Here is a 57,671-nt window from a genome sequence, read left to right on the forward strand (position 1 = left end):
AATTAATACAGTTGGACTAATCCCTGCTGGAAAATTTCTTTTGGCTAATTGTCTGAAATAATTACTTTTGCGGTCGCAAAACAGAAAAGTACCATCAGGCGTAGGTTGAAATTTCCCTTCAACAATCCTGATGGTCTTTTGTTCAATAATAGTGCCGTTCCATTTAATTGTTATTACCTGCCAATTTTTCCCAATAAATGGCAGTAAGATAAACAGAAAAGTGACTAATTGGCATTATTGTTAATTAGTCCGATTAGGCATTCATAAATGACAAAGTTAGATCTATATCTGTTAGATATTTAATTGAAATAGGTCTTTTATAAAAACGTTCCTTTTGTTTTAGTGACTGAGAAATATAATTATCAAATACTAATTCCCAGTTTCTAATTATTGGAAATCCAAATACATGTCCTAAATAATATGTGTCAAAGAATCCATGCTCATCATCTAAATACACGAACTTTTTTTGAAAATAAAAATTGGGTTTTTGGGGTTCATCTTTAGAGCTTAACAGGAAAGGAACTTTACTTTGATAATAAAGGACCGGATAGTCTCCGATGTTAAACCGTGCAAATTCACGGATAAAGTCATATTTGTCATCCCTGGAATTTCCATTCACTCTCTCGTTTTCTTCTAAAAATATTTTGTAGATACTTCTTTTAAACTGATGACAAAGAATTGATTGAAACCCTGTTTGTAATTTGAAAGATGGTTTAACATCAATTCTGTTCTTCACAAAATCAACATTGAAATAAACTGATTTGAATCTTGATAATGCTTTGTTTTTACCTATATTACTTTTACCAAGAAGTCTTGCTCTAGTTATATTGAAAGTTTCTTTGAAAACAAGTTCAATTGGGGGAACGCCATCGTGATTTGCTCCAAAGAAATGGTTACAGCTATCACAAACATTTTCGCATATTTCAGTACCTCCCATAGACTGTGGGACAATGTGGGCCTTTTTATTGAAAGAAATATGAGGGGTACTTTTATTACACCAAATACAAGTTTTCATATGTTAGATTTGTAAACGAAAACTAATAAAAGAAATCAGAAGTTGAAAATATTTTACATAATTAACAAGATAATAACTGCGCCAAATAATATCCAAAACCACCTCGGAATAACAACACTCTTTTCCAACTTCCGCTTATGATCTTCCAAAAGTTGTTCCAGTTTGTTAGTGTCCACACCTATTTTAACTTTTGTTGTTTTAAGAATCTGTAATTGCCTGGCAATTTCAGGAGCAATCTCATTTATATTCTCAGTGGTTTGTTTGAGTGTTTCAATTTCGGAGGTTAAAATCTCCAGTAATTTTTGTTGCGATAAATTTTTTCTCATGGTATTAAAAGCTTATTCCAAAATCCCTTGAAGGACGGTTTTGTTGTTGTTGTTTTCTTTGTTTTTCTCGTTCAGCACGGTACATCATTTCATAATTTTGCAGAATCTGTTTTTGCAGATTGGCAGCACTAAACTCCCGGCCAACACTACTGCCTTTTATGGTTTCCTCTCCAATCTGGAATTTCAACCCAACAACTTTTCCATCAGAGGCAATTCTCCTGTGCGTTTGGATTCCATACTCTTCCATCAATTGGGCATAATCATTAATATCTCGGGGCATTACTGTCAAAACCCGTAGGTGGGCTTCTTTAATGTAGTTGCCCAGTCGTTGTTCTTTTTGCTGCTGAATTTCTTTGGCAGTAGTAAATCCCCATTCTTTAGCCACACTTTCAGCAATTCGCTGCACCTTTTTGCTGATAAAGTGGTCCTTGTACGCTTTCCCGTCAAAATCAATACGGTTGACGAAAATGTGCAGGTGCTTGTGTTTCTCATCGGTATGCAGAAAAGAAATAAACTGATGATCGTCCAATTTCATGCGTTTCAGAAAGTCTCCGGCCAGTTTTGCAAAATCAGTATTGTTAAGTTTATCACCGTCAGGAATGGATGGACTTAAAACCATGGAAAAAGTATTCTTCCCGCACTTGGAATTCAGGTTCTGAAAAATCCTGAACTCCGTTGCAATTTCTCTGGGAGTTTCGCCTGCAACTTTATTCCGGCTGATCTCCTTGGCTCCGGGCTTTTTCATGGCGTAATTGACAGCATTAACCGTATGTGAGATGCTTTTTGCTTTTCCGATCATTGCTCAAACTTTCCAAGGTGGATTTTAATCAGTTTAATTACTTCTTCCAGTTCCCGGAGAATGGTTTCATTCTTATTAAAATGTTTGCTTCTTACCAGGTTCCCAATGGCCGTAAAGTTGCGATGGTAGGAGTGCAGGTTATTGTACACCTCCAATTCTTCGGGAGAAAAACGCAGAGTTACTTTCATGTTCAGGGATGCCCGTCGGGCAAACTCACTGGTACCTAAACCACATTCCTGTGCAGCCAATGTGATGGCTCTTTTTTCGATATTGCTAACTCTAAACGAGATATATTTTGTTCGAACTCTCATGATTTTTGAACTTTAAAATTGTAAATTTTACCTGCGCTGTGCGCCCCTTTGCGAGCCTGGGAGCAAAGCGAGAGATGCCCATGGTGCAACCTGGGCACCTCTCGACATGGCTTACCACGGAGACCTCCGCAGACGTTGGTTTCGGGCTATCAACAGCTGATTCAGATCTTTTGTGTTTTTATAGATGGCCGACATATCGACACTGTTCGTTAGATCGGCCAATAACTGTTTGGTCGCTTTTTTACCAGCTGAATCATTATCGAGATAGAGACCAGCTTTCGGATAAGTTTGGGCAATCTTATGGATGCGGTTGATAAACGAAACAGAATTCAATACTAAAAAATCTGATTGGTGTGGTAAGCCAGGATAAAGCATTAGCAAACTAAAAAAATCAAACATGCCTTCGGTAACACTCAACAATTGTTTACCTGTTGTGAAATAGGAAAAGTCTTTTGGTGCTGCAGCATTTTTATAATACGGATTTCGAAGTTCCCAGCCTCCCGAAACATTCTCCAAACCTAAAGCGAAGTATCGTTTTTGATTAATCGAATAATGAACCTGGCTGGCAAATCGTGCCGCAGTTTTTATATCTATTTTTCTTTCCGATAAATATTTGATCAAAGCCGGGTGCCGAATGGGGAGGATCTTATCGATCCGGATTTCCGGCTCAGGCGTTGGCGTAACCACATTATTCTGCTGTTGAAAAGAGAAAGATGGAATGTTTTTAGACAGAATCGCCAGTGCTTCACTGACACTGCAGCTGTTATTCATTTCGATTACCAGATCGATAATGTTTCCACCTTTGCCAATTCCATGATCGAACCAGCGGTTAAGAACTTTGGAAACCTTAAATGAGGCTTCATTTTCCTTTCTAATCGGGCTAAGGTACCAGGCTGAATGTTGGTTTTCTTTAACCGGTGAGTATCCGGATCTTTTCAGAAATTCTGTTATCGGAATTTCACGGGCTGTATCGCATTGTAGTTTTTCTTTTTTCATCAGTAGTATTTCTGTTATTTTTTGATAAATTGATGAGAGGATAGCTAATTCATCTCTCTATCAGCTGCTTATATCTTATCAATTTCTCATCGTTTCATCATTTTGTTTTTTGTATTTCTTTCCTGTTCTCATCATTTTTTATTTTGATGAATGTTTGATGAGATTTTGATGAGCAGTTAATCTTTTTATTTTCAACAGCATAGTTTACTCATTCATCAATTCATCAAAATTTTCCAATAAAAATTCCTTTTTCACCGTGTAAAAGCGACCGGTATCGGTTTCCCTTGTTATCTCTCCCCGGTTCCAGATGGCAAACTTTTCGTAGGTCAGCGAATTGGATTTTGGAGTAAGCTTCCATTCTTTTTTCAGCAAGTGTCGGATTTGTGTGAGGTCAGTTTTTACCCTTGTTTGGTTGACGGCAAACATGGCATCCTGGGGACAAAACTCCACTTCATCCAAATCATACTTCTCCATTACCATAAATAAAATACTGGCCAGTTCTTTCTCTACCCGGCTTCTGTTATGCCGGATAAGGTTTTGTAAAGCACGGGTTCTGATTTGAGCAGGAGTAAACCACATCCGGGTAAATCGAGGAGATGAAAGTTTCCTGTTGTCTAAAAAGAAAAGAAAGGCAGGTATCTCCTTAACCAGTTTATCTAATAGATCAGTATCTTCAGTTTCAAACTTTGAAATCTTTCGTACCCAGAAACGTTCTTCGGCAGCATCAATTTTTATGAAATTATCTTCGTTATTACTGCATAGAATAAACTTTCCAAAGAATTCTACCTCGATCTTGTCTTTACCTTTGGCTTCCATTTTATTGTGGTTGGTAGTGCTGAGGTATTTAATCCGCTCGGTCAGTTCTTCTTTATTAAAAAGAACTTCATCGATACAGATCAGAAGTTTATTCGCCCAGTCGGAATTAAACTGGCTTCCAAAACTATCGTTTGTCAGGTAGGTAAGGTTATTTTCAAAAATTGCTTTAAGCCATTTCAGAAAAGTACTCTTCCCGGTTGACCTTTCCTTTGACACAAGGCAAAGAATCGGAAGAATATGCACCGGTTTTTGATAAAGCAACTGCAAATAATCCAATCCCAGTTCGTATTGATTTCCGAAAATGTGTTTTACAAAAAGTGTTGAAACATCAATTGATCCTTTCTTTGGTTTGTTGCTCAAAGGTGAGTACTTGTTGTAGAAACCCGAGCAGACCTGTTTGAAATTGATATGATTGGGAATACAAGTAAACCCATCATATTTCGGAATATCCGCCACATAAGTTTTTCCAAAATCCTGTTTTATGGTATCGATGTTCCATGGCACAAGAATTTCGTTAAAATCTCCCGAAATGGTGGGAGCTTTAACTTTCTTGAAATAGGAAGTTCCAACACGGATATACGGCATATCGCTCATTTCAAAATGTATTTGTGGTTATGCTTTTCTGTTCCTTGATAATGAGTTGTTGAATTCTTCTTCCGCTTCCAGTTCATCTCTGGAAATACCCATTAGCCAGAGATCTATGTCTTTTTTATAAAAGAACTTTTGCCGGATGTTGGCATTGGTACCGGTTGGAATAAGTTTTTTACTGAGCAGTTTGTAAATTTTGCTTTTGGATAGCCCGGTGTACTGAGCCAGTTCTTCAACATTAAAAACGGTTTTGTTTTCTGCCAGTAGGGTTTTGATTTGTTTTAATTCATTTAGAACTTGTTTGGAAATAAATGCTTGATTTTCCATAGGTGACATATTTTTAATGATTAATGACGCTAGATGCGTGAAAACTTCATTAGCAAATATGTAACTGTATGTGGCAGTAAATCAAGAGGGTAATTTGAATTACGGGCTAATTACGGGAGAAATACCGTCTATCGAAAAAGTATTTTCTGAAAGGCCTGTAGGTTTTCAGAAAATTCCGTTTCACTTTCATTCACAAACTCTGAAAACCGCGAGTTCAAACTCGTCCTTTTAACTTCTGAGCCGTTCAATGTGAAGGTTGATTCAATGAATTTAAAGAGTTGCTCTTTACGCTCTTTTTTGAAATGTCTGATTCCTCCATTAATAAGCAGGTGAAGAATGCGAAGCAGCTTTTTATAATCAGCTGCAGTCCGATTATCGGAAACCAAACAAAAATCGATTTTATTATTTGGTCTGAGATTGTTTAAAACCAGGTTAATATTTTCCATTTCAGATTCTGAGAATCCAATATTTGACAAAGGAATTCCGTTCAAATTACTTCTGTTAAATTGAAAATTGGAATGCAAACTTGTTCTTTCCAGTCTTTTGGCTTCATGGATTGAGCCGATCAATAGTAATACAAGGAAGAGACAAAAAACGATAGTGAATGTATAAGTTAGAGTCTTGACAATCGGAAATCCAAATATTAGAAATACCATAAGAAGCACGATCAAACTGAATAGTATAATTGAAACGACCATGGAAGTATGACTTCTAAAGATTCGCTTATAAAGGAGCCTCCTGCCTCTTTGATTAAAATAAAATATTAGCTGCCCTGTTTTTTGAATAATTGTTTCCATGTTTATTAGCTTCCAGAGTGACATCGACCATGTTTTCTTTTCTCAAGAGCAGAAGGTCATATTCTAAAATTAAAGAATAGGATTGATGAAATCAAATGAAAATTGATGCCTAAGTATGAATTGGTATTACCTGGCATTATTTGTCTTAACAGAATGTTTAACACGTATTAGAATACATTAAATAGAACCAAATATTATCGAATTTTTACAATGTTTAGTCGACTTGATATTTATGGATTTAAAAACAGGTTGACTATCCGATCAATTTAATTTTTAAACTAAAATCCCTAAATTTATAGTCTGGAACCTAAAAAATGAAGCACGGATTTAACCATATCAAATTAAAAGAAAGCTGTTACCAGTTTTTGGGATGTGGTAGCACTGTGTTTGATGGGGAAGAAAATTTTGTTGTACCCATGTTGTACCCGGCTAAAAAACGAAAAGCACCTTCATCGCTGAAAGTGCCTTGTTTATTAGGGTGGGCCCACCTGGGCTTGAACCAGGGACCCCCTGATTATGAGTCAGGTGCTCTAACCAACTGAGCTATAGGCCCGGAGTGAAAATGTAATGTTATATACAATTTTCGGGGTGCAAGTTTACAAATTTGGACGAATATACGCAAGCATTTCCCGAAAATTAGACAAACAAAAAGGTGCCCGCTATTGCAGACACCTTTCGCATATCTTTTAAAACTGAATTTATGCCGGCATATCAGGTAAACTCCAAGGCTTACGGTAAGTATGCTTGATCAATTCAGCTGCAAATTCTTTTGCAGGAACAGGATCAGTCCAGGTTTTAGTAAACGTTGGGTGACCATCGTGAATTTCAAAACCGTCTTTAATGACAGTTTTAATTTCTTCACTGTCGGTAAGGTTGGTGAATTGCATGTTTTCGCCATCCCAATCCAGTTCTTTATTCAGTCCTTGTAAACGAACACCAAGAACTCCCATAACAACCATTTCGTTGAATGGTCCTGCTTCTTTAAAGTCAGATGCAGTTGGAACACGGTTCTCAGCACTTTCTTTACATGCGCGTACCCAATCCATTTCGTGGCTGGTTTCTACGCGACGACGGAATTTCGGAGCATCAGGAGTACGACCCGACAATAACCATGGGTTTACACCGTAACATCCGCAAATCAGTTTGTCTTTTGTTCCGTGGAAAATTACGCCACCACCCTGATCGTTAGGATTTTTACCATCTGGCCATCCTTCAGGAAGCATTGGCTTAATACCGCCGTCGTACCAATGTACATCAACTTGAGGAAGCGTGTTTTTCTTCAAGCCTTTCCATGGTTTATCGGCATTTGCTTTACGTTCCGGGTAAGTTAGTTTTACCGACTGAGCAGTAGGAGCACAGTCTTGTAACAACAATGTTGAGTTTCCTTGAGTGTGAATAGGATAACCTAAATCAAGCCCAACGAATACCGGGTGAAGAATATGGCAAGCCATATCGCCTAGTGCACCTGTACCGTAATCCCACCAGCCACGCCAGTTCCATGGGTGGTAAACCTGGTTGTAAGGACGCATTTTTGCAGGACCGGTAAACAGATCCCAATCCAAAGTTTCCGGAACCCAGTCGCCTCTTTCAGGAGTGTTCAATCCCTGAGGCCAGATAGGACGGTCGGTAAATGCTTCAACTTTTGTTACTTCACCAATTTCGCCGTTAGCTAACCATTCCGAAGTAAGGTTTACACCTTCGCCCGATGAACCCTGGTTACCCATCGATGTGGCAACCTGGTACTTGTCGGCCAGTTTGGTAAGTAAGCGCGATTCGTAAACGGTGTGAGTTAATGGTTTTTGCACGTAAACGTGTTTACCCAATGTAATGGCATGCGATGCGATAATGGCGTGCGTATGATCGGCAGTAGCTACTACTACACCATCAATGCTATCAGCCATTTCGTCGTACATTCTACGCCAGTCTTTGTACTTTTTCGCACCCGAGTAATTCTCGAATACAGGTGCTGCATACTTCCAGTCAACGTCGCAAAGTGCAACGATATTTTCCGACTGAAGATTTCTGAGGTTTGAATTTCCCATTCCTCCAATACCAACGGCAGCAATGTTTAATTTGTCGCTTGGTGCTTTATGACCAAGACCTGCTACTGCGTGGCGCGGAACAATTGTAAATCCTGCAGCGGCTGCTGCTGTTGTACCAAGAAATGCTCTTCTTGATACAGATGTCATTTTTGATTTTTCCTCCATAACAATATTAGTTTTAATCGGATAGGTATTAAATATTCTTGAAAATTGTTTCAAAAAACGGTTAAATATAATGATAGTTCAGGGCTTTTCAATAAAGAATGTTGTGAAACAAGCAGAAAAACGGAAATATAATTGCTCTTGGCGAAGCAGTATTTTTCAATCTTGTTTGTAAAGAAACTTCAACATCAGACTTTTACTGCTTTTTGTATAGCTTCTGTCTATTCCGCTTAAAAAAAATCGATTTGACACGCGCTGTATTTCAATTTACTTTTGAATCAAAATTTAAAAATCAAAAAACGAAAAATCATGAAATCTGTAGGAGATAAATTTCCAAAGTTTAAAAAGCAAGCAGTTTTAGCCGACAACCAATTCGGAGAAGTAACATCAGAAGATCATAAAAAAGCAGGCAAGTGGATGGTAATCTACTTTTACCCGAAAGACTTTACTTTTGTGTGCCCAACCGAAATTGTGGAGTTCAACAACAACCACGCAAAATTCGAAGAGTTAAATGCTGAATTATATGGTGTATCAACCGATACTGCCGAAGTTCACCTGGCATGGAAATCGAACGATCCGCGTTTGGCAAATCTTACTTACCCATTAATTGAAGATACTTCTAAGTCATTGTCCAAAAAATTGGGTATCTTACAACCTGGAAGCGTTGCTTACCGTGCTACATTTATTGTTGATCCTGAAGGAAAAATTCAGTGGGTAAACTGTAATAACGATGCTACCGGCCGTAACGTTGGCGAGGTATTAAGAGCTTTGGAAGCTACACAAAACCCTGGACTTACAGGATGTAACTGGCAGCCAGGCGAAGCAACATTATAGTAGAAAACTTTAAACTTAAGAATTATGTCAGTAAGAAAAGTAAACTCAGTTTGGAACGGAACTCTTAAAGAGGGAAAAGGAAATATGAACATCACCGGTTACAGCGGGCCGTTTACTTTTGCATCTCGTTTCGAGAATGGAAAAGGAACAAACCCAGAAGAACTGGTAGGTGCAGCACACTCAGGTTGTTATTCAATGTTTTTGGCAGCTTTAATAAGCGGCGAAGGATTAACTCCTGAAAGCGTTGAAACAGAAGCAGCAGTTACATTGGGCGAGTTGGATGGCGGGCCAGCCATTACCAACATCAAATTAACCAACGTAACAAAATGCGAAGGTTTAACGCAAGAGAAATTTGCCGAGCTGGCAGCAGCTGCAAAAGCAAAATGCCCAATCTCGCGTTTGTATGCCGGTGGTACTGCCGAAATTGAATTAGACGCAAAATTGGCTTAAGAAGAAAAAGTTATAATTGCATATAAGGAGGGAGTCAGAGATGGCTCCTTTTTTTATTTGAAGATTTTTACCTGGCCCTTTGTCATTCCGGGCATAGCGAGGAATCTGTATCAATTATATAGGAGGTTTCAGGATAGTTATGTGCACTTGAATTTACTTACCACGAAGAACACAAAGACTCAAAGTCTAAAAAACTGAGGATTAGAATTTCTTCGTGTCCTTAGTAGTATTCCTCTTACTCTACTTATCCATCCACCGCTTAAACCCCGAAACCTTATCGCGGCTAACGATAACATCTTCGTCCAGTTCGGTAGCCAGCTTTAATTTTAGTCGGGTGGAGGAGTAGCCCACAATTTCGTTAATGCAGTTAATGTTTACCAGGTAATTCCGGCTGATGCGGTAGAACTGATCGGGATCGACCATTTTTTGCAGCTGATCGAGTGAAAAGTCAAGATCGTAGGTTTTACCTTCCATAGTTTTTATAAAAGTGCTGCGCTCCTGCACAAAAAAGCAACAGATCTTACTCACCTGAATAGACTGAAAACGGTTCCCAATTTTAATAAAGAACCGCGACTTGTAAGTTCTCGATAGCTGTTCGATCACTTTAGCCACTTTATCTTCCAACAACTGGTGCTGACCATACAATTCCGTATACTTCTCCAAAGCCGAGCGCAACGCTTCCAGCTCGATAGGTTTTAGCAGGTAATCAACACTGTTTACTTTAAAGGCACGAATAGCGTACTCGTCAAAAGCAGTGGTGAAAATTATCGGGGCTTTAATTTCCAGCTCATCAAAAACTTCGAACGAAAGACCATCGTCGAGCTGAATGTCCATAAAAACCAAATCGGGAGCAGGATTCTCTGCAAACCAATTCACCGATTCTTCCACCGATTCCAACACCGCAAGCACCTCCGCCTCGGGGGCGATGGTATTTAATTGCTGCATCAGTTTTTCAGCTGCCAGGTGCTCGTCTTCTACAATTACTACCTTCATTTGCTTTGCTCGTTAAGTTTTAAAGGCACTTTCACAATAAATTCATCAGCAGTTTCCTGTATTTCTACCTCGCGTTTCAGGATGAGCTTACAGCGTTCGTTCAGGTTTTTTAACCCGATTTTCGATGAGGCGGCCAGTTGCATACGTTGGCGCAGATCGTTGCGTACCACCAGCTTGTCCATTCCTTCAAAATGAATGGTGATCAGCAGCGGCTCTTTACGTGTGGCAACGTTGTGTTTTATGGCGTTCTCCACCAACATTTGTAACGACACCGGAATGATCTTCGCACTGCCCGTTTCGTCGAAATCGATCTTGAGTTCAATCTTTTCACCGTCGCGAATTTTCTGCAGGTAAAAAAAGTCTTTTACAAATTTCATTTCGGCGGACAGCGGGACGAGGTCTTTCTCCTGGTTCTCTAGCACGTAACGGTACACGGCCGAAAGTTTGTGAATAAATTTATCCGACAACGCGGGATCGGAGTTGACCAGCGACGACAAGGTGTTTAAACTGTTGAACAGAAAATGCGGATTCACCTGCGTTTTCAGCGTTTCGTACTGAAAAATTAGCTTTTCTTCCTTTAGTTTCTGCATGTGTTTTACTGCATCGGACCATTGCGTGTAGAAAAAGAAAAGCGCACCCAGGGCAAAACCAACTCCGGCAGACGTTAGAAATGATTGCAACTCGGTATGCAGAAGGTTAGGTATAAACTCCGAAAATGGAGCTCCTGCCCGCCAGAAATGCCAGGTAAAAAGTGCAACAAACAATACTGTTGCAATGAGTAAAACTGTGAAGTAGAAGAGAATTAACCGAATGATTGTTTTCTTGATGATTCCGGGACTGTCGGGTTTTATCGAGCGGAAAAAACGAGTGCCCAGATACATGAATAGCTCCAGTTGAATAACAGTTAATAGCAGCATGTTCCAGATGCCCGGGTGCAGGATTTGTTGAAAAAGCACCAGGCTAAAGATAATGCATATGACTACTGCACCCGCCAGGATAGCCAGATGTTTGATCACTTGTTTTTTCGTTTGTTTATTTAGTTGAAAGTTCGCCATGGTTTTCGTTTATGAAGATAATAAAAAACTGTTTCGGAAAAATACTTTGTAAGGCAGCCGATCAATAACAACCGGCCACCGTTACTCTCAATAATCAGATCAAAAGAAAAATTGTTTTCATGGTTTCGTTTTCGTTGGATCAAAGATGCGGCAAACACTGTTTATATGAAAAAAAGACTTGCTGAATGGGGGATTTTTGGGTACGAGTGGGAGAATTAGCTGCTGGTTTAATTACGTCATCTCGAACGAACGTGAGAGATCTGTTGCCTAGGAGTTAAGAAGTTTTTGCACCGAGGCTTTAGCCCGGTGGTTAGTATTGTAGTAAGTGGATTGGCTTTAGCCGTTAATATTATAAAATTAAATGCTAAAGCACATTTTCATGTGCTCTAAGAAATCACCGCGCTAAAGCACGGTGCAAAAGATAGTTGCTAAATCAATCTTGTAATTGGAATGCCATGTCATCTCGAACGAATGTGAGAGATCTGTTACTTTATAGCTACGATGTAACAGATTCTTCGCTGCACTCAGAATGACAATTTAATAAGAGGGCATAAAAAAATCCGGTCCAAAAAGACCGGATTCCCTATTTCTTAAAGCTAGCAGCTAGCAACTAGTGGCTAGTAGCTACTTCTTTTTATTCGCTACTTCAATATTCACTTTCTGGCCTCTGAAACGGGCATTTTTGAAAGCTTTAGTAATTTCTTTCTCGTAGTTCGAGTCGATCTCGAAGAAAGAGAAACCTTTCAGTACTTCAATGCTGCCAATATCGATACTTTTTCCCGGAGTGTTCTGGTTAATCAAATCGATGATTGCACGTTTGTTAACGCCGCTCTTTTTACCCAGGCTAAAGAAAAAACGCGACATGTTGCCACCGTTGCCTCTTCGTCCACGTCCACGGTCGCCGCGTTCACGGTTTCCACGGTCACCACGCTCACGTCCGTCACGTCCACCTCTGCGGCGGTCGCCACGATCGTTACGCATCGATTCTTTTTCGCGCGCTTCGTCAACGTTAATATCCTTCGCGTTTTCGTAGTACTGTAAAAAGCGGTTAAACTCAACCGACACAAAGTGTTTGATCAATTCTTCGCGCTCCAACCATGCCAGCTTTTTGTAAATAACCGGCATAAACTCAGCAATGTTGTCGTCGTTCACGTCCACTTTTTCCACCCTGTCGATGAGGTTGAAAAGCTGCTTCTCGCAAATTTCTTTTCCCAGTGGAACCGGAACTTTGGTGAATTTCTTACCTACTTTCTTTTCCACATCACGAAGTTTCCCTTTTTCGCGCATGTGAATCAAGGTAATAGAAATACCTTTTTTCCCTGCACGTCCTGTTCTTCCGCTTCGGTGAATGTATACTTCAGGATCGTCGGGCAGGTTGTAGTTAATAACGTGTGTCAGTTCGTTCACGTCCAAACCACGTGCAGCCACATCGGTAGCCACCAACATTTGCAGGTGTTTGCTACGGAAACGCGACATAACGTGGTCGCGCTGTGCCTGCGACAGGTCGCCGTGCAATGCATCGGCATTGTATCCGTCCTGCATCAGTTTGTCGGCCACATCTTTAGTTTCGGCACGTGTACGGCAGAAAATAATTCCGTAAATATTCGGATTGATATCGGCCACACGTTTCAGCGCTATATAACGGTCTTTGGCGTGTACCAGGTAATAGTTATGCTCTACGTTTTCGGCAGCAGTGTTCTTCTTTCCCACCGAAATTTCGTGCGGATCGGCCATGTAAGTATTGGCAATTCGCACAATCTCTTTTGGCATGGTAGCCGAAAACAGCAAGGTTTGCTTTTCAACCGGTGTATCTTTTAAAATGGCATCAAGGTCGTCCTTAAATCCCATCGAAAGCATTTCGTCGGCTTCGTCGAGCACCACCCACTGTATATCATGTACTCTTAGTTTGTTTCTCTTGATCAGATCGAGCGTACGACCCGGAGTTCCCACCACAATCTGGGCGCCACTCTCAAGGGCTTTAATCTGTTGTCTGATGTCGGAGCCGCCATATAAAGTGGCAATTTTTGCTCCTTTAATGTTTTTCGAGAAATTCTCGAGGTCTTTTGCAATTTGCAAAGCCAGTTCGCGCGTTGGACTTAAAATTAAGGCCTGCGGTACTTTTACCGAACTGTCGAACTGCTGAACAATGGGTAACCCAAATGCCGCTGTTTTTCCCGTTCCTGTTTGTGCCAAGGCAACCATGTCCTGGTCGCTTTCCAGTAAAAACGGAATCGTTTTTTCCTGAACCGGCGTGGGATTCTCAAAACCAAGCTCCTGGATCGCACCAAGGATTTCGGCTTTTAACCCCATTGTTTCAAATAAACTCATATACTATTTTTTAAAGTGGCCGCAAAGGTACTCTTTTTATTTGTTTTTCAGAGGTTTATGCTTTCTTGTTTCATAAATTTAACTTTGGGAGTTTGGTTTGTATTCTATCGAATTGATTTGCCAATGTTTGACAATCACCATTTTTAACACCGAATTCTCTTATAATTCTCTCCAAAGGCTTATTTTTGTTAGTATTCATATGCAAAACATTTGTTAGATATGATGCACAGAAAGCCCATGAAAAGAATAGTTCAGATTCAGCTCCTTTTATTCCTGTTGCTGTGTTTTTCAGGTTTTGAAATAAACGCACAGGAAAATGACACGATTGTTCCGATAGAAAATCCAAAGCGCTTTTTACGTAAAATCGATCTTTCAGAAGTTACCCACAACGGACTGAAGTTGTGGCAAGATGACTTTTCGGGGCATTGGGTAGGCATCGATTTTGGTTTTAATATGCTGCTCGATGAGGATTACTCCGGATACCAATCGGAATTTATGGATAATGATGTTTTCCGTTCAAACTCTGCGTATTTCAATTTTTTGCAACAAAGTATTGGCTTGCAGAAAAACAGGAATACAATTGGCCTGGTTACCGGTTTAGGGCTGCAATTACAAAGCTATCGACTTGATGATAATACCACAATTATAAAAGGTAGCGATGGAGTGATCTCGCCCGATTACCTGTATTTTAACGATAACCAGAAATCGAAACTGGCAGTTGAGATGATTACGCTGCCCTTGCTTCTTGAGTTTCAGATTCCCATTAATCATTACGATAACCGAATGTTTTTTTCGGCCGGAGTGGTGGGTAGTTTGCGGCTGAGCAGTCACACCAAAATAAAGTACAAGGAAGAGAAGAAACAGAAGCTGAAAGTGGTGGACGATTTTTCGATGCATCGTTTCAAGTACTCTGTAATGGTGCGAACGGGCTATCGCTGGTTTAATGTGTTTGCCAGCTACGATCTGGTGCCGCTTTTTAAAACCGATAAAGGGCCGGAGCTTACGCCATTTACATTTGGCATCACTTTATTCCAATTATAAACGACAACAAACTAAACCTAACAGAATGAATGCTAAACCTTATGTGTTGGAGCAAACCAACTGGAAACAAGTAAAAAATCAGAAATACGATGTAGCGATTTTACCCTGGGGAGCCACCGAACCGCACAACTATCATTTACCCTACGGAACTGATTCGTTGGAGACCGCAAAAATTGCGGAGCAGGCAGCGGGCAAAGCGTGGGAAAAAGGGACAAAAGTGATGGTGCTTCCGGTAATTCCGCTGGGCGCGCAAAACATGGGGCAAATTGATATGCCGTTTTGTTTGCACACCAAACCATCCACCCAATTGATAATTCTGAAAGACCTGTTAACTGCCTTAAGCCGTCAGGGAATAAAAAAGCTGGTCTTGATGAACGGCCATGGCGGAAACGATTTTAAACCGCTGGTGCGCGAGTTGCAACCTCAGTTCCCCGATGTGTTTATTTGTTTGGTAGAGTGGTTTCGTATGTTTGATCAGGAGGATTATTTTGAGGAAGCCGGTGACCATGCCAACGAAATGGAAACAAGCATTATCATGCATTTTTACCCTGGTCTGGTTCTTCCACTTGATGAGGCCGGACTTGGCGAGGCAAAAGCTTTTAAATTGGAAGGACTTAAAAATAAAACCGCCTGGGCACCGCGCCAATGGGACAAGGTTTCGGCTGACACCGGTGTTGGAAATCCGAAAAAAGCCACTGCCGAAAAGGGTAAAAAGTTTGTGGAGGCTGTGACCTCACAAATTGCTGATTATTTTGTCGAACTGGCAGCTTGTGATTTGGGGGATATGTACGAATAAAAAGATTGAGACTTACAATACTTCCATCATCTTATCTTTTATAACCAATTTTTCGTCTTTCTTTTTCCGGGGGATTTATAAGGTACCGAAGTGCGGTAAATACTTCTTTAAATTGTTCATCGTATCTTTTCTCCATTTCATTTATCCGGTTAATTAAATCCGAATTTTGAATGGCAAGCTTTCGCAGTTGTACAAATGCCCTGATGATTTCAACATTTACCTGGATAGCTTTTTGGCTTTTTAGTACGCTTGATAACATCGCAACTCCCTGCTCGGTAAAGACAAAAGGCGCATAAGTTGTTGGTTTCCAGTTAAAGGTCACAGTTTGTGACCTTAGTTTATCCAATTCATTCTTAGATAGTTCAAACATAAAGTCTTCCGGAAACCTTTCAAGATTTCGTCTTACGGCTTGTTTTAAAACTTTCGTTTCAACTTCGTAAAGTTCTGCCAGATGAAAATCCAACATAACACGTTGTCCTCTGATTTTCAATAATGCGATTTTGAATAATTTGGAGATCCATTAAAGTAAAGGTTGATTAATTGTTCTTTAAATATACAAAATTTACAAAAGTCAATAATTATCATTGGAAAAATCCATAAGATTTCAGTTCTTTCTGCCACAAATTAATTGGTCAAGAGAAATGAAGTTATTACTGCTAAGCAACTCAACAATGCCGGGCGAACCTTATCTGGATTACCCGAAAAACGAGATAAAGAAATTCCTGGGCGACAAATCGGTAACAGCGGTTTTTATTCCGTATGCAGCCGTTACTTTTTCGTTTGATACTTACTGCGAAAAAGTGGAAGAACGATTCGCCGAACTGGGACACCATATTAAAGGTATCCATACGTTTAAAAATCCGGTGAAAGCGATTGAAGAGGCTGAAGCCATCGTTGTTGGCGGTGGAAACACCTGGCAGCTGGTTCGGATGATGCACGATCAGAAGTTGATGAATCCGATTCGCGAACGCGTTTACAACGGAGTTCCGTATATTGGCTGGAGTGCCGGATCGAATGTGGCTTGTCCAACATTGCGCACTACCAACGATATGCCAATCATCGATCCGCTGGGATTTGATTGCATAAATATGGTGCCGTTTCAAATCAACCCGCACTACCTCGATGCCAATCCTGAAGGACATGGTGGCGAAACACGTGAGCAGCGAATTTCTGAATTCCTTGAGATTAATCCGAACTGCTACGTGGCCGGTTTGCGCGAAGGAACCATGTTTAAATTGGAGGACGATAAATTGGAGCTGATCGGAGACAGAAGTTGCCGAATCTTTAAAAAAGGACAGGAGCCTTATGAGTTAAAGGCGGGCGACGATTTTAGCTTTTTACTGCCGTAAATTGAAACACAATATAAACGAACCGGATAAATTTTATCCGGTTTTTTTGTTCTTGTACTTAACATTAAATCGGGCCATATCTCGGCTTGGATGCTTGTTAGTCCCAAAAACTATTACTTACCTTTGTGCCAAACTTCGCACAAATGGAACTACTAGGAAATAGCTATTTTGCCCTGTTTGTAATTATTGCATTAGGCTTTATTGTTGGTCGGATCAAGGTTTTCGGACTGTCGCTCGATGTGTCGGCAGTAATTTTTGTGGCCCTTGTTTTTGGTCACTTCGGCATCGTGGTTCCAAAAGATTTTCAGTACCTCGGGTTGGTGCTGTTTATCTTTACTATCGGAATTCAGGCTGGCCCCAGTTTCTTCGAGTCGTTTAAAAAAGAAGGGAGGCAACTGGCCGGGTTTGCATCTTTGCTTATTGTGCTGGCCTCAGTTATCACTGTTGTCATTATCACTGTTTTTAAAGTCGATCCGAATATCGCAGTTGGTTTGTTAACCGGTTCGTTAACCAGTACGCCGGGTCTGGCTGCTGCCATCGATTATACCGGCTCGCCACTGGCGTCTATTGGTTATGGTGTGGGGTATCCGTTTGGTGTTATCGGTGTGATTCTGTTCATTCGTTTCCTTCCAAAAATATTAGGTACTTCCATTGCCAAAGCTGAAGAGGAGCATCTTTCAGTTTTAAAAGATGAATTTCCGGAAGTAGTTAAACGCAATTTTGTGGTTGAAAACGAAAATGTTGTTGGAAAAACAATAGGAGAGTTGCGCATTCGGTTTATGACCAAAGCTGTAGTTTCGCGGGTTGTGCACGACGGTGTGGCAGTAACGCCAACCCCCAAAACCTTATTGCAGAAAGGCGATCTGATAAAAGCTGTAGGAACCGAAGAAGCACTGAAAAATGTGGAGTTATTGATCGGTCCTCAAACAGAACAGGAAATTTCAATTGATGCAAAATACGATGTGCGTTCGGTGTTGGTTACCAATAAAGAAGTGGTAAATAAAACCATCGGGCAGATTAATTTGCTGCACACTTATGGCGCGACCATCACCCGAATTCGCAGGGCTGGTATTAATATAGTCCCAAGTCCGAGCTCGAAACTACAGTTTGGCGATAAACTTGTAATTGCCAGTAGCCGTGCCAATATGGATATGGTTTCAAGAATATTTGGTAACGACCAAAAGCGTTTGTCCGATACTGATATCTTGCCGGTAGCTCTCGGAATTATTCTTGGAGTATTGGTTGGGAAAATCAGTATTGCTATGGGAACTTTCGCCTTTAGTCTTGGCCTTACCGGGGGAGTGCTTATTGTAGCTTTGGTTCTCAGTCGTATTGGTAAAACCGGTCCAATTTTATGGACTATGACTGGTGCTGCCAACCAGTTGGTTCGTCAGTTTGGGTTATTGCTTTTTCTTGCAGCAGTTGGTACAGGTGCCGGACAAAAAATTGTTGAAACATTCAATCAATACGGAATTGAGCTGTTTTTGTACGGTGGGGCCATCACTATTTTGCCAATGATTGTGGCGGGAATTCTCGGAAAATATTTCTTTAAAATGAACATTCTAACACTGTTGGGAGCCATCAGCGGAAGTATGACAAGTACACCGGGGTTGGCAGCAGCCGACTCGATGACCGATACTAATGCGCACTCCATAGCTTATGCAACGGTTTACCCGGTGGCAATGGTGTTGCTAATTGTTTGTGTTCAGTTGATTACAATGTTTTTCTAATCATTTTTCGTACGAAGCCGGATCCAAAGCAGCTGGGGACCAGTTTTTTAGAAAGCGTAATATTTTGTCTTTGTCGTAACTTTTTTCCTTTTCTAAAAAAGCCGAATTTTGCGTGTGAATACGTTTACCCGATGCATCAAGAATAACAAAAACAGGAAATCCGAAACGTTGCGGGAATTCAAGTTCTGCCAACAGTTCTTCCTGACGGTTGTTCTGATCGTAATTAACTTTTACCACCTCAAAGTTGTCTTCCATAAAAGAACTGAGCTCTGCATCGTCGTGAACAAAATTGTGGAATTTAATGCACCATGGGCACCAGTTTCCGCCAATTTGCAGGAATACATATTTGTTTGCTTTTTGTGCCGCTTCAACAGCCTCAGCGATGTCTTTTTTGGCATCGGCAGTGGTGTCGTAAATTTTTTGTTCCTGTGCGCTTAAAAGCATTGGTAAAATTATTACCATACTAAGCACTATTGTTTTTAAGTATTTCATAGCTGTATTATTTTTCCCAGATCGAATTCATTTCGTAAACATCAATTTTGTCAATTCCCAGTTCGCCGCCATTGGTAAAAAGTATAACGTCGGTTGCTTTTTCGGTTGGAGTAAAGCAGTTGCTAATCACTTTTTTCCCGTCGTTGGCAAAAATTTCAATCGATGCACGGTCGAGCAATATTTCGAGTTTAATTTTATTGTCGACAGGCGGTAGTGGCACGGTGCAACCAAGTACCGTTAGCGTTTCACGTTTTACATTGTACAGAATTTCAGTTCCGGCCGACTTGTTATCGTTACGAAGCATAAAACCAAAATTGTCGCTTGTTTTCAGGTCGAACTCGCCAATGATGTGCAGGCAGTCGCCCGATACTTTTTTTAGTTTGTTATCGTTAAGTCCCGGCAATACGTTTTTGTCTTCCCACGAATCGTGTTTACCGTGCAGTTTTTCAATCTCTGAAATTGGTTTTCGGATGAGCTGGTAGCCATAATCGAATTTTGTAACCGACAATTCGCATGGAAACGACATCTGTCCGTTAAAAGGCATGTCGGGGAACTCTCCGCCCCGCATCCAGGCAATTTGTATTACGCGGTCATCCGACTCGGGAATGTTGCTCCAGGTTTGTGTGGCGTAATAATTTTTTCCCCAATCGCTTTTCATTTTTGCTGTTTCGGGAGCAAATGTTTTGCCATCGAAACTTCCAATAATATAACTGCCATCGCCATCAAAAAGTACCCATTTGGTTTCGTTGGGGCGGTTGGTTACCTGGAATTTTACCAGGTCGGGGCATTCATAGAAACTTGCCATGTGGCTCTGCCACTCCCAGTCAACAAGGTTGGTAGAGGTGTAAAACGAAACGCCTTTTGAGCTTTCATCTTCAGTCGCTTTGCGGTAAAGTGCCATTACCCATTTCGCGCTTTCTTCGTGCCAGAAAACTTTTGGGTCGCGGGCGTCGTCAATCTCGTCAAATGGAATTATCGGGTTTCCTTCGTATTTCTCCCAGGTTCTTCCTTTATCGGTGCTGTAGGCAATTCGCTGCCCGCAATGCTGGCTGGTATAAAAAGCAACCAGCGTTTTGTAGTTGCCACTTTGTTTGCCAAGCAGGTTGTTTTCATCAACAATTGCCGATCCCGAATAAGCGGTGCATCTTTCTTTGTCGGTAGAACCTTCATCGGGGTAAAGTGCAATCGGAAGTGGTTGCCAATGCAGTAAATCGGTGCTAACTGTATGCCCCCAGTGCATGTAGCCCCATTCGTTTCCGTTTGGGTTATATTGGTAAAACATGTGGTATTCATTATCATAAAAAACTAGCCCGTTCGGATCGTTATGCCAGTTCTTTTCCGGCGTAAAATGGAATTGTGGCCGGTAAAGTTCGTCGTAAAGTTTCTGCTCTTTTTTTTGTGCCGGAAGACTAATTAGCAGAGCAATAGAGAGTAAGGTTGTTGATAAAAAGTTCATAAATAAACCAATCTTAAATTTTGTTACCGAGCTAAACTTATGAAAAAAAATTTGGTTTAATTAAATTAATTCCTACATTTACATCCACAAACCCATAAATATAGAACCGTTCTTTGACTGGCGCTTTTGATTTTCAACACAACATCAATCATCAAAGTAAAAATCAAAAGTTGAATTTTTTGCGTTAAGAAACCTTTGTTACAGGGTGGATATTTTGTGGAAGTGAATTACAAACCCACCGCTTTGCATTATTAAAATAATTGTAAATCGGATTTTTGCTTACTCAATATTTAATCGCTCTCGCAAACGTTTTGTAAAAGATTTCTCCGGATTCAAACGAATGTTTCATTATTTATAATTGAGAAGTTAGAACCTAATTTGAGTTGTAATGAAACAAAACCATTTAATTATTGAGGACGCTGTAAACAACAAAAAAGAATTTATTTACTGATCGCGGTTAAGCGAATCTTATTGGTGTAGAATTGCGGTTTCAACAAACCCAATGATTTACATAACAAACCCGGTAAATCATAGCAGGAACCAAAAATTCAGGCAGAACAATAAGTGGCGGGAAAAGATTTCGATCGTAAGTTGCTGAGTACAAAAGTATGACAACTTGATGGGCAAACGTTAGACAAACGGTCTAAGAAAAGTAAACCCTTCATCTCAGCAAAACATCCCGATTTCGGATTCCGATTTAAGGATTTAACAAAATCCTCAGCTTTTTACCGGTAAGTTTTTGGTCAATAATCGGCCAGTCATTCAGCAACAATAATTAGGGTAGTCTACTAAAAGTCAGGTTCTTTGTAGCGAACAATTAGAGGACAATATAGAAGTCGTTTTCCAAGAAGATTAAGTTCTTTGTTTACTGAAAAAAGTCTTAGGAATAAGCAAAGCGGGCGAAACAAACCCACTGTTCCGGCAACAAACAAACCCGGCCGTAACAGATCTTCGCAGCGCAGTTATCCTAAAAACATGCCGAAATGACCTTTGCGCAATATTGAGATTTAGGCATGACAATTTTTACAAACCCTAATTTAAATTGTAATGAGACATTTAATTATCACCGCCCTGGTATTAGTTGGCGCTTTTTATGCCAGGGCCGAGCAATCGGATCAAGAAAGGATCACAAAGATCAATGCCCCGATCAACATTGCTTCTGAAGACAGTAAGAAATCATTTATCGCACCCCAAGAAACAAACTTAAAATCCGGATCGGTATTAAATTCCGATTTCCAGGTGGAGTTTGTCAACTTTCCAGAAAATGCTAAACCGGCATTTTTATACGCAGTTTCTATATACGAAAACCTTATTTCGTCGCCCGTGCCTGTTAAAGTACGTGCAACATGGAAAGGAATGGGAACCAACGTATTGGCAAACAGTGCTCCGGGAAGTATGTACCGTAACTTTAGCGGTGCACGACTAAGTAATGTATATTACCCTGTAGCATTGGCCGAAAAACTTGCCGAAAAAGAATTGAACGGAACTGAAGCTGATATCGAGGCTTCGTTTAACAGTTCCATTAACTGGTATTTTGGTATCAACGGCGATTGCCCGTCGAACGAGTACGATTTTGTAACCGTTGTGTTGCACGAGCTAGTTCACGGTTTGGGATTTGTAGGTTTTTTCGATATCGTAGATAACAAGGGAACTTTCGATAATAACTCGAATGCACCAAGTATTTACGACGTTTACGTTTATAATCAAACGAACGAGCAAATTGCTGACGAAGATCTTTTTGCCCGTCCATCAACAACACTTAAAGATCAGCTACTTTCGAATAATCTTGTGTTGAAAAGCCAGGGAAACAACGAAACAGTAAAAGTTTATGCTCCTCAGAGTTGGAACGTAGGAACAAGTATTTACCATTATCCGGAGAATGAATTTGCTGCCGGAGACGCAAATGCATTAATGTCGCCTTTTATTTTTAAAGGAGAAGCCATTCATTATCCGGGTGACAAAACTATGGATGTTCTTGCTCAGTTAGGATGGAAAGCACTTAGCTTCGACGGTTACGAGATTAAAGATTTTGAAGAGCCTTGCGAAAAACTTCCTGTTTTTGTTGAGGTAGGTGGCGAAATGGATATCGACCAGTCTTCTGTGAAAATCACTTTCTCAACCGATAATTTTGCAACATCAGAAACTGTAAGTCTTACATACAATAATAATACACAGCAGTTTGAAGGCGATTTGCCATTAAACAACGCAAAAGGAAAAATTTATTATTACTACGAAGCTAAAACCACAGGTAATGTAGCATTTAGCTACCCGGAACGTGCACCGGAACAAAAACTAAGTTTCCGTGTTGGCGACGATTATTACCCACCGGTTTTGCAGCACAATCCAGAGAAACTGGTAAACGCCGAAAGTCCTGTAATGGACTTAACAGCGGTTGCAACCGATAATGTTGGAATAAACAGAGTTGAAGTTCAGTACCGTATTAACGGACAAGATCAGGAGCCATTCATTTTATCAAAAGAGGGTGCTGATACTTATGCCGGTAAACTCGAGTTTCCTACTCAGTTATTTAACGACGATGTTGTTGAATACCGCATTTTAGCTATCGATAATACAGCTCGCGAAAACAAACGCCGTATGCCAACAAGTGGTTATTACAGCGTTTCAGTATTCGAAACTGAAGAAGCTGTAGCCGGTTACTTTAATAACTTTGATTCGCCAAATAGCGATTTCGAAATTTCTGATTTCGAAGTTACATTGCCAGCCGGTTTCTCAAGTGGTAACCTGCACACGGTAAATCCATATCCTGAATCACAGGCTGATAATCAAAAATACAACCTGATCGCCCAGTTGAAATATCCGATTGTTCTTGAAGAAAATGGTCTAATGAGTTTTGATGAGGTAGTTTTAGTAGAACCGGGCGTTGAAGGAACAGTTTATACCGAAGATCAGTTTTGGGATTTCGTAATTGTTGAAGCAAGCAAAAACAACGGAAAAAGTTGGTTGCCTGTAACCGATGGTTACGACTCAAGTGTTGACGATCTTTGGAGTTCACAATTCACAGGTTCGTTGAAAAGTGCGGTGTCGCAAGCTGCCGGAGCAGAAAACATGTTCCTGAAACAAACGATTAACCTAACCGACAACACCGGTTTTGAAGCTGGTGACACCGTAATTTTCCGTTTCCGTTTGGCATCAGACAAAGCAACTACCGGTTGGGGTTGGGCAATTGATAACTTGGCGATTCAGCAAGTTACCACCGACGTTAACGAAGAGTTGGCTGCCAACGACGTAACGGTTTACCCGAATCCATTTAAAAGCAGCATTTATATCGACGGATTCCAGTCGGATATGAATGACGATGTAGAAGTAATTATTACCGACCTGTACGGAAAAACTGTGCATCGCGAAACACTTTATAATGCATCGTACGGTAAGATTAAAATCGATCTTCCTAATGTAGCTCCCGGAGTTTACATGGCAAGTATATCAGATAACAATTTAAATACATTCACTCAAAAAATCATAAAAAATTAGAACTATGGAAACACTATTAATGATTGCATTTATTGCAGCATTCGCAGGTCTAGTAACATCGCTAGTGGTGTTATACAGATTACTAAGTGAGAAAAAAGCGCAAAGGTTAGAATATTAGATGATTGGTATTACAACCTTAAATTAGGTAATGCCGGAATGAAAATTCCGGCATTTTTTTTAACTCTCGTCCATTTTATTTGAACTTTTTGTTGCTCATGTTCTTTTTAATATGAAAATTTACTGCGCCAAATAAATGTTCTATAAAACAGAAAAATGAGCAAGTATTCTACATTGTTAAGTTTGTTGATTCTTGTGGTGTTATCCTCTAACGCACAATTGAAGAGTTACAATCAAAGTATTAAAGTCCCGCATCCGGTTTGTTACGGTTCCGGCGAAGTTGAAAGAGCACGAATTGCACCTCCTGCCGAATTTCTTTTAAAATCAGCCGGAGCAGCAAAATCAGAAATAATAGTCGACTATAATGGTTTCACTCCCGAGGCGCAGGAAGCATTTGCTTACGCGGTTAGTATTTGGGAATCGATTATCGAATCGGAGGTTCCTATTCGAATGGAAGCAACTTGGAGCGGAAGTTTGGGGTCGAATGTACTGGGGAGCTGTGGTCCCGAAACCTATTATATGAATTTTAAAGATGCGCCTTTTAAAGACCGATACTATCCGGTAGCGATTGCAGAAAAAATTGCAAAAAAGGAGCTGAATGGCGAGAGCCGATACGATATGGTTGCCAATTTTAGCAGTAAAGTGGATTGGTACTATGGAACTGATATGAATTGCCCGGATACACTTTATGATTTAGCGACTGTTGTATTACACGAAATTGGTCATGGCCTTGGTTTTACCGGCTTCTTTTTTGTCGATGATCAGGAGTCGTTAGGCGCATATGGTTATTACGAATTTGGTGATGCCACTTCGTTTGATTTATTGGTTGAGGAAGGCGCAGTAAATGGCGAACAATTGGTAAATACGGCGTTCTTTGAAAACACAAGCACCGAGCTTTTAAGTGCGCTACAGTCAAGGAATTTGTATGCAAATAGTCCGATTGCAATAAAGCGTAACCGGGGTAATAAGCCAAGGCTTTATGCTCCCGAATTTTTCGATGACGGTTCGAGTGTATATCACCTTAACGATAATACTTATCCCACCGGGAATGATAATTCGCTAATGACTCACGCGGTGGGTATGGCGGAGGCAATTCACGATCCGGGGCCACTAACACGTGGAATAATTGACGATATTGGCTGGCGAAATATATTTATTCGTTTCGACCAGGTAAAAGATATTGAAGAGTTAAAACCACTGGTTTTCAGTGGATGGTTCGAAAGTGATTATGGTGTAAAAGCAGGTTCGCATAAAGTTATTTATTCGTTAGACGAGTTTCAAACCCACTCCGATACGCTCGAATTGGTTGATGCGGAAGGTGATGGAACTTACACTGCTACTTATGCCCCGGAAGCCGGTACCGAAAGCATTTCATATTATATTGAAGTACAGGATACAATGGATCGTATGCGAACCGATCCGGCGCTTGCACCTATTGAGTTCTATACTATTCATGTTGGTACTGATACCGAAAAACCTGTTATTGCTCATGACGAGATTGACTATTTTCTTTTGTTGAATGAAGAGCAGCAATTGGTTGCAGATATAAGCGACAATTTAGGTATTGATACTGCCTATGTGCAATATTCAATAAATGGCGACGCGCAGGAACCATTTGCATTACAACGAGAATATGATGATCGGTATATTGGCAATTTCCCATTCGATGTGAACAGTTTGAAAGATGGGGATGAGATTTCATACGCAATTTATGCTACCGATGCAGCGAGCAGCCCGAACAGTGCAAGGCTCCCTGAAGTGCAAAAGGTATCTTTTTCTTTTAAAGTTGAAGAAATATTTGAGGCGGTAAGTTATTACAGTAACAACTTTAATCAGGAAACTCCCGATTTTGTTATTTCTGATTTTGATATATATACAGCCGACCTTTTTAACAATGGCGCGTTGCACAGTGTGCATCCCTATCCGGCGCCAAATATTGATAACGAAGACCTGGAATTTTCCACCTTCCTGAAAAGACCTATTGTATTAAGAGATGGAGGCACAATGACTTTTGATGAGGTTGTGCTGGTAGAGCCCGGTGCTCAGCTTTCGACATTTGGCGACAGCGATTTTTTCGACTATGTAATTATTGAAGGAAGTAAAGATTTGGGTCGTACCTGGTATCCTCTTGCCGACGGTTATGATTCTTCATCTCAAATAACATGGCAAAGCAGTTACAATAGTGGAATCCCGGCAGGAGAGCAGGATTCGGAGACTGAGGGTTCGGCCGATATGTATGTAAGCCGTTCGATTACGCTAACCGATAACGATTATTGTGCGGCCGGCGATACGATTCTGATTCGTTTCCGTTTGTATTCCGATCCTTATGCAACAGGCTGGGGATGGGCAATTGATAATTTAGAGATTCAACGACCTGTTTCAGCTGATGTTACTTTGTTGTCGCCGGGAGAGGTTAATGTCTACCCCAATCCGTTCACCGATAATGTTACGGTAAAAATCACAGCCGTTCAGCAGGAGTCGCAAATACAGGTTGACGTGTTTAATGCTGTAGGGCAGAAAATATATGCCACACAAGATCAGGGAGTACTTGGTGCGTATTCGCATGAAATTAACCTTTCGCGATACGGAAATGGAATGTTCCTGGTAAAAGTGAGCCAAAACGGGCAAACCGTGCTTACTAAAAAGTTAATTAAAAACTAAATTTCGAATATTAGCTTTAAAATGAAGTGTAAAAACATGATAAAAATTTCATTTTAAAAATATATCTCTATATTTGTTCACAGAAATTAAAGAAATGACAAAGAATTTTAACAATAACTATTTCTACTTTTATTTTTATTATGGTTCTGAAATCGGGGTCAGGAAGTAGGGTATTGTCTAAATTTAAAATATTTTACAGAAAGGTCTCGAAAAAATTCGGGACCTTTTTTTGTGGGCAAAAGTGAAATAAACAAAACTGAATATACAAATGAAAACAACAGTAATAGGACTTGGATTAATTGGGGGGTCGATTGCGCGCGATTTGCGAAAGTCGGGCTTTGCCACCGAATTAATCGGGGTTGATGCCAGTGAGGAAAATGCGGCCAAAGCACTGGAAATTGGACTGGTTGACAAGATTGCAACGCTGGAGGACGGGGTAAAAGATACCGACTTGGTGATTATTGCGATTCCTGTAAACAAAGAGCTTGAGGTTTTACCACGGGTATTGGATACCATTAGCAGCGGAACAACGGTAGCCGATATGGGATCGACAAAAAAAGTAATTGTTGATTTGGTAGCTAACCACAAGCGAAGAAAAAACTTTGTTCCGGGGCATCCAATGTCGGGAACCGAAGACTCGGGACCAACAGCAGCTTTGGAAGGATTGTTTAAAGGGAAAATTGCCATTTTATGCGACCAGGAAGATTCGGGTCCGCAGCATGTGGCATTAATCGAAAAGATGTTTCAGGTGCTGGGAATGGACATTGCCTACATGACATCGGATGAACAAGACCACAGCACAGCATTTGTATCGCACTTGCCGCACGCTGCCGCTTACGCGTTGGCCAATGCAGTTCAGGCAAAAGAGGATCGTAAAATCATTTTCGACCTCGCAAGTGGAGGTTTCCGCTCAACGGTTCGTTTGGCAAAGAGTTCGGCTACGATGTGGCACCCGATTTTTCAACAAAATCGCGAATACGTTGTTGAATCGCTGAACGTATACATCAAGCATCTCATCGAATTTCGCGATTGTATGAAAAACGAAGAGGATGACAAAATGCTCGATTTGATCAACAATGCAAATAAAATCCGTGGCATACTTGAAGGTAAGAATCCACATTTTCTGAAGAATGAAGAGAAAATAACAAAACTTTATACGAAATAATCATGACGTTAAAATTAGACATTAATCCGATTAAAGCGTGGATGCCAAATATCGACAATCCACTGCTGATTTCAGGGCCATGTAGCCTTGAAACGGAAGAACAAACCATGGAAACAGCCCGTTTGCTGGCAAAAGACAAACGCGTATTTGTTTTTCGTGGTGGAGTTTGGAAACCAAGAACTCGCCCGGGATCGTTTGAGGGCGTTGGATCGATTGGTTTGAAATGGCTGCAGCAGGTAAAAGAAGAAACCGGTTTGCCGGTTGGAACTGAGGTAGCCAACGCACAACACACCGAAGAGGCTTTAAAAGCCGGACTTGATGTATTGTGGATTGGAGCACGTTCTACTGCCAGCCCTTTTGTGGTGCAGGAAATTGCCGATGTGTTAAAAGGAACCGATACCGTGGTAATGATCAAAAATCCGGTGAATCCTGACGTGCAACTTTGGATGGGTGCCGTTGAGCGAATAAGCCAGGCTGGTATTAAAAACATTGTGGGAATCCACCGTGGTTTTACGCCATTCCGCGAAACAAAATACCGTAACTACCCTAATTGGAAAACCTTTATTGAGTTAAGGCGTCTGCTGCCGAATTTGCCTGTAATTTGCGATCCGAGCCACATAGCCGGAACACGCGAATACCTGTTCGAAATTTCGCAGAAAGCATTTGACATGGGTATGGAAGGATTGATGATTGAATCGCATCGCGATCCGTCGTGTGCATTGAGTGATGCAGGACAACAACTTACTCCTGCCGACCTTGGGAAAATGCTCGATAAATTGGTAATTCGTTACGAAAATGCAAGCAATCCGGATTTCGTCAATCAACTGGATGTATTGCGTAGCCGTATTGATGCAATTGATACCGAGTTGCTGGAAACACTGGCTTCGCGTGTGCAAATCGTTAAACAAATTGGGGAGTATAAACGCGACAACAACGTTACTGCGCTGCAAATTAGCCGTTGGACAGAGTTAATGGAAAAGCGTGTAAAGTTGGGTAAGAGTATGGACGTAAATGAAACGTTTGTAAAGATCCTCTTTCAGCTCATTCACGAAGATTCGGTGCGTATGCAAACCGAAATTATGGATCAGGAATAAGATTCTGTTTGAAAAGATAACAAGCCTCGGGAGATATTTTCGGGGCTTTTTTATGCCTTTTTGTTTTCTGCTTCAGCACACGAATCGGCTAACCTGGAAAGTGCCTTTTTCATGGCTTTTTCAACCTGTGCAAAGCTTGGTAGTTCCTTGCCAATAAAAATGAAAAAAACGGCCATTTGCTGCTTTTCTGCAGTCACCGAAAGCATTTGTTTGTTCAGACGGTAAGCTTCGCGCATCAGTCGTTTAATGCGGTTTCGTTTTACGGCTCGTTTAAATATCTTTTTGCTTACCGAAAATCCGGCCTGAACAGGAACGGCCTGAGGCAATTCAGTTGCCTTGAAAACAACCTTTAACGGAAACGCTAAAAATGATTCGCCTTCAGAAAAAAGTTTATCGATAACTTTTTTGCTGCACAAACGCTCCGTCTTTTTTAGCGAGTGAGATACAGGCGACTCTATTTTTTCTTTTGTTTCCATAAAAAAGTAAAGGCCATACGTCAAACGACGGACGGCCTTTCAAAAATATATATTTTTCTATTTAATTCTTGTTGCTCTTCTTGATGTATTGATCAAGAGCCATAGTCATCGAAGGAGCCTGCGCTGTTGGAGCCTGAATATCCAGTCTTAGCCCGGCCTCTTCAACTGCTTTTGCTGTCGACGGACCAAAACATGCGATGCGTGTAGAATTTTGCTCAAAATCGGGGAAGTTCTGGAAAAGCGACTTAATTCCCGACGGGCTGAAAAATACCAGCACATCATATTTTATATCTGCCAAATCCGATAAATCGGCGCTAACAGTGCGGTATAAAATTGCTTTCGTGTACTTATAGCCACCTTTGTCTAACAGGGTTGGAATTTCCTGTTTGTGAATATCTGAAAGGGGTACAAGGAATTTTTCATCTTTGTGCTTTTTCATCACATTCACCAAATCGGTGAATTTACCATCGGCATAAAATATTTTACGCTTACGGTACACTATGTACTTTTGAAGATAGAAAGCAGTTGCTTCAGAAATGCAGAAATATTTCATCGAATCAGGCACTGTAATGCGCAATTCCTGTGCAATTCTGAAAAAATGATCGATAGCAGTACGGCTGGTAAAAATTACCGCTGTATGCTCAAGTATCTGCGTTCGTGTTTGGCGAAATTCCTTTGCAGGAACCCCCTCAACTTGTATGAAAGGTCTGAAGTCGATTTTCAGGCCATTCTTCTCAGCCAGTTCAAAATACGGTGATTTTGCTGTACTTGGCTCCGGTTGTGAAACTAAAATGCTCTTGACTTTCAAATTTTTATGCTTTTAATGAGACTTTCCCCCTTCTTATTCAAACAACAACTTTATAAATTAAAAGCAAGGGTAAAATTTCAAGGGTACAAAGGTACAAAAACAGATAAAATAAAGAAAATTGTTTTTTCAATAATATAATTGCACCCCTTCTTAGTAATATTAGATTAAAAATTAAAAGAATTACAAGTCCTAAAACTGCTATAAACACAGGGGTTTTAAGCGGCGCAAATTGAATTAAAATTACCACCGGTAAGAAAATTAAACTGAGCGAACGATTAAAATTATCGTAGCTGAACAGATATTCCCGGGTTTCATTTTGCGTTTCAAACATCAATCCTAATGTTAAATAGATAACTTTTTTGCCAAAAAAGTAGAGTAAAGTTCCCCCAAAAATCAGGGATAAATATTGTGGAGTTAGGGACGTGTTTTGATATTTAAACAGATTTAAACACTGAAATATGAATATGGGGAAGATGATATAAAAAATGGCCTCGAGACGAAATGCCGCATGAAAAACGGGGTAGGTTTTATCGTTTAGCATGCGCGACGAAGTGGCATAATTAAATAACGATAAAAACAACTGCTGAATATATTTGGCATACGAATAACGAATGCTGGCAACAAGTGCAATGGCCACAAAAATAATAATGGTTAACCAGTCGTGCCCCGGGTATTCGCGCTCCCGGTTGGGTAAAACCAGGGAGTTTTGCTCAATTTGAGTACTGTGCATTTCTGTTTGGTGGCGCGGAGCAATGTAATCGGAACTATCAACAGCTTGAGTATTTTGTTTTCTGGTGCGATTCGCCTGTGATATTGTGGTCGTTTTTTCAAGATTTTGGGGTATCTCCTCACTTGCGTTTAGCGCTGAAATCGAGTCTTGATAATATGTGTAATTTGCCCCCATAGTTTTGAATGGCGCAAAGATACCAAAATAATAAAATGAAGTTGGTTGCTTCATTGAAGAACTATTTGCCTTTTTTTGAAAACGACTGACTAATTTTAGTTTATTTGTAAGCAGAATAAAAATTTGAAAAGCTGATTTAATGATCTACCTGGCTCCATTACAGGGTTTTACCGACTATGTGTACAGAGCGTCGTACGCCGAAGTGTTTAACACGGTTGATGCTTATTTTATCCCATACATTTCGTTGAAAAACAATGAGATACCAAATAAGTATATTCGTGAAATTCTCCCGGAGAATAATGCACAAAGCAGGGTGATTCCACAAATTCTGGCAAAAGATGCCGCGGAGTTCGAATTGCTGGAAAATGTTTTAACCGACCATGGTTATTCGGAATTTAACCTGAATTTGGGGTGCCCGTATCCGATGGTGACTAACCGCGGGAAAGGTTCGGGGTTATTGCCTTTTCCTGATGAGATTTATAAAATTCTTGATCATTTCTTCAGTCAATCAAAAGGAACGCTTTCAGTAAAATTGCGCGCCGGATTAAAATCGGCAGATGAGTTAAAGGATGTCGTAAAAGTTTTAAATCAATTTCCGCTAAAAGAGGTCATTCTACATGCGCGGGTTGCCGACCAGTTGTATTCGGGCGAAATTGATGAAAATGCTTTTTCGTATGCAATAGAAAACCTAAAACACAAATTGGTTTACAACGGCGATATATTTTCGAAACAGGATTTTCTGGACAAACAAAACAAATTTCACGGCGTTGATACCTGGATGTTGGGACGCGGAATTCTAATGAATCCCTTGCTCCCACATGAAATTAAAGGCATTGAATTATCCGGAAAAGAACGTGCCGATTTACTGTTTTCCTTTCAGCAAACTATGCTGAAACGTTATCTTGAAATTATGGATAACGAGGGGAATGCACTGAATAAAATGAGGCAGTTCTGGAGTTATTTCGCTTATTGTTTCCCCAATCCCAAAAAGGCGTTTAAACACATTAAAAAGTTAAAAGCCCTGAATAAATACAATCCGACTGTAAAATCGATATTTAACGAGCTGAATGGTTAATACTTCGACTTCGCTCAGTCTGACAGCCTTGGTCATGTTGAGCGTAGTCGAAACAGATCAAAAAGAAATGGCAGAAACAGAATACTAGTGTGCATCAAGCCAGTTATCAGCAGCATTGCTTTCAACCGTTAATTGAACGCCAATATCAACGGCATTTTCCATTTCATCTTTTACCAACGAACGGATTGTTTCCAATTCCGGTTTATACACATCAAAATTTAATTCATCATGCACTTGCAAAATCATTTTCGATTGCAGATTTAGCTCCTCCATTTTGTTGTGGATGTTGATCATCGCAATCTTAATAATGTCAGCCGCAGAACCTTGAATCGGTGCATTCACTGCATTTCGTTCGGCCATTCCACGAACAACCGCATTAGCCGAATTGATATCACTCAAATAGCGTCGGCGGCCTTTTATGGTTTCTACAAAACCCTGCTCGCGAGCGAGGTGAATTTGTTTGTCCATAAATGCTTTAATCTTCGGGAAATTCTCGAAGTAGCCGTCAATCAATTCTTTGGCTTCGGTGCGAGGTATATTTAAACGCTGCGACAAGCCGAATGCCGAAATACCGTAAATAATTCCGAAGTTGGCTGTTTTTGCTTTACGTCGCATGTCCGAATCAACTTCGCTTTCGGGGATCTGGTAAATTTTTGCAGCTGTAATGGCGTGAATATCTTTGCCCTCGTTGAAAGCGCGTTGCATTTCTTCGTCGCCACTCAGCGCTGCCATAATGCGCAACTCAATTTGCGAGTAGTCGGCAGAGAAGAAAGTATGCTCATCATCCGACGGAATAAAAGCTTTTCGAATTTCGCGGCCAGCAGCATCGCGAATCGGAATATTTTGCAGGTTCGGATTAACAGAACTCAATCGTCCGGTAGCCGCAATCGCCTGGTTATATGAAGTGTGAATCTTTCCGGTTTTTGGATTTACCAGTTGTGGTAAAGCCTCAACGTAGGTCGACAACAGTTTTTTCAATCCACGGAAATCCAACACTTTCTGAACGATCGGGTGTTTGTCGACCAAACGAATCAATACCTCCTCGGAAGTGGAGTATTGTTTGGTTTTTGTTTTCTTGGCGTTGGTGTCAATTTTTAGCTTCTCAAAAAGGATTGGCCCCAATTGTTTAGGCGACGAAACATTAAATTCTTCGCCGGCCAGTTCTATAATCTCTTTTTCCAGTTCAATAATCTGCTCGCGCAAAACCACGGCATATTTATTCAGCTCGTCGGAGTTTAATTTTACACCAGTACTTTCCATTTTTGCTAGCACCGGCACCAGTGGCATTTCAAGCGTTTCGAAAAGTTCGCGAACTCCGGCTTTATCCAGCTCCGGATCCAAAGCATTTTTTAACTGCAGCGTAAGATCGGCATCTTCACAAGCATAATCGCGTAACTTATCTGTTGTTACCGATCGCATGGTCAGCTGGTTTTTCCCTTTTTTCCCGATCAGATTTTCGGTCGGTACTTTTTCGTAGTTCAGGTACTGCAAACACAATTGGTCGAGATTGTGTTTCATGTCAGGCTGAATCAGGTAATGCGCCAACATCGTATCGTAAAGTGGCCCTTTTACCTCCAGGTTATAATTCTTCAGAATGAGAATGTCGTACTTAATATTTTGCCCGATTTTGGTAATGTTCGTATCCGCAAAAATCGCCTGGAATTCATCCATTACTTTTTGCGCTTCGTTACGGTCTGTCGGAATGGTAACACAATACGCCTCGTGCTCCCGAAACGCAAACGACATACAAACGATTTCGGCCGTTTGTGTATCGAGTCCGGTGGTTTCGGTATCAAAACAAAATTCCTTTTGCACCGAAAGTTCAGCCCGTAAACTGGCGCGCTGTAGTTCGTTTTCAACTAAATAGTATTGATGAGGAACAGAATCGATATTTTCTTTGGTGGTAGGAACTTCGGCAACAACTTCTTCGGGCGCGCCAAAAAGTGTTCCCTGCAATGCCGGTTCGGCCGGCGCAGAGCTCAGTTTTAAGCGCGAAATCAGCGTTTTGAATTCAAGCTCGTTAAATAATTTTACCAGCTCTTCTTTATTGAGATCGTCTTTCTTCAGTTTATCAAGATCGAAAGGAACCGGCGCATCAGTAATAATGGTTGCCAGCACTTTGGAAAGGCGCACCTGCTCTTCGTTTTCAACGATCTTTTCTTTTTGTTTGCCTTTTAGCTTATCCGTGTTTTTATATAGTTCTTCAATGCTTCCGTAATCGGCAATCAATTTTTGTGCTGTTTTCGGTCCAACGCCAGGGCATCCTGGAATATTATCGGCTGAGTCACCCATCAATCCCAGGATGTCAATCACCTGATCGGCAGTTTCAATGCCAAAGTTTTCCTGTACTTCGGGCAGCCCCCAAATTTCGACATCGCCACCGCCTTTTCCGGGTTTATACATAAAAACCTTATCCGAAACCAGCTGCGCATAATCTTTATCAGGCGTCATCATATACGTGGTGAAGCCCTCTTTTTCGGCTTTTTTTGCCAGTGTTCCGATAACGTCGTCGGCTTCGTATCCTGCTTTTTCAATAATCGGAATGTTAAACGCCTCAATAATCTTGCGAATATATGGAATCGACTTGCGCAAATCTTCCGGCATTTCATCGCGGTTGGCCTTGTATTCTTTAAACATTTCGTGCCTGAAAGTTGGCGCCGACACATCGAAAACCACAGCCAGATATTCCGGATCCTCTTTTTCAATTAACTGCACAATGGTGTTGGTAACACCCAGCATTGCCGAGGTATTTACACCTTTTGAGTTAAATCGGGGATTGCGGATAAATGCAAAATAACTACGGTAAATCAGTGCGAAAGCGTCTAAAAGAAAAAGTTTTTGCTGCTTGTTTTCAGGCATAATATTAAATTTCAGAATAGATACTATTTATTGTCTTCGGCAAACCATTCGGCATACGATGTTGCCGTTTCGTAAAGACGAATACTATACAAAGAAACATCTTCGGGCAATTCTTGTTGAAGAACGCCGGCAAAATATACACACATATTTTCCGATGTGGGCTGGAAATCGTGAACGATCAATCGTTCAGTAGCTTTTAACAAGTGCTCCTGGTTTTTATCAGCGTAAATCCGGCTAACCACCAAACTGTGGTCGTACACATTTACGATCTTGTCTTTCACCATTTTTTTGAGCTTGCCAAAGTCAATTACCATCCCGTCTTTCGGGTGTCCTTTCTCCTCCCTTATTTCACCAAGTAAAGTAACTTCCATGTTGTAAGTGTGCCCGTGAATATTGCGGCACAAGCCATCGTAATTGTGCAGCGCATGGCCCATTTCAAAATGAAATTTCTTGGTAACTCTAATCTTCGCCATCTATGTATAAATTTAAAGACGTGAAATTACGGTTTTTATCCGACGTTTTGTATTCTTAAATGAATTTAGACAACTTTTCACAAAGTTTCCTGAATAAGAATAAGAAGATTTATGCCGCCTGCAAAAACAGGTGCTCGGCTATTATTTTTAATCCAATGGCTATTAAAATAATACCTCCAAGAATAAGAGACTGATGACTTCTTTTTGCTGAAATATTTTTCCCGAACAACATCCCCAGCATCGCCGCTATAAAAGTTACCGAGCCAATAATCAAAACCGGAAATAGAATAGGAATTTCAAGAAATCCAAAACTTAAACCAACGACAAGTGCATCAATACTGGTGGCTATTGATAGGCCAATTAATACACTGATTTTAAAGGGATCGAAGTTCTTGAGTGTGCCATCTTCTTTAATACCTTCCACAATCATTTTTCCACCAATTAAGGCCAGTAAGCCAAAAGCGATCCAATGATCTACCGATGAGATCAGGTTTTTAACGGCTTCGCCTATTAGCCATCCAATTACCGGAAATCCAGCCTGAAAAAATGCCAGCGACGCAGCAACCAAGGTGGCTTGTTTGAATTTGATCTCTCGTTTCATCAACCCACACGACACAGAAACAGCGAAGGAATCGAAACTTAAGCCAATACCGAGAAGTAAAAAGGTTATGAATTTTGCTGTTGTCATTGGTGGCGCAAAAATAACAAAATTAGTTTTTCTGCCTACCTTGAATTGGAGCGTGAAAATTATTCGACTATTTTTTTTGAGAATGTTTGTTATAAAACTGAAACCAACTCGTCCAATATAACAGATGACCACTGAAGAGTTTAAAAATACGGTGATTCCATATTCGGTAAAGCTGTACCCGATGTTGTTTCGGATTCTCAGAAATGAGGAAGAAACGCGCGATGCCTTGCAGGAATTGATGCTCAGGTTGTGGAACCGGAAGGATGAGTTGGTAAAGTGCACTAACCAGTCGGCCTACATTGTTACAATGGCGCGAAATTACAGTTTCGATCTGCTGAAAAAGAAAAAACCGCAGGCGATAGATGAGAAACATGAATACCGGATTTTGAATATGGAAGCCGATGGAGCAGATTCGGATACAATTGAACGGTATGAGAAGGTAAAACAGGTGATAAAAGATTTGCCGGAGAAGTACAGAACGGTTATTGAGATGCGCGACATTGATGGCTTTTCGTTCGACGAGATTAAGGAAATGACCGGTTATGAAGTGGCCAACCTGCGTGTGATTCTCTCGCGGGCCAGGCAAAAAGTAAAAGAAGAAGTTGAAAAAATTTACGATTATGACACATCAGGAAAATATGCTCGACAAATATTATAGAGGCGAAACTTCGTTGGAGGAGGAAAAAGAGCTGAAAGCCGCCGTTTCAGAAAGTAAAACAAAAACTGCGGAGAAGGATATTTTTTCTTTTTACAAGAACGAAGCCAAAGTTCCGGAAGGATTGGAGGACGATCTTTTTGCCGGAATTGAAAAGCAGACTGTTAAGAAGAAAAGCATTCGAATGCAGTTGTATTCGGTTGTTTCAGCGGCTGCAGTTGTGCTGATCGTTCTAACCGTTTTCCTCGATGTAAGAAGTAAAAAGCAGACAAAATTAGAGGACCAGTTTTTTGTAATGGAGCAAGCCTTATTCCAGGTGTCGGAAAGTTTGCAGCCCGAACCGGAACCCGATGATATGCTTGTTCTTTGGGTTGACGATGATGTGGAAATTATTATAAACTGACAGCGATTTTTTAGTGGTTATTTTAGTGTGAATCCCAAAACCGAAGAGAGAGATTTAAAAGGAAAATGAAACAATTAAAAAGTTAGTGATATGAAAAAGTTAGTAGTATTTGTGTTGATGTTGGGAATTATTTTTCCTGTATTGGCACAGCAGTCTCAGAGCCTGTTTGAGCAGTTAACAGAAAAATATGCCGATCAGGATGGTTTCAGCGCCAGCATGTTAAGTAGCGATATGTTTGATCTGTACCTGAAAAAGAAAAACATCGATGAAAACTCAGAACTGGCAGAAGCGCTGGAAAGTTTGGATAATATTTTAGTGATAAGCCAAAGTCGTTTTGGAGTGGAGCCAAGTGATTTTTTCGGCGATGAAAAACCTGCAAAAAAAGAAAAATCGGGTGAGCCGGAATTATTCGAAGATATACTAAAACATTACAAGCAAAATGGTTATTCGCTATTAAAAACCGAAAAGCGCATGGGAGAAGAGGTAAAGGTTTATCTTCAACGAAATGATGGATTAATAACGGCACTCGCTTTAATTACCAATTCAAGTAGGTCAACTAGTTTGGTAGAATTGGATGGCGATATTGACCTGGCAACAGTTGCCGACCTGAACAAAGCTTTAAACCTGCGCGGATTAGAGAATCTGTATAAAATTGATAATTCATCGTCGAATTATTTTGCCGGACCGGGTAACTTTCCACCATACGAATTTGATGAGGCCCGACTGGCCGAAATTGAAGCACGGGCCCGCGAAATGGCAGAAAAGGCAAGCCTCTCAGAAGAACAAATTGCCAAAATAGAACAGCAGGCGCAAATGCAGTTTGAGAAACAACGCGAGATGATGGAGAAACAGCGTGAGCTGGCCGAGAAATACGGAAGACAACCGATTTTCCTTACCACACCGGGCGATACCAATACGGTTTATTACATCGATGGTAAAAAGGTAAAAAGCGACGAGGTGAAGGAACTATTGAAAAATAATGAGGTGGAACGAATCGAGAAAACCAATGACGACGGTAAAACAGTAATTAAGATAGAAACAAAAAAGGCGCCTAAATAAGCGCCTTTCTTTTTGTTGTATCGTTTTTTAAAAGTCTTTCACACCATCGAAGTCGAGCGTTGCAAAATAATCTTCGATCGTTTCTGCACGTCGGATCTCTGCTACATCGCCATTTTCGCGAAGTAACAACTCGGCAGATTTAAGTTTTCCGTTGTAGTTGAAACCCATTGAGTGACCATGTGCTCCGGTGTCGTGGATAACCACAATATCATCCGGATCAATCTCCGGCAACATACGGTCAATAGCGAACTTATCGTTGTTTTCGCACAACGAACCGGTTACGTCGTATTTTACGTTCGCTTCGTCGTTTTCTTTTCCCATAACCGTAATGTGATGGTATGCACCGTACAGCGCAGGTCGCATCAGGTTGGTCATGCAGGCATCCAGACCGGCGTATGTTTTGTATGTTTTTTTAATGTGACGAACTTTGGTTACCAAATAACCGTAAGGTCCGGTAATGGCACGGCCCGATTCAAAGAATATTTTCAGCGGAGCAAGTCCTGCTTTAACAAGAATATCATCGTAGTGCTTCTTCACTCCGGCGCTAACAAATTCCATGTCAACCGGTTTTTCGCCCGGTTTGTAAGGAATTCCAATTCCGCCACCCATGTTGGCAAATTCAATTTTTACGCCTGTTTTTTCGTAAACCTCAACGATTAAGTTGAACAGTAACTCTGCAGTTTCCACAAAATAGGCCGGTTCAAGTTCGTTTGAAGCCACCATGGTGTGAATACCAAAATGTTTTACACCCTTATCTTTCAGAATTTGATAGCCCTCAATAATTTGCTCGCGGGTAAAACCGTATTTGGCTTCTTCCGGATGTCCGATAATTACATTTCCTTCTTTCAAACTTCCCGGATTATAACGCATACAAATCGTATCCGGAAGTCCAACATTCTTATCAACAAAATCAATGTGCGAAATATCGTCGAGGTTAATAATGGCTCCCAAATCTTTAGCCAACTGAAATTCGTAAGCTGGCGTATCGTTCGAGGTGAGCATAATTTCGTCGCCGCTCATTCCAATACGTTTGGCCAGTTCCAGCTCAGCAATCGAACTACAATCAATACCAAAACCTTCTTCTCTCAAAATCTTCATCAGGTATGGATTTGGTGCGGCTTTAATTGCATAATATTCTTTAAAACCATCGTTCCACGAAAATGCTTTTTGGAAATTGCGTGCATTTTCAAGTATCGCCTTCTCGTCGTAAATATGAAACGGAGTAGGGTGGTTTTCAATAATGCTTTCAAGCTGTTCTTTGCTAAAAGGTAGATTTTTTTCTGCCATGTTTTGTCGTATTATTTTAAGGAGTACAAAGCTAATTGTTTTCCCGAATTTAATAGAATCAATCTAAATAAAAGCGTATTACAGTTAACCGCAAGTTTACAATTATAGCGATTCAATGAAGTGCATGGCTGCTTTTATACCATCGGCAGCACTCGAAATGATTCCGCCGGCATAGCCGCTGCCTTCGCCAACGATGTAGATATTGTCGAAACTTTCGCACAAACCACTCCTGTCGCGAATGACCTGAACGGGTGATGAAGTTTTACTTTCGAAGCCCAGCAAATGGCCGTTTTCAAAACCACGCATTTTGCGTATAAAATCCTGCAAGCCAACCTGCATCGATTCAACAACAGGTTTAGGTAACAAATCCCAAAGCGGTGCCGGTTTTAATCCCAGCGGATAACTGGTTTCAAACTGCGACCCTTTTCCCTTTTGTTTCAGGAAGTCGTTGATGGAACAAGCAGGCGCGGAATAACCATCGGCATATTGATAAAAACTTTCTTCCAGTTTTTGCAGGTTGTCCAGCGCTTCAATGGGCGAAACTGTTTTACCTGCCAGCTCGTCGGGGTGAATGGCGGCTACACAGGCAGCGTTGGCAAAATTACCGTTGCGTTTGTAATAGCTCATACCGTTAACGATGTTGGTATTTTCATAAGCCGCTGCCGGAACTACCATTCCTCCCGGACACATACAAAATGAAAATACCGAATGTTTACCGTCGGCTTGCGAAGTGAGGCGGTATTCGGCGGCTTTCACTCCCGGAAGTTGCGGCTTTCCCCACTGTGCGCGGTTAATGGTTTCCTGTGTGTGCTCCATCCGGCTGCCAATGGCAAAGTTTTTTGTGCGGAAAGGAATGCCTCTTCTGATCAGCATTTTATAGGTCTCAAAAGCGGAATGACCGGGTGCAATAAAAAGTGCATCGGCCGGTAAATTACCTTTGGATGTAACAACCTCTTTCACTTTTGAATTAGCAATTAGCACATCTTCAAGCATTGTTTCAAACAGGAATTTGCCTCCCAAATTTTCAAAAGCTTCGCGGAGGTTCTGCACAATTTTGCGAAGATTGTCAGTTCCTAAATGTGGGTGAGTCATGTATAAAATCTCTTCCGGGGCACCGGCTTCCACGTAGCTCGACAAGATAAACTGTTTTTCTTTTGAAATGCGTTTCGAGCGCGAAGTGAGTTTCCCATCCGAGAAAGTTCCGGCGCCGCCTTCACCAAAAGCGTAATTGTTTTGGGCGCTAAAAACTCCTGTTCGTTCAAAGTTTGAAATGGCCTTGCCGCGTGTTGTAACATCGGAACCTCGTTCGATAAGCGTAACATCAAATCCGGCTTTTTGCAGCACAAAAGCATTAAAGAAACCGGCGGGTCCACTGCCAACCACAACCATTTTTTTGTTGCTTTTTTTATAAGGTATTTCCAGTTTCTCTTTTTCAACCTGTTCGTCGCCTTTTATTTCCGGCGAAGTTACCAGCGCTTTCACCAACCAGTGAATGTTCGATTTATTCCGTGCATCCAGACTTTTGGTCTCCAGCTCGAACGAAAAATTCTTAATCCGCAGTGTTTTGGCAATTTTGCTTTTCAGTAATTCCGTGCTATAGTTGGTCGGTAGTTTAAACGAAACTGATTTTGTTCCCATGTGCTGAAATATTACTGGTCAAAAATACGGAAAGATTACTCGTTTCTGAACACCTTTTCAAAAAAACAAAATTCATTGTAACCTATCAAAAAGTTGTGCGTCCCATAATTGAAAAAGCAAGCAAGTTTTAAAGCCATAAAAACAAAAAACGTGATGAAATATTTTTTTACATGCTAAAACGGGGCGTTCGTCGAAAAAAGATCCGGGGTAAACCTTTTTTTCATCAACTTTATTTCGAAAACAAAAATCAACGGCCACAGAAAGCCATAACAGAAAACAAGTTCAAGCCATGATTAGTCTAAACAATGTTCACAAGTCGTACGTAACGGGAAGTAACTCGTTGCACGTATTAAAAGGAATCGACCTCGAAATCAATTCAGGAGAGTTCGTCTCCATTATGGGGTCATCGGGTTCCGGGAAATCAACTTTGCTTAACATCCTTGGAATTTTGGATAATTACGATGAAGGATCGTATTATCTGAACGGATCATTGGTAAAGGATATGTCGGAAAAGAAGGCTGCCAGACTACGTAACGAGTTGGTAGGTTTTGTTTTTCAGTCGTTCAACCTGATTTCTTTTAAAAATGCCATGGAAAATGTGGCACTTCCTCTTTACTATCAGGGAGTAAATCGTAAAAAGCGTAACAAAATTGCAGAGGAATACCTCGATAAAGTTGGTTTGCTGGAGTGGGCAACACACTTGCCGAGCGAAATGTCGGGTGGTCAAAAACAGCGTGTTGCAATCGCTCGTTCGCTCATCTCTCAGCCAAAAATAATTTTTGCCGACGAGCCAACCGGTGCACTCGACACCAGCACTTCGTACGAGGTAATGGATATTCTGAAAGAAATTAATGACGATGGAATTACAGTTATTCTGGTAACGCACGAGCACGATATTGCTTCGATGACCCAGAAAATTGTGCGATTGAAGGATGGCCGGATCGATGAGATCATTAAAAACGGTGAATTGAAAAACTTTCAGCATCAGTACGCTAAAGAACTGGAAACAGCCTAGGTTGGTTAACAGCCTCAGTCGGGTTTTTGATCCCGACGCTTTGGTCGGGATTTCGACCAGTTTCACTGTTCTCAACTTTTCACTTTAAACTTAAGCTATCATGTTCGATATTGATAAATGGCAGGAGATCTTTGCCACCATCAAAAAAAATAAAATGCGCACTTTCCTCACCGGATTTAGCGTTGCCTGGGGGATTTTCATGTTAATGATCCTGCTGGGAGCCGGTAATGGTTTAAGCAACGGCGTGTCGGAAAACTTTATGCGCGATGCCGTAAATGCCATGTGGTTGTGGAGTGGCCGCACCAGTATTCCTTACCAGGGAATGCAGGAAAACAGGGAAATCCGCTTTACCAATGCTGATTACGATATTCTGAAGGATCTAGAAGGAATTGAGCACACCTCGGGTCGTTATTACATCGGCGGAAACCTCTTTTCATATGGAAGCGAATACGGCGAGTATTCGGCAATAACCTGCCATCCCGATTTAAAAGATGTCGAGTCGATTGAAATTGTTGACGGTCGTTTTGTCAACCAGGTCGACATTGATCAAACCCGGAAATCGGTGGTGCTGGGAAAAGATATTTACGATGCACTTTTTGATGGAAAAGAGGCGATTGGCGAATATGTTCGGGTAAATAACATCCCGTTTAAAGTGGTTGGAATTTGTAAAGAGGGAGGCGGTACTCGTCACCGAAATGCTTACATCCCGGTTACTACAGGGCAAAAAGTATTTAACGGATCAAACCGTCTGCACAACTTTGCCTTAACCATTAACGCCGAAACAATAGAAGAAAGTCAGGCCATTGAAAACCGTGTAAGAGAGAGACTGGCACGCAAACATAAATTCGATGCTACTGACGAATCGGCCATGGGATCATACAGCAAATTGGAGGATGTAATTCAAACCATGAAGATCTTCCAGGCGATTGATATTTTCATTTGGATAATCGGAATCGGAACCCTGATTGCAGGAGTGGTTGGAGTAAGCAACATAATGCTGATCGTGGTAAAAGAACGCACCAAAGAAATTGGTATCCGAAAAGCTATTGGTGCCAGTCCTGCTTCGGTAATTGGATTAATTCTTTTGGAAGCCGTAATGATCACAACAATTGCCGGATACATCGGTCTGGTGCTGGGAACGGGGCTCATGGAAGGATTGAATTTTATCGTGGAGAAACAATTTGAAGCTTCAGCGGCAACTAACGGAGGAAACGGAGAAACCTTGTTCCGCAACCCGACCGTTGACCTGGGAATTGCCATGTCGGCAACATTATTACTGGTGATAGCCGGAGCTATTGCCGGGTACATTCCTGCAAAACGCGCTGCAAAAATCAAACCTATTGAGGCATTGCGCGACGAATAACAGAAACGAAAACAAAAGCAGAAAACAATGTTCGACTTAGACCTTTGGAAAGAAATATTAAGCGCTTTAAAGAAAAACCGGATGCGCAGTTTCATGACCGCTTTCGGTGTGTTCTGGGGAATATTTATGCTGATAATTATGTCGGGAGCCGGTCGTGCCCTTGAAAACGGGGTGATGGACGGAATTAAAGCTTTCGCATCCAACTCGGCATTCTTCTGGACCGAGCGCACCAGCGTGCCTTATAAAGGATTTCAACGTGGACGACGCTGGAACTACAAAAACACAGATATAGAATACATAAAAGCCAACATCAGCGACATTGAATATTTGTCGCCACGATTGTTCGGGCCAAGCAGCGGAGGCGGTGATAATGTAATTCGTGGTAAAAAAACAGGCGCCTTTAATATTTATGGCGATTACCCTGAGTTTTTCAAAATCGATCCGTGGACACCGCTTCAGGGACGACTGATAAATACCATCGATATTCAGCATTCGCGAAAAGTGGTAAATATTGGCGAACGCGTGGTGGAAGTGATGTTCGACAAGGATGAAGACCCGATTGGCGAATACCTGAAAATTAACGGCGTTTACTTCCAGGTGGTTGGTGTGGTAAAAGGTGAAACCCGCGTAAATATTGGCAATGGTAGAAAAAACGAAACCATAATTATGCCATTCACCACCATGCAAAAAACCTTTAACATGGGCGACGATGTGCATTTCTTCTCGGTAACCTCGCAACCCGGAGTACCGGTAAGCAAGGTGGAAGCCCGATTGAAGGAGTTAATGAAAGAACGCCACAGTGTTGCGCCCGACGATCAGCAGGCTGTAGGTTCATTTAACATCGAAGTGGAATGGAAAAAATACATGGGACTGTTCACCGGAATTCAGTTGTTAACCTGGATTGTGGGAATTGGAACTTTGCTGGCCGGTGTAATTGGCGTGAGCAATATTATGCTGGTAATTATTAAAGAACGTACGCAGGAAATTGGTATCCAGCGTGCGATCGGTGCAACACCGGGGAAAGTAATCCTTCACATTGTTGCCGAAAGTGTTTTCCTGACTGTACTTGCCGGATACCTCGGTTTGGCATTAGGTGTGGGCTTGCTTGAGCTGCTAAATATGGTGCTGGAAATGAATGCCGGCGGTAGCGATGATATTTTCTTCCGCCGTCCGGAAATCAGTTTCCGAATGGCAGTTGGAGCACTTTCAGTACTGGTGGTTTCCGGAATATTTGCCGGATTGATTCCGGCGCGGCGGGCAGTGAGTATTAAACCGATTGATGCCTTGCGCGACGAGTAGAAAAGGATTAAGGATTATTGATTAAGGATAAATTGAAACAAAACAATTACAAAAAACAATAAAAGCAAATTAGCCATGAAAAAAGTATTTAGAATTTTAGGAGTTGTAGTATTGGTTGCAATATTTGGAGGAACACTTTTCTTCCTGTACAACAAATCGAAAAAGAAAACAGATTTTTTTGAGAACAAGAATCCGTTCTACAGCGATGTAGTAATGAAAACGGTGGCTACCGGATCGGTGGTACCGCGTTTTGAAATTGAGATCGTTCCGCAGGTTTCGGGAATTATTGACGAATTGTTTGTTGAGGCCGGCGATAAAATTACCAAAGGACAGGTGGTTGCCCGTATCAAAATTATTCCTGATATGGTAACGCTGAATTCTGCCGAAACTCGTGTAAATCGTGCAAAAATTGGTTTTGAAGATGCACAGATCGATTACGATCGTCAGCAGAAATTATTCGATAAAGAAGTGATCTCGTACGAAGAGTTTAAATCGGCAAAAGTGGCTTACGATTCAGCAAAAGAAGAATTGACCGCTGCCGAAAATAATCTGGAATTAATTAAAAACGGTGTAACAAAAAAGGCTGAAACGGCTACTAATACTCTGGTGCGCTCAACCATTAACGGCATGGTGCTGGATGTCCCGGTTGAAGAAGGTAACTCTGTAATTCAGGCAAATACCTTTAACGCAGGAACTACCATTGCTTCGGTTGCCGATATGAGCGATATGATCTTTGAAGGAAATGTGGATGAAACCGAGGTAGGAAAAATTCGCGAAGGAATGCCAATTGAACTGGAAATAGGTGCTATCGACAAAGAAAAATTTGCTGCCGTTTTAGAATATATTTCGCCAAAAGGAGTGGAAGAAAACGGTGCCATTCAGTTTGAAATTAAAGCGAATGTAAAACTTAAAGAAGGCCAGTTTATCCGCGCCGGATACAGTGCAAACGCCAATATCGTTCTGGAGCGCAAAGACAATGTGATGGTTATTCCAGAAGGATTGCTTCAGTTTGAAAACGACTCGTCGTTTGTTGAGGTGAATACAGGTTCGGCCGAAGAGCCAAACTACGAAAAACGTTGGGTACACACCGGCCTTTCTGACGGGATAAATATTGAAATTACCGAGGGATTGAAAGCTGAGGATAAAGTGAAAGGCGAAAAGATCGATCCGAAGAAAGTACAGGAAGCACAAGCCAATAACGGCTAACAATAGGTAATTCACATCGCTTTATGTAAATTCGTGGCAAAACAAAAAACAATACATGATGAAGAATCTTTTAACCTTATTTTTAGGAATTTTACTGTCGGCAGGAGCTTTTAACCTGCAGGCGCAAAACGAATGGGATTTACAAGCCTGTTTCGATTACGCCATCGAAAACAACCTTCAGGTAAAACGACAGGAGATAAATACACGTTACAACGAAACGCTGGTTAAGCAGGCGAAAGACGATAAACTGCCTAACCTGAATGGCCAGATGAGCAACGATTTTAGTTTTGGTCGCTCGTTAACTTACGACAATACTTACGACAATATCAACTCGGCAAGTGTGGCCGGTGGATTAAATACCAGCATGACACTGTTTAACGGAATGACACTGAGCAACACCGTTAGAATGCGCGAGCTCGATTTGCAGGCAACAATGGCCGATCTGCAAAAAACAAAAGACGATATTATGCTGTCGATTGCAGCCGAATATCTCGAAATTCTTTTTGCACAGGAAGTTCAATTGGTTGCCGAGGCTACTATCGAGGTAACCAAACAACAAATTGAGCGCACCCGTCAGCTTGTTGATGCCGGAAGTGAAGCGCGCGGAGCTTTGCTCGAAATTGAAGCGCAGCTGGCTCGCGAGGAGCTGGATTTGGTAAATGCACAAAACCGGGTTCAGTTGGCTTACCTTAATTTGTACCAGTTTTTGGAGCTGCCTATGGCCGAGAGTTTTACTATTGAAAAACCTTTGTTGCCCGAAATTCAGGCCAACCTTACCATGATAAACGCTTACGATGTGTTTAGCACGGCCATTAACGTTCGCCCCGAAATAAAAGCTGCACAGTTGCGCGTTCAAAGTGCAATGAAACAGTTGGATATTGCAAAGGGAAACCGTTACCCGAGTTTGAGTTTTGGTGCCAATTATTACAACCAGTACAACAACCAGTACAAAGACTTTGAAGGAAACCGTATTGATTTGGGCGAACAGCTGAAAAACAACAGCCGCTCGAGTTTGGGATTAACTTTGAGCATCCCGATTTTCAATCGTTTCCAGGTGAAGAACAATATTACCAACTCAGAAATGCAAATTGCTGATTACGAGTATCAACTACAACAAAGTCGTAACGTTTTACGTAGAGACATTGAGCAGGTGTACACCAATGCGCTGGCTGCTTTTAATCGTTACATTTCAACCGATAAAGCAGTGGCTTCAATGAAAGAGGCATTCCGTTACACCGAAGAAAAATTTAACGTGGGTATGATTAACTCAGTAGAATACAACCAAAGTAAAACAAATCTGACCAATGCTCAGTCGGATCTGATACAAGCAAAATACGAATATATTTTCCGCACGAAAATACTTGATTTCTACAACGGTGTACCAATCACCTTGTAGCAGATCTTGCTTGAACATTGTTTTTTGTGCCTCCGGCTGAAAAGTCGGAGGCTTTTTATTTGTTCGTTTTAACCCAAAAAAACTAACCACATTAGGCACACAGAACACATTAGATTTTGTACGTCGTTGTTTGCCAATTGCCAATTCTTCCGCCAGCTTTTTTCCCTTTTTACTTTTTCCTTGTATCACGAACTACATTAGGCACATAGAACGCAATAGACTTTCCTTCTCTGTGGTTCTCCGTGTCTTCTTTGTGTTACCTCTGTGGTTTATTTTTTTCAAAGACGCGAAGTTGCCATTTGCCTACTCCTTCGTAGATCTTCAATCGTTAATCCTCATTCGAAATTCATCATTCTCGCTTGGGTGTATTTATTCTTTTATGCAAACCAATTTTTGTCACTTTGTAGTTATGACAATTTAAATATCTTTACCGACAGTTTATTATACCTAAATCAATTAAAGCTGTTTCTTATGAAGTTGCCTTTACTTTTATTGTTTAGCTTATTTCTTTCGCTGGCCGGCGTCGCCAATGGTTTTGGTTTAAAGTCTGATACCACTTTAAATACCTTCAACAAGGATTATATCTATCACGTAAAAAAATTACAATCGGTAATAAATATCGATGGTGTAATTGACGAAAGCGACTGGGAACGCGCGCAAAAAGCAGATAAATTTTACCGGGTGCTGCCCATCGATACGGGTTTTGCCAAGCAGCCTTCAACAATGATGATGGCCTACGACGATAAAGCTTTGTACGTAGCACAGATATTTTACGATACTATTCCCGGCGATCGTGTTATGGAATCGTTCCGACGCGATTTTAGTTTTGGCAGCAACGACAACCTGCTTATATTCTTCGATACATTTTTAGATCAGACCAACGGTTTTTCGTTTGGGGTTTCGGCCTCGGGAGCCAAGTGGGACGGTACCATGAGTAACGGAAGTAGTGTGTCGCTCGATTGGGATTGCAAATGGGAAATGGAAACCAAACATTACGACGACCGCTGGGTGAGTGAAATGCGTATTCCATTCAAATCGGTGCGTTACCCGAATGGTAGCAAAGAATGGAATGTAAACTTTAGCCGCCTCGATTTAAAATCGGATGAAAAGTCGGCATGGGCTCCTGTTCCAAGGCAGTTTCCTACGGCATCGCTGGCTTATACCGGACGCATGAAATTTGAGGAGCCGCTGCCAAAATCAAAAATGCAGTTTTCGGTAATTCCTTATATTTTGGGTAGTGCTGCTAAAGATTTCGAAGCCGGAACAAATACCGATTATCGTACCGATGTTGGTTTTGATGCCAAAGTTGGTATTTCATCGTCGATGACACTCGACCTGACTTACAATCCTGATTTTGCCCAGGTTGAGGTCGATCAGCAGGTAACGAATATCGATCGTTTCGAATTGTTCTTTCCCGAAAAACGACAGTTCTTCCTCGAGAACAGCGACCTGTTTTCGAGTTACGGATACGCACATACTTTAACTCCGTTTTTCTCGCGCCGGATTGGTTTGGATGCACCTGTGCTTGCCGGTGCCCGTTTAAGCGGAAAGATTGGAAAAGACTGGCGTGTTGGTTTTATGAATATGGCCACTGAAGAAACCGGCGACCTCCTGGCCCGTAATTTTACCGTGGCATCTATACAGAAAAAGGTGTTCACACGATCAAATTTCGGAATAATTGCTGTTAACAAAGAGTACCTCGATGTGCCATCGGACACCAGCATGTTTAACCGCGTAATTGGTTTCGATTATAACCTGGCCAGCAAAGACAATGTGTGGGATGGAAAATTCTTTTACCACCGCTCGTTTCAACCCGATAATCCCGACAAACAATATGCGCAAGGAGCTAGTTTAATGTACAAAACCGCTCATTTTAATCTCGGTATTTTTGAAACTTCGGTGGGCGAAAATTACCGTGCCGAGGCCGGATACGTGCGCCGAACAGGGTATAATTTTATTGGAGGTTCGGCAGGTTATACGTTTGTGCCCAACAAAAAAGTGGCGAGCCATGGCCCGAGTATACAGCTCGATAATTACTATAATCCCGACAATGATCTGATTGAGCACGAATACAAGTTTGAATACGAACTGACCTTTGCAAACCGGGCAGAACTGGGGATTGAATACAGCGACCATTTTGTGCAGTTGCGTAACGATTTTAATCCTACTCAAGATCCGGATAATTATTTACCCGAAGGATCGGAATACGATTTCGGACTTTTTTCTGTTAAGTACCAATCAACCCGTAAATCGTTGTTTACCTGGGAAGCCGAGGCCTCAAAAGGGAGTTTTTACAGTGGCGATATTCAATACCTTCAGGGAGAGTTTGGTTACCGTTTTCAGCCTTACGTAAATCTGACCATGAATTTCAACTATACCGATATGGATTTGGGCGATCCGTTCAGTCGCGAGAAATTCTGGCTGGTAGGCCCGAAAATGGACATCACTTTCACCGATAAAATTTTCTGGTCGACTTTTGTGCAGTACAACGAGCAAATCGATAATCTGAATATCAACTCACGCTTTCAGTGGCGTTACCAACCGGTTTCGGATATTTACCTGGTTTACACCGACAACTATTTTACCGGGAACTGGAACTCACGAAACAGGGCAGTGGTTTTAAAAATGACTTACTGGTTTAATTAAAGGATCTTGCCTGCTGCTAAAATTCGCAAAACCATTTGCGTTTCAATTCGTAAAATTCAAACATAAGTGACAAAAATCACTTCCGTTTCGAGCCGCAAATCGTATGTTTTACCAATTTGTTAAACCGGTTTTGGGGGCTCTGAATTATTTCTAACATCGCGAAAAAAAATTAACTTTGCGTGCCTTAAAACAATTTGACAGACAATTGTTTATAGATAACACGATTTTATAATAATAAAACTCACTAGTAAAATGAAAGTAACAGTAGTTGGAGCAGGTGCAGTAGGTGCAAGTTGTGCCGAGTATATCGCAATTAAAGATTTTGCAGATGAAATAGTATTGATTGACATCAAAGAAGGTTTTGCTGAAGGTAAAGCAATGGATTTGATGCAAACTGCTTCGTTAAACGGTTTTGACTCAACCATCGTTGGAACAACTAACGATTACACTAAAACAGCTGGTAGCGATGTTGCAGTAATTACCAGTGGTATTCCACGTAAACCTGGAATGACTCGTGAAGAGTTGATCGGTATTAATGCCGGAATTGTTAAAGACGTTGCTGAAAAATTGATCGCTGCATCGCCAAACGTAATCATTATTGTGGTTAGTAACCCAATGGATACAATGGCTTACCTGGCACACAAAGCAACTGGTCTTCCTAAAAACCGCATTATCGGTATGGGTGGAGCATTAGATAGCGCACGTTTTAAATACAGATTGGCTGAAGCATTGGAATGTGCACAATCAGACATTTCGGCTATGGTAATTGGCGGACACAGCGATACCGGTATGGTTCCATTAATTGACAAAGCTGTTCGTAACAGTGTTCCTGTTACTGAATTTTTAAGTGAAGAAAAACAAGCTGAAGTAGTTGAAGCTACTAAAGTTGGTGGTGCTACTTTAACAAAATTGTTAGGAACAAGCGCATGGTATGCTCCTGGTGCAGCAGTATCAGAATTGGTTCGTGCCATTGCATTGGATTCTCAAAAAATGTTCCCATGTTCAGCACTTCTTGAAGGCGAGTATGGTTTAAGCGACATTTCAATCGGTGTTCCTTGTATCATCGGTAAAAACGGTATCGAAAAAATCGTTGAAATCGAACTTTCAGATGCTGAAAAAGAAAAATTGACTGCAAGTGCAGAAGGTGTTTCAAAAGTAAACGACTTACTGTAATTCGAAAGAATAAAAACAGCATACAGAGGCTCGCAATTTTTGCGGGCCTTTTTTTGTGAAAGTCACTCCCCATGTTTTTATGTGTATTGCCGTTTGAGTTTCGTCCGGTAGAATCACCTGGCTTCGATCGGCTTTTTTCGCCGGACGATTTCCCTTTGGTCATTCCATCCCGGCGCTAAGCACCGGGTTATTAACATTCGACGCTTCCAGCGTCATGAAAAGTTTGCAATTCCGACATAACTGGTCAATAAACTCGTCTTAACTTTGTAATTTAGTTCAATATCCCGAAGGGATAAAATGTGACTAACCTCGGGTAAAACCCGGGGTTGATGTGCGGTAATTTAAAGGCGCAATCAATAAGCTATTCAAAGCACAATCGTTTTCTGCGCCTGGTAATCTGACTATTTTTATGAAATGCTGTCGACAGGCCTTACTTTCATCCCTGCTGGTGATTCCCGGTAATGCATAATTTTTTGTGCTAATTTGTTTTAAATTTGAAGCCATGCGAACGAAAATACCTATCGACATTATAGAGTTGGAATCCTCGAACTATCATTTAATTCTGCCAACGCAATTTGAAGGACGCGAAAATGCTTATTGGGTTATTGATACCGGGGCATCAAAATCCGTGTTTGATCAAAACCTTGCTGATTTTATAGCCCATACAGAAGAAGGCACCGAAGACTTGCATGCAGCAAATATGAGCGAAGAGCCTTTGAAAACTTCGCTGGGTATATTAAAACCACTGTTTTTTGGAAAACTAAAAGTCGATAACATGAAAGTTGCCCTGATGGATATGAATCATATTAACGAGTTGTACCAAAAAGTTACCGATTACAAAATCTGCGGTTTGCTGGGAAGCGATTTCCTGCTGAATTACAATGCTGTTATTGATTATAAACGGCGGGTGTTGAAGTTGTCAGATCAAAAAACCGGATTTTAATGCCATGCTTTTGGAGCTAATTCATAGTTAACGAATTTACAATCGCCTCCAATTCTTCCTTTTGTTTAGCGATTTGATATGTAATCGTGATGTCGATATAAAAGTCATTCCTTTTCAAGGCGAAATGAGTTTGTTGCATCGTCACCTCCTGAATTGTCATCGTAAGATCGAAAGTATAACAATCAACAGCATTTTTCAGAACCATCTTCTTAATCTCAGAAGTGATGGGATTTAAATTTGCATATTGCTTTTTTACATGTGCTAAATAGTCGTTTTCATTTTTAAGCTCGGGGTAAAGAGTGCACCTTTCTGCAATCATTGAAAGATTGGGTTTAAACTCTTCCTTTTCAATTTCCTGATAAATGGTGAGCAAGTTGGCCACTAATGTGATATCAGATTCATTTGCATCTGCTGCAGTTGCTTTTTTCTCCACTTTGCCCAAAGTGTCCACTTTCCAGTTTTCCGGAACGTTCATCGCTAAATTGAAATAAGTACTGGAATAGATCCCATGCTCCAGCGTTCCTTCTTCAACCGGACCACGTTTAATATTCGTGCAACCCACGCCAATAAATAACAGAACTAAAGAGAAGAAGAAGCCATGTGTTTTTAGCATGATATATAAATTTTGATCTGGTTTGATTTGTACTTAATCGCTGTTCGTTACAAACGCAATCTTTTTACTATCGGGCGACCAGCTTGGAACATTCATTGATCCCTGTCCGCCATAAATGTAGGCCAAAATGCGTGGTTCGCCACCTTCGTATGGAATTAAACGAATAAGACAATGTTTGTAAAATGGATGATCACCTGGGGCAACGTCTTCAGGAAATGAAATAAATACGATCCATTTTTTATCGGGGCTTACATGCGGGAACCAGTCGTTGTATTTGTCATCGGTCAGTTGAACCGGATTTTTACCATCGGCATCCATTCGCCACAATTGCATTTTACCGCTTCTGGCCGAGTTGAAGAAAATGTATTTGCCATCGGGACTGAATTCGGAGCCGTCATCCAGTGTTTTGAAGTTTGTGAGTTGTGTTTCTTCTCCGCTGGCTACATCAACACTGTAAATGTCGTATTGCCCGTTTCGTTCGCCGGTAAAGAGCATCGTTTTTTTATCGGGTGACCAGCCGTGAAAGTACGAAGCGCCAATTCCTGTTTTTGTAACACGAACCGGTGTGGAATCACCTTTTGCAGGTAAGTAATAAATAGTTGAATTTCCTCCGTTATCTTGGCTGTGATGCGAAATGCCAAGCAAACTACCATCGAAACTTAAAACATGGTCGTTGTTATTATTGGTCGCAAAACCGGTATTCAACGGATTGATTTCGCCGTTGGCCAGCTTGTAGGTATATAGATGCCCTTTTGAATTGTAGATCAGCTTTTCATTATCAGGTGTCCAGTTGGGGGCCTGAATAGAATGTGCAGAATGGTGGATCACTTTTCGTAACCCACTTTCAATATCCAGTATTTCAAGATTGCTTCCAATGTAATCCTGGTAGGGGACATAGTCTTCTTTTTCAGGGATGATAATGCGTACATTTCTATAAACGGCACTTTCAACAACATCGGGATTGTGCGAACACACATAAATTCCAACATAAACTTCGTTATCGAGCGACAGATCTTCGAGTTGCACCACTTTAAAAGGTTCGCCAAACTTAGCTGTCGACATAATAAAAGTGGAGCCTTTTCTTTCCAGCTGTATTACATCCGGCGCCTGGTCTTCCGATTTTTCTTCTTCCGTATCGGCACCTGCAGTTTTCCGGTATTGTAACGATGTAAGTCCGTCGCCATGAACGGTTGCATTTGCATGTGGCGAATTGCTGTCGAGATTATTCCGAACCATCCAGCCCACTTTTCGGTGCGGATCAACGCCGTCGCCTAAAAATTTAACTTCGGTGCGTAAAATAAAATCGCCCTGAAGTGTTGTCCACAGGTAATGAAACTGGTCGTCGCCAAACCACATGTTCAATCCCGAACCTCCAATTGTGTAGGTTTGGTCGGTAGGATCGAAAGATGCAAACCCCTGATGTTTGCAGGCTCCTACATCGGTGTGGTTGTCGAAAATGCCTGTTTTATTTTGTGCCATCGCAAAATTCAAACTGATAAACAAAACACAAAGTACGGTAAGTAAACGAAAGAAAGCAGATCTGATCATTAAGTTTTAATTTAGTTGGTTAGCGTTGTAAGCACAGTAAAAATAAGGAGTTTTCATTCAATTAAAAGAATGCAGCACCTATTCTTGAACACATTCTGTCCAACTAATTCCGTCTGTAATATTCTGCCCGTGTTGCCGGAATAATTTCATCGCGGTAAAATGCCAGCGATTCTGATTCAAATTTTTCTTCACTCCAGTCAAAATCTTCCAGAAATTCATTTCCGGCCATCCAAACAAAAGCTACCGCATCAATAATTCCTGAATCGGTTTCAACTTTAACCGGTGCCATTCCATATTCATCGCCTTCGTAAAAAGTGAGCAAGTAAATCGCATTTTCGTCGAGGTTGCGAAGTACTTTCCCTTTTACCGCGGAGTTATCTTTTTTGATAATTGCCGGGTAATCGGCCCCTTTTAACGCAAAGCGCGCGTAACCACTTAAAGTTGCATCTTCCGATTTTAACTTTTGCCCGCACAAACCATCGGCAATTTCCGGAAACAGCAACGAACCATATACAAATACATTCATCATAAAATGTTGGCGTTAAACGAAATACTTCAAAAATCCCGTTGTCATCTTTGGAAAGCTGGAGTATTTCGGTATATTTGCTCCGCTTAAAAATAAGGTGTAAAAACAATTGTAAAAAGTTTTTTTCACAACAAATGTTTTAAGTAGTTGCAGACGAGAAGTTTAAAGTATGATTTCTAAAATTAAAATAACCAGAAAAATTGTAGTTCGCATGGCCATGTTTATGGCAATTATTGCGGCTGCCTTAGTTTTGGATAATTATTTTGGAAATAATCCTGAGGAGGTTAAAAAGATTCAGGCCGAATCGCAGGAGCAAAGTAACGAGCAGGGCGCAGTATACCTGATTACTCAATCCGCTTCGAATACAATTAAAACCTTCGAAGACCGCGTGTATTCAAAGAATACAAAACCTCAGCTGCACGACAAATTTTTACGCAATTATCATTCAATTCGCAATTACCAGGTATTAAAAGCGGAGGTAGTCATGCAAACCACCCCGCTTATCTCATCGTATCATTACCTGGTATTTCAATGTCACGTCTTTTCCCCCGACGAAGACTCCATAGGTTGATCGTAATTCTTTTATCAGTTTAAAAGAATATCAGGTGCGATGCGTATCTGAATAGATTAGAATTCAGTCAATTAAAAAATATCATTAAACATTTAAATTCAAATTAAAATGCAAAACAAAGGTGCAATTTTAACATTTGCAATTCTGTTGGCAGCGGTATGTTTATACCAATTATCGTTTACCTGGGTATCGAACGGGGTAAAAGATGATGCCATTGAATATGCGCAAGGTGATGAAATGAAAGAGTTTCAATACCTTGATTCAATGAAGAGCGAAGTGGTTTACAACTTCCTTGGATTGAAAAAATATACTTACAAAGATGTTCAGGAGCTGGAAATTAACCTGGGTCTTGACCTTAAAGGTGGTATGAACGTAACACTTCAGGTTGAAGTGCAGGATATCATCCGTGCGATGTCGAATAACAGCGACGATAAAACGTTTAACGAGGCTTTGGCGCTGGCAACTAAAAACCAGCAAAACAGTACAAAAGACTACGTAACTCTGTTTGGCGAGGCTTTCGAAGAACTTGATCCGAATGCGCGATTAGCTTCTATTTTCAACACTTTGGAACTTCGCGACCAGGTAAACTTTAACACAACCAACGCTGAAGTATTAAAAATTATTGAAGAGCAAACTAAGGCTGCAATTGCCAATGCTTTTAATATCATTCGTACACGTATCGACCGTTTTGGTGTGGCTCAGCCTAATATTCAAAACCTGCAAACAAGCGGTAGAATTTTGGTTGAATTGCCGGGTGTAAAAGATCAGAACCGTGTTCGTAGCCTGCTGCAGGGAACTGCAAACTTAGAATTCTGGGAAACTTACGAAAACCAGGAAGTGTACCAATACATGCTTCAAGCTAACGAACGCATTAAAGAAATGCAAGTACTTGAAACGGAAAAAAGTGGAACTGAAGCCGCTGCCGATACAACTGCCACAGAAGCTACTGCTGACGAATCGGAAGAGAACTCTTTGCTTTCGGAACTGGAAGCCGGAGCAGCCGACGATACAACGGCATCAGTTGATAACTTAGCCGCTTTCAGAGAGCAATTTCCACTGTTTGCACTTTTGAATCCAAGTACTGATCAAACCGGTCAGCTTTACCCTGGTCCGGTTGTAGGTATGGCTGCCGCAAAAGATACATCGAAGATTAATTCGTACCTGCATAATCCACAAATCAGAAGCATATTCCCACGCGATATGAGATTTGCATGGACAGCAAAATCGGCTGACGAAGCAGGTAATTTCTACCGTTTAATTGCATTAAAAGTTACTACCCGCGACGGAAAAGCACCTCTTGATGGTGGTGTAATTACCGATGCTCGTCAGGATTTCGACCAATTTGGTACAAACCCTGAAGTGGCTATGCAAATGAATGCTGAGGGTGCAAAGGTTTGGCAACGTATGACAAAAGAAAACGTTGGTAAATCGATTGCAATTGTTTTGGATGGATATGTTCGTTCATTCCCAAATGTTAACCAGGAAATTGCAGGTGGTCGCTCAAGCATTAGTGGTTTGGAGAGTATTGAAGAGGCGCAAGACCTTGCAAACGTATTGAAGTCGGGTAAAATGCCGGCTCCTGCACGTATCATTCAGGAAGATATTGTTGGTCCTTCACTGGGTCAGAAAGCTATTAACAGCGGTTTACTTTCATTCGTAATCGCTTTTGCGCTTGTACTTGTATACATGTTGTTCTTCTACAGTAAAAATGCAGGTTTGGCTGCAAACATTGCACTGGTTGCCAACATGTTCTTTATCTTCGGTATCCTTGCTTCTTTAGGTGCTGTACTTACACTGCCCGGTATTGCGGGTATC

The 57,671-nt window shown here is 41.1% G+C and carries 50 protein-coding genes and 1 tRNA gene (1 of these 51 only partly in view); 24 read left to right on the forward strand and 27 right to left on the reverse strand.

Features of this window, described 5'->3' with window-relative positions; translation table 11 throughout:
* Nucleotides 1-253: 253 nt before the first annotated feature.
* The 10 genes from QZ576_RS05910 to QZ576_RS05955 form a co-directional block, all read right to left on the reverse strand.
* Complete coding sequence (locus QZ576_RS05910) at nucleotides 254-1,015, reverse strand: HNH endonuclease (RefSeq protein WP_297095047.1); 762 nt, start codon at nucleotides 1,013-1,015, stop codon at nucleotides 254-256.
* 53 nt (nucleotides 1,016-1,068) lie between these two features.
* A complete protein-coding gene (locus QZ576_RS05915; RefSeq protein WP_297095049.1) occupies nucleotides 1,069-1,341 on the reverse strand; it encodes a hypothetical protein in 273 nt (90 codons plus the stop codon).
* A 4-nt stretch (nucleotides 1,342-1,345) separates the two neighbouring features.
* On the reverse strand, nucleotides 1,346-2,140 hold the full coding sequence (locus QZ576_RS05920; protein ID WP_297095051.1) for a relaxase/mobilization nuclease domain-containing protein: 795 nt from the start codon (nucleotides 2,138-2,140) through the stop codon (nucleotides 1,346-1,348).
* Nucleotides 2,137-2,451, reverse strand: a complete 315-nt coding sequence (locus QZ576_RS05925; protein ID WP_297095053.1) for a hypothetical protein — start codon at nucleotides 2,449-2,451, stop codon at nucleotides 2,137-2,139. The genes QZ576_RS05920 and QZ576_RS05925 overlap by 4 nt, the downstream gene beginning before the upstream one ends.
* Nucleotides 2,452-2,562: 111 nt before the next feature.
* Complete coding sequence (locus QZ576_RS05930; RefSeq protein ID WP_297095054.1) at nucleotides 2,563-3,447, reverse strand: toprim domain-containing protein; 885 nt, start codon at nucleotides 3,445-3,447, stop codon at nucleotides 2,563-2,565.
* Nucleotides 3,448-3,651: 204 nt separating this feature from the next.
* Complete coding sequence (locus QZ576_RS05935) at nucleotides 3,652-4,857, reverse strand: primase-helicase family protein (RefSeq protein ID WP_297095055.1); 1,206 nt, start codon at nucleotides 4,855-4,857, stop codon at nucleotides 3,652-3,654.
* A gap of 18 nt (nucleotides 4,858-4,875) precedes the next feature.
* Nucleotides 4,876-5,178 (reverse strand): helix-turn-helix domain-containing protein, encoded by a 303-nt coding sequence (locus tag QZ576_RS05940; RefSeq protein WP_297095056.1) that lies wholly within the window; start codon nucleotides 5,176-5,178, stop codon nucleotides 4,876-4,878.
* A 128-nt stretch (nucleotides 5,179-5,306) separates the two neighbouring features.
* The gene (locus tag QZ576_RS05945; protein WP_297095058.1) at nucleotides 5,307-5,975 is read right to left on the reverse strand and encodes a hypothetical protein; all 669 of its coding nucleotides are present in this window, start codon (nucleotides 5,973-5,975) and stop codon (nucleotides 5,307-5,309) included.
* A gap of 479 nt (nucleotides 5,976-6,454) precedes the next feature.
* Nucleotides 6,455-6,528: transfer RNA gene (locus QZ576_RS05950), tRNA-Ile, on the reverse strand.
* A 145-nt stretch (nucleotides 6,529-6,673) separates the two neighbouring features.
* Nucleotides 6,674-8,182 (reverse strand): Gfo/Idh/MocA family oxidoreductase, encoded by a 1,509-nt coding sequence (locus QZ576_RS05955; RefSeq protein WP_297095061.1) that lies wholly within the window; start codon nucleotides 8,180-8,182, stop codon nucleotides 6,674-6,676.
* A 306-nt stretch (nucleotides 8,183-8,488) separates the two neighbouring features.
* On the opposite strand from QZ576_RS05955, the gene QZ576_RS05960 reads away from it, so the two are divergent.
* Together QZ576_RS05960 and QZ576_RS05965 are read left to right on the forward strand one after the other, a co-directional pair.
* The gene (locus tag QZ576_RS05960) at nucleotides 8,489-9,013 is read left to right on the forward strand and encodes a peroxiredoxin (RefSeq protein ID WP_297095063.1); all 525 of its coding nucleotides are present in this window, start codon (nucleotides 8,489-8,491) and stop codon (nucleotides 9,011-9,013) included.
* A gap of 24 nt (nucleotides 9,014-9,037) precedes the next feature.
* Nucleotides 9,038-9,463 (forward strand): OsmC family peroxiredoxin, encoded by a 426-nt coding sequence (locus QZ576_RS05965; RefSeq protein WP_297095065.1) that lies wholly within the window; start codon nucleotides 9,038-9,040, stop codon nucleotides 9,461-9,463.
* A gap of 240 nt (nucleotides 9,464-9,703) precedes the next feature.
* Here QZ576_RS05965 and QZ576_RS05970 read toward each other — a convergent pair whose 3' ends face one another.
* The 3 genes from QZ576_RS05970 to QZ576_RS05980 all read right to left on the reverse strand — a co-directional run bounded on the left by QZ576_RS05970 (nucleotide 9,704) and on the right by QZ576_RS05980 (nucleotide 13,839).
* Entirely contained in the window at nucleotides 9,704-10,456 is a 753-nt protein-coding gene (locus QZ576_RS05970) for a LytTR family DNA-binding domain-containing protein (RefSeq protein WP_297095067.1), read from the reverse strand.
* The gene (locus tag QZ576_RS05975) at nucleotides 10,453-11,511 is read right to left on the reverse strand and encodes a sensor histidine kinase (protein ID WP_297095069.1); all 1,059 of its coding nucleotides are present in this window, start codon (nucleotides 11,509-11,511) and stop codon (nucleotides 10,453-10,455) included. The genes QZ576_RS05970 and QZ576_RS05975 overlap by 4 nt, the downstream gene beginning before the upstream one ends.
* Before the next feature lie 624 nt (nucleotides 11,512-12,135).
* Nucleotides 12,136-13,839 carry a DEAD/DEAH box helicase gene (locus QZ576_RS05980; protein WP_297095070.1) on the reverse strand — a complete coding sequence of 568 codons (1,704 nt, stop codon included), beginning with the start codon at nucleotides 13,837-13,839 and terminating at the stop codon, nucleotides 12,136-12,138.
* A 219-nt stretch (nucleotides 13,840-14,058) separates the two neighbouring features.
* Between QZ576_RS05980 and QZ576_RS05985 the strand changes: the two genes are divergently transcribed.
* Both QZ576_RS05985 and QZ576_RS05990 read left to right on the forward strand, forming a co-directional pair.
* Entirely contained in the window at nucleotides 14,059-14,880 is an 822-nt protein-coding gene (locus QZ576_RS05985) for an outer membrane beta-barrel protein (RefSeq protein ID WP_297095072.1), read from the forward strand.
* A gap of 25 nt (nucleotides 14,881-14,905) precedes the next feature.
* Nucleotides 14,906-15,676 (forward strand): creatininase family protein, encoded by a 771-nt coding sequence (locus QZ576_RS05990; protein ID WP_297095074.1) that lies wholly within the window; start codon nucleotides 14,906-14,908, stop codon nucleotides 15,674-15,676.
* 31 nt (nucleotides 15,677-15,707) lie between these two features.
* On the opposite strand, the gene QZ576_RS05995 is transcribed toward QZ576_RS05990, so the two are convergent.
* On the reverse strand, nucleotides 15,708-16,166 hold the full coding sequence (locus QZ576_RS05995; protein WP_297095076.1) for an ORF6N domain-containing protein: 459 nt from the start codon (nucleotides 16,164-16,166) through the stop codon (nucleotides 15,708-15,710).
* Nucleotides 16,167-16,317: 151 nt separating this feature from the next.
* On the opposite strand from QZ576_RS05995, the gene pepE reads away from it, so the two are divergent.
* Nucleotides 16,318-17,025, forward strand: a complete 708-nt coding sequence (pepE, locus tag QZ576_RS06000) for a dipeptidase PepE (RefSeq protein WP_297095078.1) — start codon at nucleotides 16,318-16,320, stop codon at nucleotides 17,023-17,025.
* A 143-nt stretch (nucleotides 17,026-17,168) separates the two neighbouring features.
* Nucleotides 17,169-18,755, forward strand: coding sequence for an aspartate:alanine exchanger family transporter (locus QZ576_RS06005; RefSeq protein ID WP_297095081.1), 1,587 nt, complete (start codon nucleotides 17,169-17,171; stop codon nucleotides 18,753-18,755).
* Here QZ576_RS06005 and QZ576_RS06010 read toward each other — a convergent pair whose 3' ends face one another.
* Nucleotides 18,756-19,247 carry a thioredoxin family protein gene (locus QZ576_RS06010; protein WP_297095083.1) on the reverse strand — a complete coding sequence of 164 codons (492 nt, stop codon included), beginning with the start codon at nucleotides 19,245-19,247 and terminating at the stop codon, nucleotides 18,756-18,758.
* Nucleotides 19,248-19,254: 7 nt separating this feature from the next.
* Nucleotides 19,255-20,703, reverse strand: coding sequence for a glycoside hydrolase family 32 protein (locus QZ576_RS06015; protein ID WP_297095085.1), 1,449 nt, complete (start codon nucleotides 20,701-20,703; stop codon nucleotides 19,255-19,257).
* Nucleotides 20,704-21,750: 1,047 nt separating this feature from the next.
* On the opposite strand from QZ576_RS06015, the gene QZ576_RS06020 reads away from it, so the two are divergent.
* The 4 genes from QZ576_RS06020 (at nucleotide 21,751) to QZ576_RS06035 (ending at nucleotide 29,232) form a co-directional block, all read left to right on the forward strand.
* Nucleotides 21,751-24,195: a T9SS type A sorting domain-containing protein gene (locus QZ576_RS06020; protein ID WP_297095087.1), complete on the forward strand. Its 2,445-nt coding sequence runs from the start codon at nucleotides 21,751-21,753 to the stop codon at nucleotides 24,193-24,195.
* 273 nt (nucleotides 24,196-24,468) lie between these two features.
* Complete coding sequence (locus tag QZ576_RS06025; protein WP_297095089.1) at nucleotides 24,469-26,973, forward strand: T9SS type A sorting domain-containing protein; 2,505 nt, start codon at nucleotides 24,469-24,471, stop codon at nucleotides 26,971-26,973.
* Between the two features lie 268 nt (nucleotides 26,974-27,241).
* Nucleotides 27,242-28,138, forward strand: a complete 897-nt coding sequence (locus QZ576_RS06030; protein ID WP_297095091.1) for a prephenate dehydrogenase — start codon at nucleotides 27,242-27,244, stop codon at nucleotides 28,136-28,138.
* Between the two features lie 2 nt (nucleotides 28,139-28,140).
* Nucleotides 28,141-29,232 (forward strand): chorismate mutase, encoded by a 1,092-nt coding sequence (locus QZ576_RS06035; protein WP_297095093.1) that lies wholly within the window; start codon nucleotides 28,141-28,143, stop codon nucleotides 29,230-29,232.
* Between the two features lie 50 nt (nucleotides 29,233-29,282).
* Here the strand turns inward: QZ576_RS06035 and rnpA are convergent, their stop codons facing one another.
* The 3 genes from rnpA to QZ576_RS06050 all read right to left on the reverse strand — a co-directional run bounded on the left by rnpA (nucleotide 29,283) and on the right by QZ576_RS06050 (nucleotide 31,474).
* Nucleotides 29,283-29,708, reverse strand: a complete 426-nt coding sequence (rnpA, locus tag QZ576_RS06040) for a ribonuclease P protein component (protein ID WP_297095096.1) — start codon at nucleotides 29,706-29,708, stop codon at nucleotides 29,283-29,285.
* A gap of 61 nt (nucleotides 29,709-29,769) precedes the next feature.
* Nucleotides 29,770-30,516, reverse strand: a complete 747-nt coding sequence (locus QZ576_RS06045; protein WP_297095098.1) for a uroporphyrinogen-III synthase — start codon at nucleotides 30,514-30,516, stop codon at nucleotides 29,770-29,772.
* Nucleotides 30,517-30,553: 37 nt separating this feature from the next.
* Entirely contained in the window at nucleotides 30,554-31,474 is a 921-nt protein-coding gene (locus QZ576_RS06050; protein ID WP_297095100.1) for a DUF4271 domain-containing protein, read from the reverse strand.
* Between the two features lie 85 nt (nucleotides 31,475-31,559).
* Between QZ576_RS06050 and QZ576_RS06055 the strand changes: the two genes are divergently transcribed.
* Nucleotides 31,560-32,495, forward strand: a complete 936-nt coding sequence (locus tag QZ576_RS06055) for a tRNA-dihydrouridine synthase (RefSeq protein ID WP_297095102.1) — start codon at nucleotides 31,560-31,562, stop codon at nucleotides 32,493-32,495.
* 84 nt (nucleotides 32,496-32,579) lie between these two features.
* Here QZ576_RS06055 and polA read toward each other — a convergent pair whose 3' ends face one another.
* The 3 genes from polA to QZ576_RS06070 form a co-directional block, all read right to left on the reverse strand.
* A complete protein-coding gene (gene polA, locus QZ576_RS06060) occupies nucleotides 32,580-35,354 on the reverse strand; it encodes a DNA polymerase I (RefSeq protein ID WP_297095104.1) in 2,775 nt (924 codons plus the stop codon).
* A gap of 23 nt (nucleotides 35,355-35,377) precedes the next feature.
* The gene (gene queD / locus QZ576_RS06065) at nucleotides 35,378-35,827 is read right to left on the reverse strand and encodes a 6-carboxytetrahydropterin synthase QueD (protein WP_297095106.1); all 450 of its coding nucleotides are present in this window, start codon (nucleotides 35,825-35,827) and stop codon (nucleotides 35,378-35,380) included.
* A gap of 109 nt (nucleotides 35,828-35,936) precedes the next feature.
* Nucleotides 35,937-36,428, reverse strand: a complete 492-nt coding sequence (locus QZ576_RS06070) for a manganese efflux pump MntP family protein (RefSeq protein ID WP_297095108.1) — start codon at nucleotides 36,426-36,428, stop codon at nucleotides 35,937-35,939.
* A 211-nt stretch (nucleotides 36,429-36,639) separates the two neighbouring features.
* Between QZ576_RS06070 and QZ576_RS06075 the strand changes: the two genes are divergently transcribed.
* From QZ576_RS06075 to QZ576_RS06085, 3 genes are all read left to right on the forward strand, one after another.
* Nucleotides 36,640-37,173: a sigma-70 family RNA polymerase sigma factor gene (locus QZ576_RS06075; RefSeq protein ID WP_297095110.1), complete on the forward strand. Its 534-nt coding sequence runs from the start codon at nucleotides 36,640-36,642 to the stop codon at nucleotides 37,171-37,173.
* Nucleotides 37,136-37,573 (forward strand): hypothetical protein, encoded by a 438-nt coding sequence (locus QZ576_RS06080; RefSeq protein ID WP_297095112.1) that lies wholly within the window; start codon nucleotides 37,136-37,138, stop codon nucleotides 37,571-37,573. Before QZ576_RS06075 ends, QZ576_RS06080 begins: the two co-directional genes overlap by 38 nt.
* Nucleotides 37,574-37,663: 90 nt before the next feature.
* On the forward strand, nucleotides 37,664-38,632 hold the full coding sequence (locus QZ576_RS06085) for a DUF4252 domain-containing protein (RefSeq protein WP_297095114.1): 969 nt from the start codon (nucleotides 37,664-37,666) through the stop codon (nucleotides 38,630-38,632).
* 27 nt (nucleotides 38,633-38,659) lie between these two features.
* Here QZ576_RS06085 and QZ576_RS06090 read toward each other — a convergent pair whose 3' ends face one another.
* Complete coding sequence (locus QZ576_RS06090; protein ID WP_297095115.1) at nucleotides 38,660-39,919, reverse strand: diaminopimelate decarboxylase; 1,260 nt, start codon at nucleotides 39,917-39,919, stop codon at nucleotides 38,660-38,662.
* 102 nt (nucleotides 39,920-40,021) lie between these two features.
* On the reverse strand, nucleotides 40,022-41,557 hold the full coding sequence (locus QZ576_RS06095) for an NAD(P)/FAD-dependent oxidoreductase (protein ID WP_297095117.1): 1,536 nt from the start codon (nucleotides 41,555-41,557) through the stop codon (nucleotides 40,022-40,024).
* Between the two features lie 289 nt (nucleotides 41,558-41,846).
* Here QZ576_RS06095 and QZ576_RS06100 point away from each other — a divergent pair, with 289 nt between their 5' ends.
* The 8 genes from QZ576_RS06100 to QZ576_RS06135 all read left to right on the forward strand — a co-directional run bounded on the left by QZ576_RS06100 (nucleotide 41,847) and on the right by QZ576_RS06135 (nucleotide 52,598).
* The gene (locus tag QZ576_RS06100) at nucleotides 41,847-42,572 is read left to right on the forward strand and encodes an ABC transporter ATP-binding protein (RefSeq protein WP_297095120.1); all 726 of its coding nucleotides are present in this window, start codon (nucleotides 41,847-41,849) and stop codon (nucleotides 42,570-42,572) included.
* Nucleotides 42,573-42,672: 100 nt separating this feature from the next.
* On the forward strand, nucleotides 42,673-43,935 hold the full coding sequence (locus tag QZ576_RS06105) for an ABC transporter permease (protein WP_297095122.1): 1,263 nt from the start codon (nucleotides 42,673-42,675) through the stop codon (nucleotides 43,933-43,935).
* A gap of 27 nt (nucleotides 43,936-43,962) precedes the next feature.
* A complete protein-coding gene (locus tag QZ576_RS06110) occupies nucleotides 43,963-45,234 on the forward strand; it encodes an ABC transporter permease (protein ID WP_297095124.1) in 1,272 nt (423 codons plus the stop codon).
* A gap of 75 nt (nucleotides 45,235-45,309) precedes the next feature.
* On the forward strand, nucleotides 45,310-46,440 hold the full coding sequence (locus tag QZ576_RS06115; protein WP_297095126.1) for an efflux RND transporter periplasmic adaptor subunit: 1,131 nt from the start codon (nucleotides 45,310-45,312) through the stop codon (nucleotides 46,438-46,440).
* Nucleotides 46,441-46,498: 58 nt separating this feature from the next.
* Complete coding sequence (locus tag QZ576_RS06120; RefSeq protein ID WP_297095128.1) at nucleotides 46,499-47,836, forward strand: TolC family protein; 1,338 nt, start codon at nucleotides 46,499-46,501, stop codon at nucleotides 47,834-47,836.
* A gap of 471 nt (nucleotides 47,837-48,307) precedes the next feature.
* Entirely contained in the window at nucleotides 48,308-50,482 is a 2,175-nt protein-coding gene (locus tag QZ576_RS06125; protein WP_297095130.1) for a DUF5916 domain-containing protein, read from the forward strand.
* A gap of 252 nt (nucleotides 50,483-50,734) precedes the next feature.
* A complete protein-coding gene (locus QZ576_RS06130; RefSeq protein ID WP_297095132.1) occupies nucleotides 50,735-51,655 on the forward strand; it encodes a malate dehydrogenase in 921 nt (306 codons plus the stop codon).
* A 502-nt stretch (nucleotides 51,656-52,157) separates the two neighbouring features.
* Nucleotides 52,158-52,598, forward strand: a complete 441-nt coding sequence (locus tag QZ576_RS06135) for an aspartyl protease family protein (RefSeq protein ID WP_297095134.1) — start codon at nucleotides 52,158-52,160, stop codon at nucleotides 52,596-52,598.
* A 16-nt stretch (nucleotides 52,599-52,614) separates the two neighbouring features.
* On the opposite strand, the gene QZ576_RS06140 is transcribed toward QZ576_RS06135, so the two are convergent.
* The 3 genes from QZ576_RS06140 to QZ576_RS06150 form a co-directional block, all read right to left on the reverse strand.
* Entirely contained in the window at nucleotides 52,615-53,211 is a 597-nt protein-coding gene (locus QZ576_RS06140) for a hypothetical protein (protein WP_297095136.1), read from the reverse strand.
* 33 nt (nucleotides 53,212-53,244) lie between these two features.
* Nucleotides 53,245-54,759 carry an SMP-30/gluconolactonase/LRE family protein gene (locus QZ576_RS06145; RefSeq protein ID WP_297095138.1) on the reverse strand — a complete coding sequence of 505 codons (1,515 nt, stop codon included), beginning with the start codon at nucleotides 54,757-54,759 and terminating at the stop codon, nucleotides 53,245-53,247.
* Between the two features lie 103 nt (nucleotides 54,760-54,862).
* Nucleotides 54,863-55,288, reverse strand: a complete 426-nt coding sequence (locus tag QZ576_RS06150; protein WP_297095140.1) for a gamma-glutamylcyclotransferase family protein — start codon at nucleotides 55,286-55,288, stop codon at nucleotides 54,863-54,865.
* Between the two features lie 166 nt (nucleotides 55,289-55,454).
* Between QZ576_RS06150 and QZ576_RS06155 the strand changes: the two genes are divergently transcribed.
* Both QZ576_RS06155 and secDF read left to right on the forward strand, forming a co-directional pair.
* Nucleotides 55,455-55,856 carry a hypothetical protein gene (locus QZ576_RS06155; protein ID WP_297095142.1) on the forward strand — a complete coding sequence of 134 codons (402 nt, stop codon included), beginning with the start codon at nucleotides 55,455-55,457 and terminating at the stop codon, nucleotides 55,854-55,856.
* Nucleotides 55,857-55,964: 108 nt separating this feature from the next.
* A protein-coding gene (gene secDF, locus QZ576_RS06160; protein ID WP_297095144.1) for a protein translocase subunit SecDF crosses the window boundary here: on the forward strand, nucleotides 55,965-57,671 show its 5' portion. 1,293 nt of this gene lie beyond the right edge of the window; 1,707 of the gene's 3,000 nt are visible here — the first part of the coding sequence; its start codon is at nucleotides 55,965-55,967; its stop codon lies beyond the right edge, outside the window.

Origin of the sequence: uncultured Draconibacterium sp., assembly GCF_913060805.1 — a bacterium.
GTDB lineage: Bacteria > Bacteroidota > Bacteroidia > Bacteroidales > Prolixibacteraceae > Draconibacterium.

What these genes read in the sequence shown, in the direction of transcription:
- QZ576_RS05910 (WP_297095047.1), bottom strand. Translation starts at nt 1,015, where the DNA reads ATGAAAACTTGTATTTGGTGTAATAAAAGTACCCCTCATATTTCTTTC.
- QZ576_RS05975 (WP_297095069.1), bottom strand. Translation starts at nt 11,511, where the DNA reads ATGGCGAACTTTCAACTAAATAAACAAACGAAAAAACAAGTGATCAAA.
- QZ576_RS06120 (WP_297095128.1), top strand. Translation starts at nt 46,499, where the DNA reads ATGAAGAATCTTTTAACCTTATTTTTAGGAATTTTACTGTCGGCAGGA.
- QZ576_RS06140 (WP_297095136.1), bottom strand. Translation starts at nt 53,211, where the DNA reads ATGCTAAAAACACATGGCTTCTTCTTCTCTTTAGTTCTGTTATTTATT.
- QZ576_RS06030 (WP_297095091.1), top strand. Translation starts at nt 27,242, where the DNA reads ATGAAAACAACAGTAATAGGACTTGGATTAATTGGGGGGTCGATTGCG.
- QZ576_RS06105 (WP_297095122.1), top strand. Translation starts at nt 42,673, where the DNA reads ATGTTCGATATTGATAAATGGCAGGAGATCTTTGCCACCATCAAAAAA.
- QZ576_RS06130 (WP_297095132.1), top strand. Translation starts at nt 50,735, where the DNA reads ATGAAAGTAACAGTAGTTGGAGCAGGTGCAGTAGGTGCAAGTTGTGCC.
- QZ576_RS06115 (WP_297095126.1), top strand. Translation starts at nt 45,310, where the DNA reads ATGAAAAAAGTATTTAGAATTTTAGGAGTTGTAGTATTGGTTGCAATA.
- QZ576_RS06025 (WP_297095089.1), top strand. Translation starts at nt 24,469, where the DNA reads ATGAGCAAGTATTCTACATTGTTAAGTTTGTTGATTCTTGTGGTGTTA.
- QZ576_RS05920 (WP_297095051.1), bottom strand. Translation starts at nt 2,140, where the DNA reads ATGATCGGAAAAGCAAAAAGCATCTCACATACGGTTAATGCTGTCAAT.
- QZ576_RS06070 (WP_297095108.1), bottom strand. Translation starts at nt 36,428, where the DNA reads ATGAAACGAGAGATCAAATTCAAACAAGCCACCTTGGTTGCTGCGTCG.
- QZ576_RS05955 (WP_297095061.1), bottom strand. Translation starts at nt 8,182, where the DNA reads ATGGAGGAAAAATCAAAAATGACATCTGTATCAAGAAGAGCATTTCTT.
- QZ576_RS05985 (WP_297095072.1), top strand. Translation starts at nt 14,059, where the DNA reads ATGATGCACAGAAAGCCCATGAAAAGAATAGTTCAGATTCAGCTCCTT.
- QZ576_RS06020 (WP_297095087.1), top strand. Translation starts at nt 21,751, where the DNA reads ATGAGACATTTAATTATCACCGCCCTGGTATTAGTTGGCGCTTTTTAT.
- QZ576_RS06155 (WP_297095142.1), top strand. Translation starts at nt 55,455, where the DNA reads ATGATTTCTAAAATTAAAATAACCAGAAAAATTGTAGTTCGCATGGCC.
- QZ576_RS05980 (WP_297095070.1), bottom strand. Translation starts at nt 13,839, where the DNA reads ATGAGTTTATTTGAAACAATGGGGTTAAAAGCCGAAATCCTTGGTGCG.
- QZ576_RS06080 (WP_297095112.1), top strand. Translation starts at nt 37,136, where the DNA reads ATGACACATCAGGAAAATATGCTCGACAAATATTATAGAGGCGAAACT.
- QZ576_RS06055 (WP_297095102.1), top strand. Translation starts at nt 31,560, where the DNA reads ATGATCTACCTGGCTCCATTACAGGGTTTTACCGACTATGTGTACAGA.
- queD (WP_297095106.1), bottom strand. Translation starts at nt 35,827, where the DNA reads ATGGCGAAGATTAGAGTTACCAAGAAATTTCATTTTGAAATGGGCCAT.
- QZ576_RS06135 (WP_297095134.1), top strand. Translation starts at nt 52,158, where the DNA reads ATGCGAACGAAAATACCTATCGACATTATAGAGTTGGAATCCTCGAAC.
- QZ576_RS05960 (WP_297095063.1), top strand. Translation starts at nt 8,489, where the DNA reads ATGAAATCTGTAGGAGATAAATTTCCAAAGTTTAAAAAGCAAGCAGTT.
- QZ576_RS05965 (WP_297095065.1), top strand. Translation starts at nt 9,038, where the DNA reads ATGTCAGTAAGAAAAGTAAACTCAGTTTGGAACGGAACTCTTAAAGAG.
- QZ576_RS06095 (WP_297095117.1), bottom strand. Translation starts at nt 41,557, where the DNA reads ATGGGAACAAAATCAGTTTCGTTTAAACTACCGACCAACTATAGCACG.
- QZ576_RS05925 (WP_297095053.1), bottom strand. Translation starts at nt 2,451, where the DNA reads ATGAGAGTTCGAACAAAATATATCTCGTTTAGAGTTAGCAATATCGAA.
- QZ576_RS06145 (WP_297095138.1), bottom strand. Translation starts at nt 54,759, where the DNA reads ATGATCAGATCTGCTTTCTTTCGTTTACTTACCGTACTTTGTGTTTTG.
- QZ576_RS06010 (WP_297095083.1), bottom strand. Translation starts at nt 19,247, where the DNA reads ATGAAATACTTAAAAACAATAGTGCTTAGTATGGTAATAATTTTACCA.
- QZ576_RS06015 (WP_297095085.1), bottom strand. Translation starts at nt 20,703, where the DNA reads ATGAACTTTTTATCAACAACCTTACTCTCTATTGCTCTGCTAATTAGT.
- QZ576_RS06100 (WP_297095120.1), top strand. Translation starts at nt 41,847, where the DNA reads ATGATTAGTCTAAACAATGTTCACAAGTCGTACGTAACGGGAAGTAAC.
- QZ576_RS06075 (WP_297095110.1), top strand. Translation starts at nt 36,640, where the DNA reads ATGACCACTGAAGAGTTTAAAAATACGGTGATTCCATATTCGGTAAAG.
- pepE (WP_297095078.1), top strand. Translation starts at nt 16,318, where the DNA reads ATGAAGTTATTACTGCTAAGCAACTCAACAATGCCGGGCGAACCTTAT.
- QZ576_RS05915 (WP_297095049.1), bottom strand. Translation starts at nt 1,341, where the DNA reads ATGAGAAAAAATTTATCGCAACAAAAATTACTGGAGATTTTAACCTCC.
- QZ576_RS06150 (WP_297095140.1), bottom strand. Translation starts at nt 55,288, where the DNA reads ATGATGAATGTATTTGTATATGGTTCGTTGCTGTTTCCGGAAATTGCC.
- QZ576_RS05945 (WP_297095058.1), bottom strand. Translation starts at nt 5,975, where the DNA reads ATGGAAACAATTATTCAAAAAACAGGGCAGCTAATATTTTATTTTAAT.
- QZ576_RS06085 (WP_297095114.1), top strand. Translation starts at nt 37,664, where the DNA reads ATGAAAAAGTTAGTAGTATTTGTGTTGATGTTGGGAATTATTTTTCCT.
- QZ576_RS05970 (WP_297095067.1), bottom strand. Translation starts at nt 10,456, where the DNA reads ATGAAGGTAGTAATTGTAGAAGACGAGCACCTGGCAGCTGAAAAACTG.
- QZ576_RS06125 (WP_297095130.1), top strand. Translation starts at nt 48,308, where the DNA reads ATGAAGTTGCCTTTACTTTTATTGTTTAGCTTATTTCTTTCGCTGGCC.
- QZ576_RS05935 (WP_297095055.1), bottom strand. Translation starts at nt 4,857, where the DNA reads ATGAGCGATATGCCGTATATCCGTGTTGGAACTTCCTATTTCAAGAAA.
- QZ576_RS06005 (WP_297095081.1), top strand. Translation starts at nt 17,169, where the DNA reads ATGGAACTACTAGGAAATAGCTATTTTGCCCTGTTTGTAATTATTGCA.
- rnpA (WP_297095096.1), bottom strand. Translation starts at nt 29,708, where the DNA reads ATGGAAACAAAAGAAAAAATAGAGTCGCCTGTATCTCACTCGCTAAAA.
- QZ576_RS06090 (WP_297095115.1), bottom strand. Translation starts at nt 39,919, where the DNA reads ATGGCAGAAAAAAATCTACCTTTTAGCAAAGAACAGCTTGAAAGCATT.
- QZ576_RS06050 (WP_297095100.1), bottom strand. Translation starts at nt 31,474, where the DNA reads ATGAAGCAACCAACTTCATTTTATTATTTTGGTATCTTTGCGCCATTC.
- QZ576_RS05940 (WP_297095056.1), bottom strand. Translation starts at nt 5,178, where the DNA reads ATGGAAAATCAAGCATTTATTTCCAAACAAGTTCTAAATGAATTAAAA.
- QZ576_RS05990 (WP_297095074.1), top strand. Translation starts at nt 14,906, where the DNA reads ATGAATGCTAAACCTTATGTGTTGGAGCAAACCAACTGGAAACAAGTA.
- QZ576_RS06110 (WP_297095124.1), top strand. Translation starts at nt 43,963, where the DNA reads ATGTTCGACTTAGACCTTTGGAAAGAAATATTAAGCGCTTTAAAGAAA.
- QZ576_RS05930 (WP_297095054.1), bottom strand. Translation starts at nt 3,447, where the DNA reads ATGAAAAAAGAAAAACTACAATGCGATACAGCCCGTGAAATTCCGATA.
- polA (WP_297095104.1), bottom strand. Translation starts at nt 35,354, where the DNA reads ATGCCTGAAAACAAGCAGCAAAAACTTTTTCTTTTAGACGCTTTCGCA.
- QZ576_RS06035 (WP_297095093.1), top strand. Translation starts at nt 28,141, where the DNA reads ATGACGTTAAAATTAGACATTAATCCGATTAAAGCGTGGATGCCAAAT.